The sequence below is a fragment of the Micromonospora sp. A3M-1-15 genome, from assembly GCF_024213425.1.
Lineage (GTDB): Bacteria > Actinomycetota > Actinomycetes > Mycobacteriales > Micromonosporaceae > Micromonospora > Micromonospora chersina.
Map to the genome: position 1 here is coordinate 1,373,536 of NZ_JANAVK010000001.1, position 54,537 is coordinate 1,428,072.

Genomic DNA, 54,537 nt, shown 5'->3' on the forward strand with positions numbered 1-54,537 from the left:
TACTCGCCGGGACCGGGCAGGCGCGGGATGCCCGGCGGGACGGGCGCGTCCGGACCGGTCGCCGCGACCTCGACCCGGCCGATCGAATCGCCGTGGTAGTAGTCCTCCCGGATCAGCCACCACAGCGGGTCGACCGACGGGTCGGCGGCGGCCGGCGCTACGGCGGTGTTCAGCCAGGCGTATCGCTGGTTCTGCGCGTTGACCGCGTTCATGCCGGCGAGCGTGGCGAGCAGCATGCCGACACCGAGCGCCACAGCGGTGGCGATGACGGCGAGCCGGATGGCGGCCTCCCGCCCGCCGGCCAGGGACAGTCGGACCGCGAACCGGATCATGCGGACACCAGCGCGTTCACCTTGCCGTCGCGCACGATGACCTGCCGGTCGGCGTACGCGGCGACCCGGGCCTCGTGGGTGACGAGCACGACGGTGGTGCCCTGCTCGCGGGCCGAGGAGACCAGCAGGTCCATGACCTGCTCGCCGGTCAGCGAGTCCAGCGCCCCGGTCGGCTCGTCGGCGAACAGCGCGCCGGGACGGGCGACCAGGCCGCGGGCCAGCGCCACGCGCTGTGCCTGACCGCCGGAGAGTTCACCGGAGCGGCGCCGCTCCAGCCCGTCCAGGCCGAGCCGCTCGAACCAGGGCCGCGCCTCGGCGAGCGCGGCGGTCCGCTTGACGCCGCGGAGCAGCAGCGGCAGCGCCACGTTCTCCTCGGCCGTCAGCTCCGGCACGAGCTGCCCGAACTGGAACACGAACCCGAACTGGTCGCGGCGCAGGACGCTGCGCTGCGTCTCGCTGAGCGTGTCGATCCGGCGGCCGTCGAAGTGGATCTCGCCGCTGTCGGGCACCAGGATCCCGGCCAGGCAGTGCAGCAGCGTGGTCTTCCCGGAGCCGCTCGGGCCCATGATGGCGACGATCTCGCCGGGGGCCACCAGGACGCTGGCGCCGCGCAGCGCCTGGGTTTCGCCGAAGGAGAGCGTGACGTCGCGTGCCTCGATGGCCTTCACTTCCGCACCGCCTTCGCGAGGGCGTCCAGCCGGGCGGCCGTGGTGTCGATCCAGTGCAGGTCGGCTTCCAGGTGGAACAGGCCGTGGTCGGCGAGCATGGCGTCGACCAGGTTGCCGGAGCGCTTGATGTCGGTGAGTTCCTTCATCCGCACCAGGTGGGCGGCGCGCTGGCGGTCGAGGTAGTCCTCCGCGGGGCGGCCGAGCATCAGCGCCAGCACCACCTTGGTGAACAGGACCGTCTGCAGGTTGGGCTCGGCCGGGACCGGTTCGGTCAGCCACGACTCGACCTCGGTGGCGCCCTGCTCGGTGATGACGTAGCGCTTGCGCTCGGGGCCCACGCCCGGCTCGACCTCGCCGATCACGATCTTGCCGTCCCGGGCGAGACGGCTCAGGGTCGAGTAGACCTGGCCGAACGGCAGCGGCTTTCCCCGGCTGAAGAAGGCGTCGTAGTCGCGCTTGAGGTCGTAGCCGTGGCTGGGCTCCCGTTCGAGCAGGCCAAGGAGGGTCATGGGAACGCTCATGCCGAGACTATAACCCGAGGGTATACCTCGCGTATATATCTCGCGCGTATGTCAGCGCGCCCTCCCGCTGTCGACACCGGCAGCGGCGGGCTGTCCGGTCGCCGCCAGCGGGGTCAGTGCGAAGTGGACCGTGCGGCCGGTCCTGGCCCGGCCCAGCCGGTGCGTCAGCGGCACCAGCACCCCGTGCAGCAGCGGATGCTTGCCGACCAGCGCCCGGCTCGCCGCCCGGTACTCCGCCCCGCTCAACCGCCGCGCCACCGCCTCCACCGCCTCCCCGGTGGGCTTGCCGAGGGCGGTCGACGGGGCCAGAGTGACGTGCGGGTTGTTGCGGATCCGCCGGGTCTTCCACGCCTTCTCGAAGCTGCGCACGTACGCCCGCTCCCCCGCCACCGCGACGCTCACCGCCGTCGGCACGGGGGTCCCGTCCCGCTTGAACGTCGTCAACACCACGGTCTTCTGCCGCACCAACGGCGCCCACGCGGGCGCCGGGGCGGGGTCGACGTAGCCGACCACCCAGCCGAGCTGCCGCAGCCGGGCCACCAGCGCGGCCAGGGCCAGCAGGGCCGACAGCCCGACCAGCCAGGTCTGGGCCGTGCTGCCGCCCAGGTCGGCGTCGACCACGTGCGACACGGTGTGCGCCGCCGCGCCGACGACGTAGCCGGCCAGGGCGACCGCCAGGGCGTCGGCCCAGATGAGCGCCAGCAGCAGGGTCGCCCCGATGCCGAGCTGGAACGCCCCGACGTCGTGCACGAAGTGCTCGTGCGGCGGGAACCCCACCGCCGAGCTGAACGATTCCGCCCGGGCCAGCGCCCACACCCCGACGACCAGCGACGCCGTGGCGAGCAGTGCGACCGTCCCACGTACGAGTGCTCTCATGTTGGCGGGACGGGCCGGCGGCCTGGGATGTGACCTGGGCGCCGAGACGTCGCCGTCAGCCCTCGTGCGGAGCCCTCACTCACCAGCCAGTGAAAGGTCCCCCATGGGCGGCCAGTTGGTGGGGAGCGACAACTGGCCGCCGCTGGTTACCGCGCTTGAGTGGTAACTGGCTTTGGATCAGGTGGTGGAGCGGGCGATGGCGTGCTCGACGAGGGCGACTGTGGCCCGGGGGTCGGCGACTTGAATGATGAGGCGGGTGTAGCGCTCGTCGCGCAGTTCGATGACGACGGCTTTGGCCGGGTCGCGGACGTCCCAGAAGATGCGTTCGCCATCGACGTGGAAAGTACCGGCGATGATGACGCCCGGCAGGTGGGCGCCGGGCGCGCGGATGCCCTTTGGCTCCTTGATCACGCCAGGGTCGGCGGTGGCGCCTCGGACGTTGAGCAGTGGGATCGCCAGGCGGCTCTTGAGGGCCCAGAGCTTGTCCAGCCCTTCGATCTCGACGATGAGGCTGTCGTTGTCGATGCATACCTTTGCCATGGAAGCTCCTTCAGCGTTGCGGTTGGTGAATCCGGTCGAACAGGACCGTGCCGGCGCGGGCGGCGTCGACCCCGGTGCGGACCCGCAGACGCAGGCCGAGGATCGCCGCGGTGAGCGCGTAGGTCAGGGGTGACGGCGCGTCGTCGGCGGTCGCCGCGCCGTCGCCCAGGGTGAGATCGATGGCAGCGTCGAAGTCGCGCATGGCGCGGGCGACTTCCTCTGCCACCTCGGAGTCCACCGGCGCGCGTTCGACCACGGCCAGCAGCAGCAGGTCCAGGTCAGGGCTCGCGGTGTCGGCCACGAACATGTCCCGCAATGCTTGTGCCGGGTCGGGGGCCGCGGTGACCTTCGCCAGCAGTGGCCGGACCTGATGCTCCAGGTGCCACCGCAGGGCGGCCAGGTACAGCCCGCGCTTGCTGCCGAAGACCTTGTACAGGCTGTTGCGGTGCACGCCGAGGTGCGTCACCAGGTCGTCGACGGAGATGCCGTCGTACGCCCTGCCGGCGAACAGGCTTGCCGCCGCCCTGATCACTTCGGTCTCGTCGAATGCTCTCGGTCGGCCCATGGAAGGACCCTAGCCGGTTTAGGAACGATCAGTCAAGAACGCTCGTTCCTAAACCCCCCGCGCACGGGTGGCACCGGAAATTTGCTCCGATGCCACCCACTCCGCTTTCCGATAGCAGCTCAGCCCCAGTCCGTCATTTCAGCCTTCGTGCGGTCCCTCGCTTACCCGCCGCACGTCGACCTCGACGTCGATCCCGCTCTCGGTGAAGACGTCGACGAACCGCTTCGCCCACTCGACCGCCTCCTCCTTGGAGCGGACCTCGATCAGCCCGAACCCGGCGATCAGCTCCTTGGTCTCGGTGAACGGCCCGTCGGTGACGGTCTTCTTCCCCTTGGTCGCGGTGATCCGCGCCGACTCCTCGCTGCTCTTGCAGAGCCCCTCGGCGGCCAGCAGGATCCCCGCCCTGGAGACCTCCTCCATGTAGGCGCCCATCCGCTTCATGAACTCCGGCGACGGCTCGAAGTTGCCGGGAACGGCCTCGTCCAGCTTGTGCATCAACATGTAACGCATCTCAGTGCTTCCTCTCGCTGATCGTGTGCAGGGAAACCGCGGTGAGCCAGCCGAAGACCAGGGCCGAGCCGAGCGCCATCCGGACGCTCATGCTGCCCTGGTCGGGCCAGGCCATGACGGCGACCGTCGCCAGGGCGACGAGGACCGACGACAGCGCGCCCACCCGGCCGAAGCGGCGGGCGAAGACCAGGCAGGCGACGGTGAGCGAGCCGAAGGAGAGCATCGCGCCGACCCCGTGGCCGTAGGAGTGCCAACTCATCGTCTCGGGGTTGCCCTCCGGCGCGCCGGCCGGCCAGCCCATGCTCGGGTCGGCGCGGAGCACCCCGGCGACGATCAGCCCGACGCCGAGCACCGCCACCAGCGCGGGCCCCCACGTCGCGGCCGGTCCGCCGCGCAGCGCCCGCCGGAAGCCGGCCGCCCCGGCGAGGGCCAGCAGCCCGGAGACGACGAAGTTGGCGATCTGGATCCAGCCGTGCTCGCCCAGGGCGAGCAGGCTGAGCGGCTGCCGGCTCAGGTCGAAGCCGTCCCGGGTGAACGCCTGGACCAGGCCCAGCCCGAGGAACAGCGGCCCGGCGGCGGCGCCCGCGGCCAGCAGGGTGGCGGCCGAGACACCCCGTGTGGTCCCGGCCTGGGTGAGCGTCGTACTGGTCATCTCGATCTCCTCGTCATCGGTGCTCTCACCGACGCGTCGATCGGGGCGACACGGATCCGACATGAGTTCTCAAGATTTTTTACGAGCCGCAGGCGGCGGCCCGGTCGAGCAGCAGGGCCCGCTCGCGGGCGTTGCCGGTGAGGGAGGCCGCCCGCTCGAACTCGGCCCGTGCCTCCGCGTGCCGACCCAGCTTGAACAGCAGGTCGCCGACCACGCTGGGCAGCAGGTGGTAGCCGGCCAGTGCGGGCTCGGACTCCAGCTCCCTGGCCAGTTCGAGGCCGGCGGCGGGCCCGTCGGCCTGGGCGACGGCGACGGCCCGGTTCAGCTCCACCACGGGCGAGGGCACGAGCCGGACCAGCTCCGCGTAGAGGGTCGCGATCCGCGCCCAGTCGGTCTCTTCCGGGGTACGCGCCCGCGCGTGGCAGGCCGCGATCTCGGCCTGGAGGGTGTACGGGCCAGGGTGGTCGGTGCGGGCCTTGTCGAGGGCGGCGAGGCCGCGCCGGATGAGCAGTTGGTCCCAGCGGCTGCGGTCCTGGTCGTTGAGGAGGATCGGTGCGCCGTCGGGGCCGGTGCGGGCCCGGGTGCGCGACGCCTGGATCTCCAACAGGGCGGCGAGCCCGTGCACCTCGGGTTCGTCGGGCATGAGCCCCTGCAGCAGCCGGGCCAGGCGGAGCGCCTCCTGGCTGAGGGCGGGACGCATCCAGTCGTCGCCGACGGTGGCCGAGTAGCCCTCGTTGAAGATGAGGTAGACGACTTCGAGGACCGAGTCGAGGCGTTCGGCGGCTTCGGCCGGGCCGGGCACCTCGAAGGGGATCTTGGCGGTGGCGAGGGTCTGCTTGGCCCGGGTGATCCGCTGCCCGATGGTGGGTTCGGTGGTGAGGAAGGCGCGGGCGATCTCGCCGGTGGTGAGGCCACCGAGCAGCCGCAGGGTGAGCGCGGCGCGGGCGATCGGCGACAGGATCGGGTGGCAGGCCACGAAGATCAGCCGCAGCAGGTCGTCCTCGATGTGCTCGTCCAGCGCGGCGTCGAAGTCGGGGGTGACCTGCTCGTCGAGGTCCCGGCCGAGCTCGGCGAGCGTGCGCTGCTGGGTCTGCCTGCGGCGCAGCATGTCGACGGCCCGGCGCTTGCCGACGGTCGTCAGCCACGCCCCGGGATTGGCCGGCACGCCGTCGCGCGGCCACTGCTCCAGCGCGGCGACCAGCGCGTCCTGGGCCAGTTCCTCGGCCTGGCCGACGTCGCGGACCAGCGCCGCGATGCCGGCGACAACCCGGCCGGCCTCCATCCGCCACACCGCCTCGACGGTGCGCCGCGCGTCGGACTCCCCCATGGGCACATCTCAGCAGGCCGGTCCGACGTTCGCCAGCAGACCGGAGAGTGTCGTAGGCGGCTCGTAGCCTGGCGCGGTCATCGACGATCGCAGGGAGGCGACGTGCTCGACCACTTCTCCGTCATGGTGCGCAACCTGCCGGCCAGCGCCGCCTTCTACGACGCGGTGCTCGCCCCGCTCGGCGGCCGGCGGATCATGGAGCCCGGCCCGATCGGCTACGGCGTCGACAGTCCCGACTTCTGGCTGGTGCCCGCGCCCGCCGACGCCGGCACGCCGCTGGAGGCGCACATCGCTTTCACCGCCCCGGACCGGGCGGCCGTGCAGGCGTTCCACGACGCCGCGGTGGCGGCCGGCGCGGAGGTGCTGCACGCGCCGCGGGTGTGGCCGGAATACCACCCGACCTACTTCGGGGCGTTCGTCCGCGACCCGGACGGCAACAACGTCGAGGCGGTCTGCCACCGGCCGGAGTGAGGCGTCCGCGCTTCCTGGTCGGCCTCGGGACCCGGTGCGGCAACACCGGTCCGGCGGCGGCCCGGCGCATCGGGCGCCGGGCCGCCGCACTACCACCGGGTTCCGGTCGTTGAACCGGGCGGGTCCACGAGGGCCCGACGAGGAGGCAGCATCGGGTGTTCGACGGCTTCGCGGAGCTGGACATCGTCACCAGCGACACGACGATCCATGGGCGGCGGGGTGGTGACGGGCCGCCGGTCCTGCTGCTGCACGGCATGCCCGAGACCCACCTCATGTGGCACCGGGTCGCGCCGCGGCTCGCGGAGCGGATCACCGTGGTCGCCACGGACCTGCGGGGTTTCGGCGACAGCGGTGCGCCGCCCAGCGCGCCGGACCATGCCCCGTACAGCATGCGGCGGGTGGCCGCCGAGCAGGTGGAGGTCATGCGGCTGCTGGGCTACGACCGGTTCGCGGTCGTGGGGCACGATCGCGGCGGGCGGTGCGCGTACCGGATGGCGCTGGACCATCCCGACGCGGTGAGCCGCCTCGCGGTGCTCGACATCGTGCCCACCGGCGACGCGTTCGACCGCGCCGACATGGCGTTCAGCCTCGGGTTTTGGCTCTGGTCGTTCCTCGCCGCGCCCGAGCCGGTGCCGGAGCGGCTGGTCGCGCAGGCGCCGGAGGTCATCGTCGACCACATGCTCGACGATCTGTCGGAGGTGCCGGACGCCTTCCCGGCGGCGGTGCGGGCGGAGTACGTGGCGCAGCTCCGCAGGCCGGACGCCGTCCACGCGATCTGCGAGCAGTACCGGGCGGCGGCGACGCTGGACTACGAGCACGACCGGGCCGACCGGGGCCGGCGGCGGATCGGCTGCCCGGTGCTGGCGCTGTGGGGGCACGCCGGCCCGGTGGCGACCTGGTACCGGCCGCTCGAGGTGTGGCGGGCCTGGGCGGACCAAGTCGAGGGCGGGCCGGTCGCGGCCGGGCACTTCCTGCCCGAGGAGGCGCCCGACGAGACGCTGCGGCACCTGCTGGCGTTCCTCTCCTGACCGCGGGACGCCGGGTGCGGGCGACCCGGGGCACGATGGGCAGGTGGACATCGAGCCGGTCGACTGCGCGCCCGTGCGGGCGTTCCCGCGCGCGTGGTTGCGGCAGCGCTGGCAGGACCTCACCTTCCTGCACTGGGCGGTCGAGCCGGAGGTGGTCGCGCCGCTGCTGCCCGCCGGCACCCGCCCCGACACCCTCGACGGGCTCAGCTACGTGGGGCTGATCGGCTTCCGGATGGTCGGGCTGGGCCTCGGCCGGGGTCCGGGGGTGCCGTACTTCGGCAGCTTCTGGGAGACCAACGTCCGGCTGTACTCGGTCGACGGCACCGGGCGGCGGGCCGTGGTGTTCCGCTCGCTCGACGCTTCCCGGCTGGTGCCGGTGCTGGTGGCGCAGCTGAGCCTGCGGCTGCCGTACAAGTGGTCGGCGATGCGGCTGGACCGGGACGGGGACCGCCTCACCTACCGCTGCCGGCGCCGCTGGCCCGGCCCGGCGGGGGCGTCGAGCCGGATGGCGGTCCGGGTCGGTGAGCCGATCGCCGACCCGACGCCGCTGGAGCATTTCCTCACCGCCCGCTGGGGCCTGCACACCCGGGCGTACGGGCGCACGCTGCACCTGCCGAACTGGCATCCGCGGTGGCCGTTGCACCGGGCGGATCTGCTGCACCTGGACGACGAGCTGGTCGCCGCCGCCGGATTGCCGCCGCCGGCCGGGCCGCCGGTGAGCGTGCTCCACTCCCCCGGCCTCCCGGTCGTGTTCGGCGGGCCGGCGCCCGTGCGCTGAGGCGTCAGCGCAGCGGGTCGTGGGTGCCGCGCGGGACGTCCGGCCGGCAGCGGCGGACCCGGTCGGCGGCCAGCCGCCCGCCCACCGCGAGGCCGTACTTCTCCACGGCGGCCAGGCCGTACGCGCTGCACGTGGGCGTGTAGCGGCACTGGGCGGGCCAGCGATGCGACAGCCACCGGCGGTAGCCGAGGATGGCGGCACGGCCGGCGCGATCCACGGCGGGCCCGCGCACCACGCCGGCGGCCACCGCGCCGAGGGTCAGCAGCAGGGAGAAGAGACCGAGGTCGCAGCAGCCCGGGCCGTCACAGTCGGGGAGATCGCAGTTGCACCAGTCCCGGTCCTTCTTCTTCTGGCGTCGCTTCCGCATGATCACCAGGCCATGATGCGACACGCGTGCCAGCGGCCTGGGCCAGCGCCAGCACGCTCAGGCCGAACATCAGCACACCCAGGGGAAGGTGGACCGACGGGACGTGCGCGATGCCCAGGACGACCTGGACCGACGCGAGCACGAAAACCCGGACGCGTACCGGACCGGCCGGAGGGAGCCGCCGCCCGGCTTCCACGCCAGCACGGCCGCGAGCACGTAGAGCATCGACGCCCCGTACATGACACGGGCTCCGACGGTTTGCAGGGTCTCCCCGTAGGACGAGGTCAGCAGAAGTCCGGCGGAGATCGCCTGACCGAAGATGGTCAGGGTCTGGAGGGCGATCGCGATCCGCAGGAACGTGGAGCTGCGCGGTGCCGTCGCCATCACCTGGGTGGCCATGTCACTGCTTCCTACTTGTTGCTCATAGTTGAGCGGTTCGGATGGTTCGCTCTCCGCCCGGTGGTGGCTGGGCTGGAGTCCTGGACCGGCAGTCTGGTCCGGTGGCGATCGGTCCGGTCCTGCAGGATCTGCTTCACCTTGTGGTGTGGGGTGTGCAGGGCGATGTCGGGGTCGCCGGCTCGGTGCAGGATGTTGATCGCGGCGTTCACGTCGGCCTGCCACACCACCCTGCACGAGGTGCAGTGAAATCGGTCCCCGCTGCGGCGGCCGAGCCGGCCGCAGCGGTGACAGGTTTGTGAGGTGTAGGCGGCGTTGACGTGGACGAGCGCAGAACCTCTGCGCTCCGACACGTTCTTGAGGGCCTCGGCGGTGACTCCTTTGGTCCACGCGACGAGACGCCGGCTGATGTTCTTGCCCAGCGGCTTGCGGCCGGTGAAGCGTTTGGTGAGATCCTCGGCGACCACGGTGCCGGCCTTGTCCACGACCTCGTGCACCGCGGTGAAGATCTCCGTGCGCACCCGCGCCCGATGTCGGGCGGCCTGCCGATCCCGCTTGATCGTGCCGAGATTGTTGACCTTGATCCGGTGCGCTTTCGCGTGGTTCCCACGCAGGGCGGCGTTGTTGGCGATCGAGCGGAGCTTCGCCCGGCGTCGGTTTCGTTCCTTCAACCGATCCGACTCGCGGGTGAGCAGCACGCCGAGCCCTGTGCCGTGGGGCTGGCCGTCGGAGTCGGTGAGGGCTTCGGTGTAGCCCTTGTCCACGCCGATCGTCGCCTCGCCGCATGGTCGCTGTGATGAGCGCATCTGCGCCGCGTCGATCTGGTAGTGCACCTCGACCCGTCCGCTGCGCAGGATCAGCCGCACGGTACCGGTCGGCGCGACGGTCGTGCATAGCGGGATCCTGACCATCTTGCGGGGCTCGAGACCGGGGATCGCCAGCCACAACCGTCCCCGCCCATCGACAGTGGTGTTGTGCTTGTCGGCGCGTACCACGATCTGATCGTGCGTGCGGTTGTGGCCCCGCTTCCAGTGTTTGCGCATCTGCCGGGCCAGGAACGGATCGTCAGCCCACTGGTCGGCCTTCAGCGCGGTGAACATTCGTTTGCGCTCGGCCGGATCGTTGGTGCGTCGGTTGATCGCCCGCCGGACGTCGACCTTGGCCGCCTCCAGGTTCGCGGCGACGTCGGCCATGGCGTCGCGGACGGTTTCCTTCCACGCATTCGCCAACACGCCGAACTGCACATGCGTGCCGTCAGCCAACCACCGGTCCCGCACCTGCCGGTCTGTCAACCCAGACCCGACTCCGGCGATCGAGCCGTAGCGCTGCCACACCTCGCTGCGCACCCGGCCCAACCGACGAGCCTGCTCCACCAAAGCGGCGTACTTCCCCGGGTTCAGTCGGGCCGAGTAGGCGATCCGGGTGACCTTCACCGGTCACCATCCATGGTCAAGTCCGCCCTCTTCAACTCCTCCTCGTAGCGGCGCAAACCGTCCAGCCGGCACGAGAAGGTGCGCACGACGGCCAGGAGGTCCTCGACTAACTCCTGCTGCGGGGACAGGGACTCCTGGTTGGCCACGACGATCTCGCAGCCGCCACGCGCCGCCACATGCTCCAGCAGGTCGAACCCGAACCGGGCCAACCGGTCCTGGTGCGCCACCACCAGCGTGGCGACCTCGCCCCGGTCGACCGCGTCCATCAACGCCAGGAACTTCTTACGGCGAAGGTCCATCCCGCCGCCGACCTCGCTGATCCACTCGTCCACGGCCAGACCGCGAGCGAGGCAGAACTGTTGCATCGCCGCCACCTGCGAGGCCAAGTCGACCTTCTGACCCGGCGACGAGACCCGGCAGTACACCACAACCTTCCGCCGGTCGGCGTCGAAGCCCGGCTGCAGCACCCGGCGCACATCCGAATCGTCGAAATACCGCTGCCCGGACGGCAGACGACGGGCCGTGATCCGGCCCTCCGCCTCCCACCGGCGCACCGTACTCACCGAACGGCCCACCCGCTTAGCGAACTCGCCGATCCGATACACGCTCGCCACGGCAGCCGATTGTGGACAGCTCTAGAAAGGAAAGCAACTACTAGTAGCGGCTCCCCGGCATCCCGGTCGTGTTCGGCGGCCCGGCACCGCTGCGCTGAGGTGTCAGCGCAGCGGATCGTGGGTGCCGTGCGGGACGTCCGGCCGGCAGCGGCGGACCCGATCGGCGGCCAGCCGCCCGCCCACCGCGAGGCCATACCTCTCCACGGCCGCCAGGCCGTACGCGCTACAGGTGGGCGTGTAGCGGCACTGGGCGGCCCAGCGGTGCGACAGCCACCGGCGGTACCCGAGGATGGCGGCGCGGCCGGCGCGGTCCATGGCGGGCCTGCGGACGACTCCGGCGGCCACCGAGCCGAGGGTGAGCAGCAACGAGAAGAGGCCGAGGTCGCAGCAGCCCGGGCCGTCACAGACGGGAAGGTCGCAGTTGCACCAGTCCCGATCCTTCTTCTTATGGCGCCGCTTCCGCATGATCACGACGCCATGATGCGACATCCGCGCCAGCGATCCGAGACGCGCCGGATGTCAGGCGGCGTCGGCGATCGGGGAAAACCCGACGTCGAGCCGCATGTCCAGCGCCCGGACGAGCCGTTCGAGGACGACGAGCGTGGGTACGGTGCCGCCGGCCTCGTTTCCGACAGGCCCCGCATCGGACCTCAGCGCCGGGCCAGCGCCAGCACACTCAGACCGAACATCAGGACACCCAGGGGGAGATGGACCGACGGGACGTGCGCGATGCCCAGTACAACCTGGACAGAGGCGAGCGCGAGGAATCCGGACGCGTGCCAGAGAGGCCGGGGCGAGCCGCCGACCGGCTTCCACGCCAGCACCGCCGCGAGCACGTACAGCATCGACGCCCCGTACATCACACGGGCTCCGATACTGTGCAGCGTCTCTCCGTAGGACGAGGTCAGCAGCAGTCCGGCGGAGACCGCCTGAACGAAGATGGTCAGGGTCTGCAGGGCGATCGCGATCTGCAGGAACGAGGGGCTGCGTGGTGCCTTTGCCGTCACCTGAGTGGCCGTGGCCATGTCATTCCCCTTTTCCGCCCTCGGGCAGCAGGTCGATAAGGTCTCACCAGCCCGACGACGCGGGCCTGCGAAAGGTAAGGCGAGGGGGCGGCCGCAAGCGTGGGGACTGTCGCGACCAGCGCGGATGAGATAGCCGGCGAACGACGCCAACTGATCAACGTCGCCTACCGGTTGCTCGGTTCGGTGACCGAGGCCGAGGACGCGGTGCAGGACGCCTACGCCCGCTGGTACGGGCTGCCGCCGAGCCGGCGGGAGGAGATCCGGTCCCCCGGCGCGTGGCTGACGACGGTGACCAGCCGAATCTGCCTGGACCGGCTCGGCTCGGCGCGGGCCCGCCGTGAGCGCTATGTCGGCGCGTGGCTGCCCGAGCCGCTGCCCGACTGCACCGAGTGGGACCACGCGGGTGGCGCCGGCCCCACCGGCCGGGCGGACCCCGCCGATCAGATCGTCCTGGACGAGTCGGTGTCGATGGCCTTCCTCGTCGTCCTGGAGTCGATGACGCCCGCCGAGCGGGTGGCGTTCGTCCTGCACGAGGTCTTCCGGTACCCGTTCGCCGAGATCGCCGACGTTCTGGGGCGGACCCCTGCGGCCTGCAAGCAGCTGGCGGCCTCCGCCCGGCGGCGGGTGGCCGTCGCGAGCGCTCCGGTGCCGGCCGGGCAGGCCGACGTGGTGAGGCACGTCAAGGAGGCCTGGGAGAGCAGGGACATCCCAGCCCTCGTCGGTCTCCTCAACCCGGCTGCCGTGATGACCGCCGACGGCGGCGGCATGGTCGGCACTGTCCTGCGCCCGGTGGAGGGCGGCGCGCGCATCGCGCAGTACATGGTCGCGATCGCCGAGATGGCTCCGGGGCTCGAACTCCTGGAGCGGTCGGTCAACGGTGTGCCGGGCCTGGTGGCCCGGCGTGGCGGTGTCGTGGTGACCGTGGCCTCGTTCGACGTCGCCGACGGGCGCGTCAGCCGGATCTGGGCGGTCCGCAACCCGGAGAAGCTGCGGCCGTGGGCGCAGGAGGGCTGACCAGCCCTCGTTCAGCCGGCGTGGACAAGCGCCATCGCGTCACGCCGGAACAGCTCAACCGATCGGATCTGGTTCGGTGGAGTCGGGTGGGGCGACTGCCGGGTGCCTAGCGTCGAGGGCGTCAATCGGAAGGAGCACCGGGTGCTGGAGCGGCTCAACCAGGCCATGGACGACCTCGAACGCCACCTCGACCAACCGCTCGACGTGGCCGGGCTGGCTCGGATCGCCTGCACGTCGGAGCACCACTTCCGGCGGCTCTTCTCGGCTCTCGCCGGGATGCCGCTGTCGGAGTACGTGCGCCGGCGCCGGCTCACCGTGGCCGGCGCCGAGGTGCTGGCGGGCGAGGCGTCGCTGCTCGACGTGGCGGTCCGCTGGGGGTACGGCTCGAACGAGGCGTTCGCCCGGGCGTTCCGCGCGGTGCACGGGGTCGGCCCGGCCGAGGCCCGGCGCACCGGGGCGGTGCTGCGGTCGCAGCCCCGGATGTCCTTCCGGCTCGTCGTCGAAGGGAGCACCAGCATGGACTACCGGATCGTGACCAAGGACGCCTTCACTCTCGCCGGGGTGAAGGCCCGGGTGCCGCTCGTCCACGAGGGGATGAACCCGCACATCGTGGCGTTCATCAAGGGTCTCGACCCGGAGAAGGTACGCCGGATCGAGGCGCTCTCCGACCAGGAGCCGCACGGCATCGTCAACGTGAGCGACGACCTGGCCGGCTCTCGGGCGGAGGGTACCGAGCTGGACTACTGGCACGGGGTGGTGACCGGCGCGGACGTGCCGGAGGACCTGGACCGCCTGCCGGTGGCGGCCGGTTCCTGGGCGGTGTTCACGGTGTCGGGCGAGTTTCCGCAGGCGGTGCAGTACCTGTGGCGGGACGTGTTCACCCAGTGGTTCCCGTCGAACCCGTACGAGAGCCGCCCGGGGCCGGAGATCTCGAAGGTGCGGGTGTCGGCGGACGGGAAGACCGCCGACGCCGAGCTGTGGATCCCGGTGCGGCGGGTCTGACGGGGAGCTCACACCTCTTCGGCCCAGGCTCGCCGGACCGTCAGGACGTGGCCGTGGCCCCCTGCGTCTGCGCCGCCTGTTTCAGGCAGGCCGGCACGTCGTGCACGTGGTAAGGGTGTTCGTTCGGTTCGATGCCGGCGAGGAACATCGCGTACACGGCGGCCATTCGCAGCGGCGCGACCGGGCGGAGCAGGTCGACGGCCCGGCGCGGATCGCTGCCGGGCACGTCGGCCCGCCAGCGGGCGACCCAGGCGTCGAGCAGTGGTGCGGCGGTGGCCGGGGCCAGGGTTTCGGTGAGGCGCAGGATGTCGAAGGCGGGGTGTCCGACGAATGCGTCGCCCCAGTCGATGACGGTCCGCCGGATGCCGTCGCCGCGGACGTTGCCGGGGTGCAGGTCGCCGTGGACGAGGGTGTCGGGCAGGCCGCAGTCGCGTACCTGGTCGAGCCGGTCGTCGAGGCCGGCGAGCAGGTCGGCCACGACCGAGAGGTCATGCGGGGCGAGCCGGTCACGGGTCCAGCCGGCGAGGGCCGGCCCGCGCAGGTCGGGTACGCCGGCGGCGAGCAGCGCGGTGACGTCGGCGGCGGCGCGGAGTTGGAGGCCGTGGTGGTCGGCGGCGATGGCGGCCCGTTCCGCCGGGCCGGCGGCGTAGCGGTCCTCGCCGGGGATGTGGTCGAGGAGGATCCGGCCGGTGTCGTCGGCGGCGAGCAGGGTTGGCGTGGTGTCGGGTGCGGCGGTGGTGAGCCAGCGCAGCACGGCGGCCTCGTGTCGGAAGAAGGGAGGCACCTGCTTGAGCCAGGCGCTGCCCCGCTCGCCGTCGAGTCGCCAGATCGCGGAGAGGTTCCAGGTGCGGTGCTGGGCGACGGCGATCACCGTCCGGCCGAGCCGGTTCAGCTCGGCGGTGGCCCAGGCGAGGCTGCGGGCCGGGCCGCCGGGCTCGGCCCAGGGGGCGCGCAGCGGGTGCGGCGTGAGGTCCACGGACACCGGTGCCAGGGGTACGGCCGGCGGCGCGGTCGCCTCGGCGAGGTAGGTGAGATGGCCGCCGGGCGGTTCGGGACGGTCGGCGGTGAGCAGCCGCAGGACGGCAACCTCGACGCCGTAGCGGCGGTGGGCCTCGTCGACGATGGCGCCGACCTGCTGCCACCAGGGCTCTGGCACGTCGTACGGGGGCAGGGCGCCGAGCGGCCGGCCGGCGGCGTCGACCAGGACGAGAGTCACCGTGCGAGACACGCCGAGACCGTAGCGTCACTTCCACCTGACAGCGAGCGGTTATCGACCGGTCCGCCTCGCGCCGGTCAGGCGTGTCAGGCGCCGGTCGTGACCTGACAAGGGCTGACCGGGTTCGACAGACCCGGACAGCGCAACCGGACGTGGCGGGATGCCCGTACGGCCGGGCGTGTCCGTCCCCGAGTCGGATCGGGGGTCGGCGGTCCGGGACGGGTACGGGTTGCACCCGGATGCCTTCGGCACGACCGGCGGCGAGGCTGGGGCCATGACACTCACCGATAAGCCGACGCGCACGTCATACCCGTGGTTGCGGCCGACCGCCCTGGCCGCCGCGCTGCTGCTGCTCGGCTACGGCCTCCTGCGCACGGTCGACCGCCTGGACGGGCACAGCGACAAGGGCGCGTGGGCGTGGAACACCGGGCACACCCTGTTCCTGGTCGGCATTCTCGCGTTCGGGGCGGTGATCGTGGGGCTGCACGGCCTGCTGCGTACCGTCTCGCCCCGGCTGCGGGCGGTGGACGACGTGGCCGCGGTCGCCGGTCTGGTCGGCGCGGCCGCGTTCATCTGGGTGATCCTCGGCGACCTGTTCCCGCGGTTCGCCGAGGCGGTGCCGCCGCCGGACGTGGTGCTGCTGGGCGGGCCGATGCTGTTCGAGCTGGGCCTGCTGGTGCTGCTGGTCCGGGCGGTCGTGCTGCGGCTGCTGCCGGTGTGGGGGCCGGTGCTGGTGCTGGCCGGGTTCGTCGCGATCGCCGTCGATCTGGACCTGCTGCCGGTCGGCGCGGCCCTGGTCTTCGGTGGACTGTTCCCGCTGCGGCGGACTGCGGTCGGCGGTGCGCTCGGACCCGGTCAGGCAGCGTAGACCGGGCGTCTGGTGCCGCCGTGTTCGGCGCACCCTCCACCCTTCATGCCGGTCCTGCTGGTCAGGCCGTCCTCGCACTGGACCAGGTATCCGTTGCCGCTCCAGAGGTTGTCGACGCAGGCGAAGTAGTCGCACACGTCCGAGGCGGGGGCGTACACGTAGGAGCCGCCGCAGTAGTTGTAGCCGTACGGGTTGGCCGGCGCCCCGCAGCGGTCCGCCGGGGTGGGGCTCGGCGAGGTCGGCGCGGGACTGCCGGTCGCACTCGGCGACGACCGGGGGTGGTCCCGTGGCCCGCCGGTGGCGGGGGTGGTCGTCGCGGGGGTGGTCGTCGCGGAGGTGGGCGCGGCGGTGCGGAATTCCGCGGCCGGCGGCGGGTCGGAGGTGGTGCCGGTGGCGGGGGGAGTGGTCGGGCTGTCCGGTGCGCTGGGACCGGGGGACCCGGACGGCACGCCCGGGCCGGTGGGCTCCACCCCGGTGCCTCCGTCCACCTCCATCCCGATCACGGGCCGGTCCGGGAGGGACCCGTGGACGACGCTGGCGACCGCGGCGATGGCCAGTGCCACCGCGACGGCGGTGACCAGGGCCGGCCGGACGAGCCGGGCGGTCAGCGGCGCGTCGGCGGGACTGGCCGGCGTCGGCCCGGGCAGCTGATCGTGCCAGTGGTCCACCACGGCGTCGTCGAGCCGGTCCAGCAGCGCCGCGCGCGCTCCGGTCGCGTCGGCGTACGCCACGGTGAGTCGCAGCCGGAAGGCGGACGCGGCGGTCCGGGGCACCCGCACGCCGCGGATCCGGCCCGGGCGCTTCGCGTGCAGCAGCGTGAGCGGGTCGCCGGGGTGGTGGGCGATCCCGGCGATCCGCGCGTACGGCCACTCCTCCTGCTCGTCGCGGCCCACGATGATCAGCCGCCGGTCGGTCACCACCGCCGTGCCTGCGTCGACCACGCTGACGCCCCTCGGCTGTGGGGTCGATCCGTCCTCAAGGGGCACGACGGTGAGCTCGGCGGTGGGCAGACCTGCGGTGTGTCGCGCGGTCACCTCGACGAGTTCCGCGGCGGCCTCGACGGCCAGCACGACTTCGTCGTCGTCGAGCTGCACGGGCAGCCCCGCCGGCGCCTCCGCCAACTGGGTGGGTTCCTCGGCCTCGGTGTAGAGCTGGCGCAACTCCTCGTCGCGCCGGCGCCACGCCTGCAGAGCGGCCTCGTACGCCGTGCGCCGCCGCTCGTTCTCCCGTCCGACCCACCGGGCCCGCCAGCCGCGCGCCTCGCCGTCTTTCGCCGTCACCGGGTTGCCTCGCATCATGAAGGGCTTCCGCGTCCATCCGGTACAACCGTCGGCGTCCGGGAAGGGACATGGACGGCATCGACAGGGTTCGGCCTTTTCCGGCTGGCCGATCGGGGGAGGCGACGTCGAACCAGGTCCAGGCCTGCGCGGGCCGGAGCGGCGGTACGGTCCGGAGATGGACCAGCGCGTCAGTCTCATCACCCTCGGCGTGGCCGACCTGGCCCGGGCCCGCATCTTCTACGAGCGCCTCGGGTGGCGCGGCCAGGAGGTCGAGGAGACCGTGTTCTTCCAGGCCGGCGGCTTGGCGGTGGTGTTGTGGGGGCGGGACAAGCTGGCGGACGACGCCGGCCTGGCCGACCCCGGCGGGGACGGTTTCGGCGGAATGACCCTGGCGCAGAACGTGCGCAGCCGCGCCGAGGTGGACGAGGTCCTGGGCCGGGCCGCCGAGGCGGGCGCGACGGTCACCCGGCCGGCCCGGGACACGTTCTACGGCGGGTACGCCGGCTGCTTCACCGACCCGGACGGTCACGTCTGGGAGATCGCCTGGAACCCGGGTTTCCCGCTGGCCGGGGACGGCTCGCTGACCGTGCCCGACTTCGGCTCCACCACGTAGCGGGACAGGCCGTCGGGCAGCGGCGGCTGAGCGGTCAGGTCCAGAAGGTCCGGCGGTAGCCCTGGTGGCCGGCGCACGACTCGCGCTGCCCGCCGGTCAGGCTGACCGTGCCGTCGCGGCACTGCACCAGCCAGCCGCGCCCGGACCAGAAGCCGGGCACGCACTCGAGCACGTCGCAGATCCCGGCGGCCGGCTTGCGGATCCGTTGGCCGCCGCAGAAGTCGTACCCGTAGGGGTTGACCGGGGCGCCGCAGCGGCGTTCGGCGGCCGGTTGCGGCGCGGTGCTCCGGGACGGCGCGGTGGTCGGCGCGGTCCGGGTGCGCTGCGGCTTGGGCTTGACCTGGACGGCGGGGGCGATCGGCAGGGGCACCGGGGTGGCGGTGGCCGCCGGGGTGGCCGCGGAGGCTATCTCCGAGCCGGGGCGCACCGGCGGGTCCGACTCGAAGAGCATCGCCGGCACGATCAGCGCGAGGGCCGCGCCGACCGCCACGGTCCGCCGGCCGCCGGGGAGCAGCGCGGTGACCCGGGCCTGCGCGGGGGTGAGCACGGCCGGCCGGGCCGGCCGCACCGCGTCGTGCTCCGCGATCAGCTCGTCGAGCTGGGCGACGACGGCGGCGCGCTGCTCGATCGCGTCGGCGAAGGCCAGCGTGAGCTTGAATCGGAAGTCGCCCACCGCGCCGGTGGGCAGCAGCAGACCGGAGGTACGCCGCCGGTCGAGGACCTGGATCAGCGTGACCGGCGCCCCCGGGTCGTGGGACAGCCCGGTCATCCGCCCGTACGTCCAGTCGCGCCGGCCCCGCCCGCCGAGCAGCACGAGACGCCGGTTCGTGAGCACGGCGAGCCCGGCGTCGGTGACCTTCACCCCTTCGGGGCGGCGCGGGCGCAGTACCGGCGGTTCCGGGTCGACGGTCAGCTCGGGGGCCGGCAGCACGGCGGTGTGCCGGACCTCGACCAGTTGCGCGGCCGGCAGGGTCCAGAAGACCACCTCGCCGGGGGCCAGCTCCATGGGCAGGCCCGCGCCGGCCTCGGCCGAGCCGTGGAAGGACCCGGCGAGCGTACGCAGTCGCCGCAGCTCGTCGTCGCGGCGTCGCCACGCCTCGTCGGCCACGCGGAAGGCCCGCTGCCGCCGGTCGTTCTGCCGGTGCGCCCACCGGTAACGCCATGTGGAACCCGTCGAATCAGTCATCGCCACGCCGACTCCTCCGCCGCGCGAGCCCACCAATCGGGGTGTCATTCATGTCAACTGCGGCGCAGGGGTGGCAAGACACGCCAAAGTCGCCGATTTGACCGATCGGATGATTGCGCGACACGTTAGGCGGAATCTTTCGCGTCGGTTCACGGCGGCCGTCGCCGTGCCCCCGGGCGGCCCCGCTTCGCCGTGCGAGGGGGTGGGTGCGTCGGTAACGTCAGCCGCAGGGCGGGACGCGCCGCGACCCCCGCCGGACGCGAGGAGGTGCACCGGTGGGTGACCCGGCCGTCGTGGTGGGGGTGGACATCGGCACCACCAGCACCAAGGCGGTCGCGTACGACACCGGCGGCCGGCAGCTCGCCACGCACTCGATCGGCTACCCGCTGGAGGAGCCGCGCCCCGGCTACGCCGAGCAGGACCCGGTACGGATCTTCGACGCGGTGGTGGGGTCGATCGGGGCGGTGGTCGGGGAACTGGGCCGGCCCATCGCCGGCCTGTCGTTCAGCACCGCCATGCACAGCCTCATCGGGCTGGACGCCGACGGCACCCCGCTCACCCCCTCGGTCACCTGGGCCGACTCCCGGGCCAGCGCCCAGGCCGAGCGGCTGCGCGCCGTCCCCTCCGGGCTGGCCCTGCACCGGCGCACCGGCACTCCCGTGCACCCGATGGCGCCGCTGCCCAAGCTGGTCTGGTTCGCCGAGCAGGAGCCGAGGCTGCACGAGCGGGTCGCGCACTGGGTCGGCATCAAGGACTACGTGCTGCTGCGGCTGGCCGGGGCGCTGGTCACCGACCACTCGGTCGCCTCCGCCACCGGGCTGATGGACATCCACCGGCTGGTCTGGGACGCCGAGGCGCTCGGCATCGCGGGGATCACCGAGGAGCAGCTCCCGCAGCTCGTCCCGACCACCCACGTGCTGCCCGGGCTGACCGCCGAGGCCGCGCGGGCCACCGGCCTGCCCGCGGACACCCCGCTCGTGGTGGGCGCCGGCGACGGGCCGCTGGCGAACCTGGGGCTCGGCGCGGTCCATCCCGGCGAGGTGGCCTGCTCGATCGGCACCAGCGGGGCCATGCGGGTGATGGTGGAACGCCCCGGCGTCGACCCGCTCGGCGGTGTCTTCTGCTACGCCCTGACCGAGCACCGCTGGGTGGTCGGCGGGGCGATCAACAACGGCGGGATCGTCCTCCAGTGGGCCAACGAGGCGCTCGCCCCCGAGCTGGGCGAGCACGCCGAGGAGGAGCTGCTCGACCTGGCCGCCCGGGCGCCGGTCGGCTCCGGCGGTCTGATCATGCTGCCGTACCTGCTCAGCGAGCGGGCCCCGCACTGGAGCGCGCTACCCCGCGGCGCCTACGTGGGGCTGACCCACGGGCACGGCCGGGCGCACCTGGTCCGGGCGGCGCTGGAGGGGGTCTGCCAGCAGCTCGCCCTCGTCCTCGCCTCGGTCCGGGCGGCCGGCAACGAGGTACGCGAGGTCCGGGCCAGCGGCGGCTTCGCCCGCAGCCCCCTGTGGCGGCAGATCCTCGCCGACGCGCTCGGCATGCCGGTGCGCTTCCCGGTCGGGCACGAGGGCTCCAGCTTCGGCGCCGCGCTGCTCGGCATGCAGGCGCTGGGCCTGATCGAGTCGATCGAGGTCGCCGCCGACCTGGTCCGGATCGAGGAGACGGTCCGCCCGGACCCCGCCTCGGCCGCCACGTACGCGGCCCTGCTGCCGCTCTTCTCCGAGCTGTACGACGCGCTCGTCCCGACGTTCGCGTCCCTGCGACGGCTGGCTCCAAACCTGCCGCCGGAACCAACACCCACCGCTGCTCCCCAGTGATCGCCCGTACCGGAGGCACGGACGACTACCGAAGGTCGTGATTGCCGTGGTCACACTGCTCGCCGCACCGGCGGAACCCCTCACGAACGCCGGTGACACCCAACTCGTCATCGCCGCCCTGCTCGGCATCGCCGCGGTGGTGGTGCTGATCGCCTGGGGCAAGGTGCACCCGTTCCTGGCGCTGATCCTCGGCGCGGCCGTGCTCGGCGTGGTCGCCGGGGTCAGCGCCGACAAGATCGTCACCTCGTTCAGCGGCGGGGTCGGCTCCACCGTCGGCGGCGTCGGCCTGCTGATCGCGCTCGGCGCGATGATCGGTGGCCTGCTCGCCGAATCCGGCGGCGCCGACAGCATCGTGGAACGGGTGGTCGGCCGGGTCTCCGGCGGCGCGCTGCCCTGGGCCATGGCCGGCGTGGCCGCGCTGATCGGGCTCCCGCTCTTCTTCGAGGTCGGCGTGGTGCTGCTGGTGCCGATCGTGCTGCTGGTCTCCCGCCGGGTCGACGTGCCGCTGATGAAGATCGGCATCCCGGCGCTGGCCGGCCTGTCGGTGCTGCACGGCCTGGTGCCACCACACCCCGGCCCGCTGGTCGCGATCGACGCGCTCGGCGCCAACCTGGGCCAGACCCTGGCCCTGGGCCTGCTGGTGGCGATCCCCACGGTGATCGTCGCCGGCCCCGTCTTCGGCAACTTCATCGCCCGCCACGTGCCGGCCACCGCGCCCGAGGCGCTGCTGCCCACCCGGCGGCCGCTGGCCGTCGGCGGGGACCGGCGGCCGACCCGCCCCGGCGAGGGCCGGCTCGACGCCGACGGCGACCTGGTCACCGAGGACGACCTGGTCAACCCGGGCGCCGGCCGCCCCGGCGCACCGATCGAGGAGCCGGTGGGTCCGCGCGCCCGCCGCGAGCCGGCGCTCTGGGCCGCCGTGGTCACCGTGCTGCTGCCCGTGGTGCTGATGCTGCTGCGCGCGATCGGCGAGCTCACCCTGGCCGAGGACACCCCCGGCCGCAAGGCGCTGGACATCGTCGGCACCCCGATCGTCGCGCTGCTGGCCGGCGTCATCTTCGCGATGATCTTCCTGGGCTACCGGACCGGGTTCAGCCGCAACCAGGTCTCCGGCTTCCTGGGCGGCTCGCTGCCGCCGATCGCCGGCATCCTGCTGATCGTCGCCGCCGGCGGCGGCTTCAAGCAGGTGCTGGTCGACGCGGGCGTGGGCAACCTGGTCGCGGACGCCGCCAAGGGCGCGAACCTGTCGCCGCTGCTGCTCGGTTGGCTGGTCGCGGTCGGCATCCGGGTGGCCACCGGCTCGGCCACCGTCGCCACCATCACCGCCGCCGGCATCGTCTCGCCGCTGGCGACCACCCTTCCGGGCACCGAGGTGGCGCTGCTGGCGCTGGCCATCGGCTGCGGGTCGCTGTTCTTCTCGCACGTCAACGACGCCGGCTTCTGGCTCGTGAAGGAGTACTTCGGGTTGACCGTCGGGCAGACCATCAAGAGCTGGTCGGTCATGGAGACGATCATCTCGGTGGTCGGCTTCGCCGGTGTCCTCCTGCTCGACCTGATCCTGTAGCGGGCGCTTGTCGCCCGGGCGCCCGGCCCGGCCGGTCGGGCGCCCGGGTCACGGCGCCTCGACGCCGGAGATGCGGAACTTGTGCACCTCGGCGCCGAGGATCATCGCCGCCTGCTCCCCGTCCGGGCCGGAGCCGCGGAAGTCGAGCAGTTGCTCGTCGGACTCCCAGCGCTCGTAGACGTTGATCCGGCCCGGCTCGACCAGGTCCGCGCTGACCGCGAAGTCCACGCAACCCGGCGCCGAGCGGGCCGCCCGGACGGCCTCCGCACAGGAGGCCAGGTAGGCGTCCCGCTGGGCCGGGTCGACGTAGAGGGTGCCGGCGACGATGAACAACGTGGCCTCCCGAGGGTGAGCCGTCCGGCCCATCCTGGCACCCCGGCCGGATCAGGCCCGGCTGATCGCGTTGGCGTGGATCGCCTCGTTCAGGTACGCGGCCATCCCGGGCCGGATCGTCTCGAAGTACTCCGTGAACCGCGGGTCGGCCACGTACATGTCGGCCAGCCCGGTGTGGATCTCGTAGGAGCAGTCGTACCACCAGTGGGTGATGAGCTGGCGGTGTTCCTCGGCCAGTGCCATCGCCTCCGGGCCGTCGGCCGGCGCGCCCGAGTCCATGAGCGCGGCGAACCGCCGCCCCCAGTCCTCGTTCTGGGCCTTGTTGCGCAGCCAGTCCTCCTTGGAGTAGCGGCTGGCCCGCTCCTGCGACTGCCGGTACGCCTCGGTATCCCCCCAGCGCCGCTCGACCTCGTCGGCGTGCTCGTCCGGGTCGAAGTCCCCGAACACCTCGAACCGCTCCTCCGGCGTCAATCGGATCTCCAACTTCCTCGCCTCCATCGCGCGTTCGATCGCCGCGACCATCTCCTGGAGCTTGCCGATCCGCCCGGACAGCAGCTCGTGCTGCCGGCGCAGGTGCGCCGCCGGGTCGGCCGCCGGATCGTCCAGGATCTCGGCGATCTCGTCCAGCGGGAACCCCAGCTCGCGGTAGTAGCGGATGAGCTGCAGGCGGTCCAGGTCGCGGTCGTCGTAGCGGCGGTAGCCCGCCGACGTGCGCCCGCTCGGCCGCAGCAGCCCAATCTCGTCGTAGTGGTGCAGCGTCCGGACCGTCACCCGGGCGGCCCGCGCCACCTGACCCACCGTGTACGCCATGGGTTCCCTCCCTTCCGCGACCAAGGCTCCCGCCTGCCGTTGCGTGAGGGTCAAGCCCGATTCTGCGGCCCGCGCCACCCGGCCGGCGCACGAAACGGCGATCGCCCCCGGTCTCCCGCGGGGGTGCGGGAGACCGGGGGCGATCGGGGACCGGGTCAGGTGGTGATCCGCTCCCGCTCCGGGGCGGCGAAGGTCTCGCTGACCGGGGTGCGGAAGGCGTGCACCAGGCCGGCGACCGAGAGCAGCAGGAGCAGCGCCGCGCCGAGGTACATGGCCAGCGCGCCCTGCTCGGCCTTGCGGCCGAACTCGCTGAACCCGTACGAGGTGAGCAGCAGGCCGCGCAGCGTCTCGCCCTTGAACACGGTCTCCCGCTGGACGCTGACGTCGGCGAGCTGCTTCTGCAGGTCGGCCAGGTTGGCGGCGTTGGTCTGCTGGGCCTGGGCCACCTGCTCGCGCAGTGCGCTCTGCGGCGCGCCCAGGTCGGCGTACGTCTTGCCGCCACCGATCGCCTTGAGGTGCAGGCCGATGTACTCATTGGCGTAGCACTCGGCCTGCTTGCCGGTGGTGAGCTGCTTGCCGGCGTACTCGCGCAGGCACCCCGACTTCTTCTCCTCGTCGCTCAGCTTGTCGGCCGGCGTGAAGCTGATGTGCTGGGCGGCGAGCTGGTCGTGCACGTAGTGGTTGGCGAAGTTGGCGTTCGTCGTCAGGACGACGCCGACGACGAGCAGCAGGACCGCGAGGCCCAGCCCGCCGATGCTGAACAACAGGTCGAGGGTCCGTCGCTTCATGTCTGCTCCTGTATGGATGGTGTCTTTCGTTGCTTGCCGACACCATCGTGGCGGTGGACGGGGCATCGCCAGCAGGGCCGAACCCCCTGTCCTGCCCGGGACCTTCGGCCCGGCGCCGACCGGGCCGGTCAGCGGGCCGCGTCGACCGGAGTGAGCGCGTGGAGCAGCTCGGACAGCGGGACCGGGCGACCGTAGCGCCAGCCCTGGCCGTGCAGGCAACCGATCGCGGTCACCGCGGCGTGCTGGCTGCCGGTCTCCACGCCCTCGGCCACCACGGCCAGGTCGAACGCGCCGGCCAGCCGGTTGACCATCTCGACCGTGGCGTACGCCCGCGCGTCGTCGGCGTCCAGCCGGGACACGAACGACCGGTCGATCTTCAGCTCGGTGGCCGGGATCCGGTGCAGGTAGCTCAGCGAGGAGTAGCCGGTGCCGAAGTCATCGATGGCGATGCCGATCCCCAGGTCGCGGAGCTGGGTCAGCCGGTCGAGCACCGCCTCGCTCCCCTCGATCAGCGCGGACTCGGTGAGTTCCAGGGTGAGCGCGCGGGGCGGCAGGCCGGCCGCGCCGACCGCCCCGGTTACCGTGGCGATCAGGTCGGGCCGGCGCAGGTGGGCGGCGGCGATGTTGACGGCCACGGTCACCTCGGGCGCGTGCTCCCGCCAGGTGGCCGCGGCCCGGCACGCCTCGTGGATCACCCACCGGTCGACGGCCAGGATCAGCCCGGTCTCCTCGGCCAGCGGCAGGAACCGGGCCGGGGCGAGCACCCCGAGCCGGGGATGCCGCCAGCGGACCAGCGCCTCGGCGCTGCGTACCGTGCCGGTGGCCAGGTCGACGATGGGCTGGAACTCCATGAGCAGCTGACCCTCGTCGACCGCGCGGCGCAGGTCGGCGATCAGCTCGGCCCGGGTCACCGCCGACTCCCGGAGCTGCGGCGTGCAGGTCCGGTACGCGGACTTGCCGGCCGCCTTCGCCGCGTACATGGCGATGTCGGCGTCGCGGAGCAGGTCGGTGTGGGAGGCGTGCTGCGGGCCGTACTCGGCGATGCCGATGCTGGCCGACGGGTGCACACCCAGGTCCTCCTCGCCGGGCAGCGGTTCGAGGGCGGCGAGCAGCCGGACGGCGAGCCGCTCGGGCGGCACCTGCCGGTCGCCGGCGACCAGCACGGCGAACTCGTCGCCGCCGAGCCGCGCGATCATCCCGTCGGGGCCGGTCGCGTCCCGCATCCGCGCCGCGATGGTGGTCAGCAGCCGGTCCCCGGCGGCGTGCCCGAAGCGGTCGTTGACCTGCTTGAACCCGTCCAGGTCCAGGAGCAGCACGGCGACCGGGCCGCCGTCGCGCAGGGCCCGGCGCAGCCGCCGGGTGAAGGTCAGCCGGTTGGGCAGGCCGGTGAGCTGGTCGGAGTAGGCGAGCCGGCGCAGCCGGGCGACCAGCCGCAGGTTCTCGTTGGCGGCCAGCCCCTGACGCAGCGCGAGCACCCCGAGCAGCGCCATCATGCCGATGAAGATCATGTGTGGGGTCTGCCCGGTGGGCCGCCGGGAGAGCACCACGGCGACGATCGCCCCGCCCACCGGCAGGTACGGCAGGGCCACCCGCCACCACGGCGGCAGCGGCGACTCGCCGGTCTCCTCCTCCCCCTCGCAGGCGGGCGGCGGCGGGTACCGGGCGGCGAGCCCCATCAGCAGGTAGCTCAGCGGCCAGCAGACGTCGATCGGGTGGCCGGGGGCGTAGCTGCCGTGCGCCACGAGGGAGACGTAGACGGCGTCGGCGGCGGCCCGCGTGGCCAGGCCGACCCCGATCAGGGTGAGCGCCCGCCACATCGGACGGGCCGGCCCGGCGACCGCCACCAGGATGGTGAGCTGCATCAGGTCGAGCATCGGGTAGAGCAGCCCGAAGGTACGCAACGGATCGGCCAGGTCGGCGTCGGCGAGGTCGCGGAACACCACCACCCAGCCGATCGGGATGAGCGCCAGCCCGACGATCACCCCATCGAGCAGGATGCGGGCCTGCCCGACCAGGCTGCGCGGAGCGGCCAGCGAGCAGAGCAGCGCGGCCGTGCCGGTGAGGATGCCGGCGGTGAACAGCCCGCCGACCAGCGGGGTGTGCGGCAGGTCGTGCCCGCCGAGCCGCTCGAGGGTCCACACCGTCCGGCCGAGCGCCGCGAGGACCATGGTGGCCACGAGCAGCGCCCAGAACCGGCGCAGCGGAGTCGGGTGCCGCCGGGCCACCCGCGCGCAGGCCACCGCCGCCCAGCTCGACACCGCCACCGCGCCGAGGTCGCTGACCAGGGCTCCGCCCGGCAGGCCGCCGACCAGCCACACCGTTTCCCCGAGTACGACGAGGGCGGCCGCGACGAGCCCGACACGGCCGGAGAGCGGGTGACGGGCCGGCGCCACGGCGGCGAGGCTCACGTCCTGCTGCGGTACAACGATTCGCTCCGGCTCTCTCTCAGACGTGCACCCTCGACGGTGAGGACCGGTTGCGGACGGCGATCGGCGCAAGCCTAGTCAGCGCCCCGTGCCGCCGCCAGAGCCGATCGGCGGCGGTCACCGCCCCGGCGGGCCGAGGGGTTCCGGGCCGCCGCGACGGTAGAGGGAGACCAGGACGCCGTACCGGGGCTGATCCGGGCCGGCCTCCTCGGCCTCGCCGACGAGCGCGTCCAGGGTGGACCGGAGCCGCTCGGCCTGGGCCGGGGTGAGCCGCAGGTGGCGCAGGTGCAGCAGCGGGTCGGGGTCGCCGGCCAGTTCCTCGGCGACCGCGCCGAACAGCGCGGTGGTGGCGCCGGCGTCGCCGGTCTCGCCGACCAGGCGGCGGAAGGCGCGCTCGTGGTACTGCTCGGTGCCGCCGCGCACCTGGCGGGTGTGCGCGATCCGGACCATGCCGGCCTCGGTCAGCACCTTGAGGTGGTGGGCGACGGTGCCCTTGGCCGCGCCGAGCCCGGTGGCGAGCTGACTGATGGTGGCCGGCCCGGACCCGAGCGCGAAGAGCAGCCGGTGCCGGAACGGGTGGGCAAGCGCCTTGAAATGGGCCGGGGTGCGGACCTCCAGCTCGGTCTCGTGGTTCACCGCTAAAGCGTCCAATTCTCTTGACGCTTTGTCAACCGGGCTGCTCTACTCGGGACATGCATCAGGATGAGATCACCGACATCGTCGAGCGGGCCGGGAAACTGGTCGCCGAGCAGTACGTCTTTCCCGAGGAGGCCGGCCGGATCGCCGCGCACCTCGGCGACCGGCTCCGCGCGGGGGCGTACGCGGAGGTGGCCGACGCGGCGGCGCTCGGCGCGCTGGTCACCACCGACCTCCAAGCGGCCAACGGCGACCTGCACCTGCGGCTCAAGCACCACGAGACGCCGCTGGCCGACAGCGCCGGCGACCCCGCCGAGGAGCACTTCGTCCAGCTCTCCGCGCTCACCATGGGCGGCGTGGCCCGGGTCGAACGGCTGCCCGGCAACGTCGGGCTGCTGGAGATCACGCCGTACCTCTTCCCGCCGCACCTGGCCGGCGACCTCGTGACGGCCGCGCTGCGGCTGCTCGCCGGCACCGACGCGCTCCTGCTCGACCTGCGCGGCAACCGGGGCGGCAGCCCCGACATGGTGGCCCTGGTCTGCGGCTGGTTCTTCGCCGAGCCGACCCACCTGCACACCATGCACGAGCGGGCGGGGACCACCCACCAGTACTGGAGCGCCGCCTGGCTGCCCGTGCCGCGCTACGCGCCCGACAAGCCGGTGCTCGTGCTGACCGGTCCGGAGACCTTCTCCGGCGGCGAGGAGCTGGCGTACGACCTGCAGCAGCTCGGCCGGGCCACCGTGGTCGGCGAGCGGACCCGGGGCGGGGCGCACCCGCGGGTCGGGCACCGGCTGCACCCGCACCTGGAGCTGACTGTGCCGGTGGCCCGGCCGGTCAACGCGGTGAGCGGCACCAACTGGGAGGGCTGCGGGGTGGCCCCGGACGTCGAGACGCCCGCCGGGGCGGCGCGCGACGTCGGGTACCGGAAGGCCCTGGAGAGCCTGCTCGCCGCGGACCCGGTGCGGCCGACGGCGGCCGAGGCCCGCGAGGCCCTGGCCACCCTCGGCTGACGCGGAAGCGTCAGGACCACTCCTCGGCCGGGGTCGGGGCCTCGGGGGCGGGTGCCGCGGCCGGCGGGCCGCCGTGGGTCCAGGGGGTCTCCTCGGGGGCGGGGAAGGTCCCGGCCGGCAGGAAACCGTCCGACAGGGTGGTGAGGCAGAGCCGCTCCCCCACCTCCGGCACGGTGCCCGGCAGGGCGGTCAGCCCGCGGCCCATCCCGCCGGAGAGCTCCAGCACCACCTCGGTCTTGCCGTCGGCGGCCGGGGTCACGAAGACCACCTTCGCCTTCTGGCCCGGCCGGGCCGGGGAGTACAGTGTCGCGCCGACGGGCACGAGCACCGGCTCGGTGGTGACCACCTGGATCCGCGGGCGCAGCACCGGCCGCTTGCCGGTGTCGTCCACCCGCTTCGGGTCGGCCAGGGTCACGTCGCCGACGAACGCCTCCCCGGTCAGCCGGTGCTCGGCCATGACGAGCGGGTCGTCGTAGGCGCGCTGCACCGCGTAGGTGGTGAGCGCCCGTTCCAGCCGGTGCAGGCGCACCGCCGCGGCCACCGCCCCGTCCCGGCGCGGCTGCGGGCCGCCTCCCGCGTCGATGTGCTCGGCGTGCGCCGTGAAGGCGTCCTTGTCGCCGTCCCAGCGGCCGGCCACCCGGGCGCCGGGAGGCAGGGCACGGAGCAACCCGACGCCGCGCCACATCAGCTTCCAGGTGGGCGTCAGCTGGTCGCGCAGCAGCCGTTCCAGCTCCGCGTACGCGGCCGCGCGGGCGACCGGGTCGTCCTCGGCGCGGGTGTACGCCTCGATGGCGGGCGCGAGCCGGTGGTTGTCGAAGTCGGGGTCGGTGGCCGGGCCGGCCGGCGGGCAGTGGGCCGGGTCCTCGGCCCGGGCGGCCGCCTCGGCGCCGCTGAGCCCGGGCGGCGGGTCGAGCCAGCCGAGCAGGGCCGGCAGGTGCAGGTCCTCCACGGCGCTCTGCCCGGTCGCCCAGTGCAGGGTCAGCGCCTCCGTCAAGGCCACGAGCGCCGCCGAGCCGGGGTGCTCGGCACGCTCCGCGAAGAAGGTAAGCCAGCGGCCGAGCAGCGGCACCGACGGGTGCACCGGGTGCTCGCCGTCCGGCCGGCGGAACCGGGTGGAGCGGCCGAACAGCCGCAGGAAGGTGATCCCGGCCGGGTTCGGCACGAGCAGCTGCGGGGCGTCGACGTAGCGGTGCCGGACGTCCCGGCCCCGGTCGACGGGCACCGCCTCGGTGCGGTCCCGGAACTCGTCCAGCCAGGGCAGCACGATCCCGGCCAGCTCGGCCGCGAACGCGAAGCGCTGGTCCCGGTTGCGGGGCTGCGCCACGACCAGCAGCCGGGCCTCGTCGGGCGCGGCCCCGACCAGGGCCGCGAGCGGGGCGTTGGCCTCGCCGGCGAGGGCCAGCGGCACCAGCACCAGCGGACGCTCGGACAGGTGCAGGTGCCGGACGGTGGCCACCGGCTGGGCCACCCCCGCGGCGACCGCCTGCGCCTGGGCCAGCGCCCGCAGCGTGCTCACCGGGGCCTCCGGGCGGGGCGTCGGGGCGTACTCACGCGGGGTGCCCGGCGAGGGCGTCGGCGCGCAGGCGCGCGGCGGCGCGCAGCAGCGCGGCGGCCTCCGCCTGCTCCGGCTCGGGGGCACGAACGCCGTCGGCGAGCGCCAGCACCTCGGCCACCTCGGCGACGCCGCCCAGCGCCTCGCGGACCGGCCGGCCCAGCGCGCCGGTGTGGCCGCGCGCCTCGTGCCGGCAGAAGTAGGCCAGCTCGCAGGCGGCCAGGCAGTCCGGCGCGTAACGGGCCGGTACGCCGTGCAGCGCGCCGGCCAGCGTGGCCGGGTCGGCGGTCAGGTCGGCGGTGAACCCGGCCGGCACGGCGGCGAGCAGGTCGTCGATCCGCGCCATCCGGTCGAGCTGGCGGCGCAGCACCAGCAGTTGCTTGCGCACGTCGAGCAGGCTGGCCACCGGCCGGTTGGCGAAGTCGCGCGGGCAGACCAGCACCACCTCGTGCGAGACGAGGTCCGGGTCCCGCCCCTCGGCGGCGAGCAACTCGCGCAGCGCCAGCACGTAGACGGCGGACTGGATGGCCGCGGCGGCGACCTTGGCCGGGTCGGCCTGGCCGTCGATGATCGGGAAGGACTTGATCTCCACGACGTGGAAGCGGCCGGCGAGCCGGGCGGCCACCAGGTCCGGTTCGAGGTTCACCCGGCGGCCGGCGACGTCCAGGCCGAGCAGCGGGTGGTCGAAGAGCGCCGCCCCGTCCCCGGACGCCGTCAGTGCGGCGCGGGACCGCTCCGGCCGGTCCTCGTCGCCGCCCAGGTCGGTCCAGGTGGCGTGCTCCGGCACCGGTACGCCCAGCCGCTCGGCGACCAGGCGCAGCAGTTCCGCCCCGCCGTCGGCCTTCACCTGGGCCTCGAACGCGTTGCCCCGGGTGATGGCGAAGCGGGACTGGCCGAACCGGGCCGGGAAGCCGATCCGCTCGGCCAGCTTCGGCTTGTCGACCCCGGCGCTGTCCAGCACGGCCCGGCGGGTGCAGCCGGGGTTGCCGGTCAGCGCGGCGATGGTGCGGGCGTTGTGCCGCCGGGGCGGCACGCCACCCCGGATCTCGGCCAGGCGCTGCGCGGTCTCCGTCATGATCCGCCCAGGATAGGCGCTGCGCGCCGCTACGGCCGCTGCCGCGCCCGCCCGGTCGGGGTCAGCGGCCGGCCGACCGGTTCCAGGGTGAGCGGGGTGACTGGGCGCCGGCCGTGGGCCGGCTGCGACGGCGGCGCCGGCGGCCGGGCGTGCACGGCGGCCGGGAGACGGTGTGCACCGGCGCGGCCGGCGGGGTGACCGGCTGGCGGCCGATCAGCCAGCAGAGGAAGCGCGCCACGGTCAGCCGACCGGGAGGCGCTCGGCCTCGGCCCGGGAGATCTCGTACTGCGCGCCGCAGAACGTGCACTGCTGCGCGTACCGGGTGCGCACCGGGATCAGCGGGATGAAGAAGAGGGTGAATTTCGTGGCCCGCCGGGTGATGACCTGGGCGGCCTGGTTGCCGCAGTTGCGGCAGACCTGGGTGACCACGCCGGACCGGTCGACCTTGGTCCGGAGCCCGAAGATGAAGAACATCGCCCGGCATTACCCCGCCGGGCCCCGGAAATCACCACCGATATTTTTCTCTCGGCTGTCCGGATGCGCGGTCCCCGATCGTCAGGGTGGATGGAAGCACGACCGACAGGAGTGAAGCGATGAAGTACATGATGCTCGTCTGCACCGACACCGAGCCCGACCGCGACCCGGGCGCGGCGCCCGACATCGAGAAGTGGGTGGCCGAGCGGGACGCCAACGGCCAGCGGCTCACCGGCAGCCGGTTCGCACCCCCGTCGGCCGCCACCACCGTCCGGGTCCGCGACGGCGAACTGCTGCTCACCGACGGCCCGTTCGCCGAGACCAAGGAGGTGATCGTGGGCTTCGACCTGCTGGAGTGCGCCGACCTGGACGAGGCGGTCGAGGTGGCCCGCGCCCACCCGATGGCGTACGCCGGGCGCATCGAGCTGCGCCCGCTGGTGGAGGACTGATCCGGATGACCGACGCGGCCGGGGCGGTCGCCGACGCGGGCGCCGAGGCGTACCCGCGGATCGTGGCCGCCCTGATCCGCGTCACCGGCGACTGGACCCTCGCCGAGGACTGCGCCCAGGAGGCGCTGGCGGCGGCGCTGGAGCGCTGGCCCCGCACCGGCGTGCCGGACAACCCCGGCGGGTGGCTGATGACCGCCGCCCGCAACCGGGCCGTGGACGTGCTGCGCCGGGCCAGCGTGGAACGCCGCAAGCTGCGGGATCTGGCGCTGCTCACCGATCCCGCGCCCGCGCCACCGGAGGGAGACGTGGTGGACGACCGGCTCCGGCTCATCTTCACCTGCTGCCACCCGGCGCTGGCGTTGGAGGCCCGGGTGGCGCTGACCCTGCGCACGGTGGCCGGGGTGCCGACCGCCGACATCGCCCGCGCCTTCCTGGTCACCGAGTCGACCATGACCCGCCGGCTCACCCGCGCCAAGGCCCGGATCGCCGCGGCCGGCGTCCCGTACCGGGTGCCGACCGGGCCCGCGCTGGTCGAGCGCCTGCCGGGCGTGCTGGCCGTGCTCTACCTGCTCTTCACCCGGGGGTACGACGCCGACGGCGAGCCGGCGTTCGCCGCCGAGGCGATCCGGCTGGCCCGGCTGCTGCACACGCTCCTGCCGGACCAGCCCGAGGTGGCCGGGCTGCTCGCCCTGTTCCTGCTGCACCACTCCCGCCGGGCGGCCCGCCGCGACCCGGCCGGCGACCTGCTCACCCTCGACCAGCAGGACCGCGCCCGGTGGGACCGGTCCGCCATCGCCGAGGGCGTCGCGCTGCTGGAGCGTGCCGGCGACGGCCCGTACGCCCTCCAGGCCCGGATCGCCGCCGCGCACGCCACCGCCCCGACCGCCGCCGAGACGGACTGGCCGGCCATCGCCGGCTGCTACGACGCGCTGGCCCGGCTCCAGCCGACCCCGGTGGTCGGGCTGAACCGGGCGGTGGCCCACGGGTACGCGTACGGCCCCGCCGCCGGTCTGGCGCTGCTCGCCGAGGTGCGGGCCGGCGGGGCGCTGGAGGGCTACCCGCCGGCGGTGGCCGCCGAGGCCGAGTTGACCGCCCGCCTCGGCGACCCGGTACGCGCCGCCGCGCTGTTCCGGGCCGCCGCCGACGCGGTCCGCTCCGATCCCGAACGGCGGGCCCTGCTCCGTCGGGCCGCCGAGCTGTCGCCCTGAGGTGTTGGGAAGGGCCCCTTCCTATGCTTGAGGCGTTAAGAAGGGGCCTTTCCTTACGGGTCAGGCGTTGCTGGGCATCTCCACGTCGAGCCAGATCGGCTGCCAGTCGGCCACCTCGTGGAAGCGGCGCAGCTCGGCGAGCCCGGCCACGCTCCCGGTCCAGGCCGCGTACGGGGGGTTGCCCTCGTCGAAGCCGGACTGCACGAAGGTCAGCTTCGTCCGGCCGCCGGACTCGGCCAGCTCCCAGTTGCTGACGCCGGTCGGCCCCCAGTCGACCGAGAGCGCGCGGCCCGGCGTGAGGTCGACCACCTTGGCCGCGTAGCCGGCGTCGAAGCCGCCCATGGCGTAGCGGCCACCGACCCAGGGCTCGATGCCGATCGGGTACCCGAACCAGGCGCTGGCCTGCTCCGAGTCGGTCAGCGAGGTCCACACCTTGTCCGTCGGGGCGTCGATCAGCAGCTCGCCGCGCAGGTCGGCGGAGGTGAAGTCGGTGCGCGGCAGCAGCGGGCGACCCTCCAGGTGCGCGTTGAGGTTGGCGATGGCCAGCGCCCAGAAGGTCTGCAGGACACCGCGGATGCTGCTGCCGTCCATCGCCTCGGCGAAGTTGAAGTGGCTCTGCCGCAGGGTGAGCACGGTGTTGTCGCCCTCCGGCGTCAGCTCGAACTCGGTGGTGGTCTCCACCCCGTCGAGCGTCCAGGCGAACCGGAGCGTCCGCTCGTCGGCGTGCAGCAGCCGCTGGTGCGGCGCGTCGCCCTCCGGTGTGTGGCGGCCCCAGAACTCGTAGCGCCGGGGCAGCTCGACCTCGGCGTGCTCGGCCAGCCAGACGCGCAGCTCGGCCGGGTCGGTCAGCGCGCGGCGCACGGCCTCGGCCGGCGCGGCGAGGCGGGCCCGGACGGTCAGCAGGTCACTCATGGTTGTCGCCCTTCGGGTAGCAGGCCACGGCGAGCTTGAAGGCGTCTCCCTCGGCGCCGCCGTAGCGCGTGAACAGGTCCCGCAGCGTCGACTGCAGGTCGTGCAGGAACTCCTGCCGCCGCTCGGCGGGCACCCGGATCTCGCCGGAGACACCGATCGACGGCAGCTCGGGGGCGGTGCGGTCCAGCCCGGCGATGTCCGCCTGGACCTCCTCCATGAGGTCGAGCAGGTAGCCCAGGCTCAGCTCGTCCTGCGCCCGGCGGGCCCCGCCGATCCGGCCGACCAGCCGGGGCGAGAGCCAGTAGGACCGGGCGGCGGCCTGGTAGATGCCCTCGCTGATGCCGCGCACCCGCCGCTCGGCGACCTGCTCGGCCAGCCCGGCGGCGACCAACTGCTTGACGTGGTAGTAGACCCGCTGCGGCGTCTGCTCCAGCCGGGCGGCGATCTCGGTGCAGGTGCGGGGCTCGGCGAGCTGCCGCAGCACCTCGATCCGCTGCGGCTTGAGCAGGGCTTCGGCCTGCTCGCGCTCTTCCAGGTACAGGACGTCTCTCATGGCAAAATCAGTTTGTACGTACAAAACTTCTTTGTCAATGGGTTCGGCGAAAGGCCGCGCGATCCGCGCGGCCTCTCGTTCCGGCTACTTGTTGATGACCAGAGCGTCCGCCGGCGCCTCGACCGTCACCGGAAGGCCGTAGTCCGAGAACTCCACCAGCACATGCAGGTGATAAGTGAAGTCGCCCTTGAGCTGCCACCGCGCCACACGGTCGTAGGCCACCGTCTTGATCCGCTTGTCCGCGCCGATCGTCACGTCGCCGACGAGCTTGTCGTCGGCGACCCCGAGGGCGGTGTCATGCAACGTGACCTCGAAGTGGTAGCCGCCGCCGGGGTTCTCGCCGACCTTGGCCCCGGCCTGCCGCAGCACCCGGAACAGCTGCCGCGGATCCGCCGAGGCGCCCAGCTTGCCGCCCATCGCAAGGTCGTAGTCGAGGCTGTCCTGCTTCCCCTTCTCCCGGGTCCACACGATCTCGCCCCTGCTTCCCACGCTGCCGTTCGGAGCACCGACATACTTGACACCATCGACCAGGCGCTCGTGCGGGAAGCTGACGTACATGGGCGGAACGAGCCCTCCGATGGTCTCCTTCTCCAGGTAGCCGGTGGCCGTCGCCGGATCGAACGCACCCTTCGTCACCCAGCTCTTGAGCACCGGCTCGGGCAGTTCACCCGATGGCGGGAGCTTGTCCTTGTTGGTGTTGGTGACCTTCACCCGGTAACTGATGTTCTCGCTGGCCGCCGCGGCCGCGGCCAGCCGCATCTGCGGCGTGTCGGCGGTCGCCACCGTGGGCCGCTCGGCAACCGGCCCCGGCGAGTTCGTGCCGCCGGGAACCCCGGCGCCGACGGTCAGGGCCGCCGTCAGCGCCCCGGCCACCCCCACCACACCAGCCGCGTACGCGGCGCGGCGCGCGACGGCGCGTCGCCGGTGGCGCCGGGTGGCACCCCCCAGCACATCCCGCGTGTATGCCAGGCCGGCGACCTCGTCTCGCATCCCGGCCGTCAGCTGCTCCTCAAGATCAATTGTCATCGTCCTGCTCCGTTCATGCCCGCGCCTTCCAGCGCCCAGTCCGCGGTGAGTTCGCGAAGACGAGCCAGCCCCCGGGAGGCGGTCGACTTGACCGTGCCGACCGAGCAGCCGAGCACCTCGGCGGCCTCCGCCTCGCTCAACTGCTCCCAGTAGCGGAGCACCAGCACGGCCCGTTGCCGGGGCGGCAGCAGGCCCAGCGCCTGGACCAGCGCCTGCCGCAGGTGCAGCGCGTCGGTGCCGTCCGGCTGGCCCGGCGGTTCCACGTCGGCCAGCACCTCCGGCCTGCGTCGTCGCAGCCGCCAGCGGTCCACCGCCAGGTGGTACAGCGTGCGGCGCAGGTAGCCCTCCTGGTCGCCGTGCACCCGGTGCCAGTTCCGCATCAACCGTTCCAGCGCCGCCTGCACCAGGTCCTCCCCGGCGACCCGGCTACCGGTCAGCAGCACCGCCGTCGCAAGCAGCGCACCGCCGCGCTCCGCGACGAGGGCGTCCAACCCTTCGAAGCGTTTCTTCCGCCACACCGGCTCTCCTTTCGTCGTCACCAAGGACGACGGCTCCCGCCCGGAGGTTGACTCGCGGAACCGACCAATCGCGAGACGACGAAAGGCCGCGCTGACCGCGCGGCCTTTCGTGGGACGAGGATCGTCAGGGCGTCCAGTCGGGACGCAGCGGGTAGCCGTTCACCCCCTGCGGACCGTTGTGCGTGGCAACCACCTGGTGCAACTGGATGCCGTTGCGCTCGAAGGCCATCCGGGAGCCGGCCATGTAGAGCCCCCAGACCCGGGCGGTGCCCGGGCCGACCTCGCCGACGCAGAAGTCCCAGTGCTCGACGAGGTTGCGGCACCAGCCGGCCAGGGTCAGCGCGTAGTGCTGGCGCAGGTTCTCCTCGTGGTGCACCTCCAGCCCGGCGTCGTGGATCTCGCTGATCAGCCGGCCCGGGCCGGCCAGCTCGCCGTCCGGGAAGACGTACCGGTCGATGAACGCGCCGGAACGGTGCGGGGCGCGGTTGTCCGCCCGGGTGATGCAGTGGTTGAGCAGCCGGCCGCCGGGCTTGAGCCGGCTGCGCAGCGCCCCGAAGTAGGCCGGGTAGTTGCGCACCCCGATGTGCTCGGTCAGCCCGATCGAGGAGATCGCGTCGAACTGCTCGCGCGGCGCGTCCCGGTAGTCGAGGTGGCGCACCTCGGCGAGGTCACCCAGCCCCTCCCGCTCGATCGCCGCCTGCGCCCACTCGGCCTGCGCCCGCGACAGGGTCACACCCAGCGCCTTGACGCCGTACTCCCGGGCCGCGTGCCGGACCATGCCGCCCCAGCCGCAGCCGACGTCGAGCAGCCGCATTCCCGGCTTCAGCGCCAGCTTGCCGGCGACCAGGTCGTACTTGGCCCGCTGCGCCTCCTCCAGGGTGTCGGTGGGGCTGTGGAAGACCGCGCAGGTGTAGGTCATCGACGGGCCGAGCACCTTCTCGTAGAAGGCGTTCGAGACGTCGTAGTGGTGGGAGATCGCGTTGCTGTCCCGGGCCCGGGAGTGGCGCAGCCCGTTGACCACCCGCTTCCAGCGCGGCGCGGCCTCCTGCGGTGGGGGCGGCGGCGGCAGCAGCCGCTCCCAGCCGAGCCCCTTGACCAGGGTCAACGCCTCGCCCACCGCGGGCATCCGCAGCGGCAACTCGTCCTTGAGCACGCGCAACGCCTCGTACGGGTCGCCCGGGTGGACGCCCTCCAGCCCGAGGTCGCCGCTCACGTAGGCCCGGGCCATGCCCAGGTCACCGGGGGCGGTGAGCAGATAGGACAGCCCGCGTTCGGAGCGGATCGTCAGGGTGATCCCGGCGTCGGCCGGGCCGACCGCGCTGCCGTCGTATCCGGTGATGCGCACGGGCAGGTCGCCCGTGGTGACCGCGCGGATCACGTCCGCCACGGTCGGTCCGCCACGCCGGCCCCCCGCCGGCGGGCCGGCCGGGGCACTCGCCGCCCCGGGAGTTCGGTCGGTCAGACTCATGCTCTCGCTACCGCCTTCTCGTACAGTCCGGTGAGCCGGTGGTCCGGGTCGTAGCGTTCCTTCACGGCGCGCCAGGTCGCCCCGCCGTAGAGCCGGTCGAACGCCGCCCGGTCGTAGTACGCGTCGGAGTAGAGCGACTTGTGCCCGCCCGCGTCCGACACCGCGCGCTCGATCTCCCGGTTGACGTCGCCGTCGGCGGCGCCCTCGGCGATCGGCACGCTCCCCCAGAAACCGATGTTCACATAGGTTTCGCCCGGCTGGAGGGGATACAGCGGCCAGGCCCGGGCGGATCCCGGGCCGGCCGGCTCCCGCAGCCGCAGCGGGCAGAGCCACACCGGGTCCATCCGCACCTCCCGGGCGAACCAGCGCAGGAAGTCGGCGGTCCCGGCGAGCGGGATCTCCACGTCCTGCACCACCCGCTCCCGGGCCGGCCGGCCCCGCCAGCGGTCGATCCGGGCGGCCACCTGGTGCCGGTGCTCCAGCCGGACCAGCCGGTGGTAGAAGTCGCTGCGCCGGTAGCGCTGCGGCCAGAGCCGGCGGACCACCGGGTGCTGCACCCCGAACGCCGCGGAGCACCAGAACCAGTCGGTGTCCCAGCGCCACAGGTAGTCGTAGGTGGTGAGCACGTCCCGGGTGCGCCGGCGCAGCGAGCGGTAGTAGATGTCCTGGCCGGTGTAGTCGCTGGGCCGGCCGTCGGCCTCGTCGGTGAACGTGCCCAGCACCAGGTACGCCTCGCCGGGGCTGAACATCACCCCGTCCATCGCGTCGACCGGCTCGCCCTCCCAGGAGCCCTTGGCGACCACGTCGGCGATCGCGTCGGTCAGCTCCTCCAGCCGGCTGAACCGGATGTTGCGCAGCGCCACGTAGCGGCGGACCGGTTGCAGCTCGATGCGCAGCCGGGTCGCGTAGCCGAGGCTGCCGAGCGAGTTGGGGAAGGCCCGGAAGAGGTCGGCGTGCTCGCCCACCGGCCGGGCGGTGAGGATCTCGCCGGCCCCGGTGAGGATGTCCAGCTCGGTCACCGACTCGTGCGGCAGGCCATTGCGGAACGAGGTGGACTCGATGCCCAGCCCGGTCACCGCGCCGCCCAGCGTGATCGTGCGCAGCTGCGGCACGACCAGCGGCATCAGGTGGTGCGGCAGGGTCGCGTCGACCAGGTCCTCGTAGGTGCACATGCCCTGCACGTCGGCGGTCCGGGCGTCCGGGTCGACGGAGAGCACCCCGGTCAGGCCGCTCACGTCCAGGCCGGGGGTGCGCGGCGCGGACCGGGGCCGGAACAGGTTGGAGGTCTGCTTGGCCAGCCGTACGGGTTCCCCGGCGGGCACCGCGGCGTACGAGCGCCGCAGCGCGTCCACCGCCCGCTCATGATCACGGACAGCGTGCATGAGATCACCTTACGCCTGGGTACGACAATTCGTGGGATGTCCACGGTGGCCTTTTCGCGGCCGCCCGGAAACCCGCGGGTTACCGTGGCGGGCATGTCCTCCCCCGCGCTCACCGCCCTGGACGCCGCCGGCCTGCCCTACCGGGTGATCCGGCACGGCCCGGTGCGCAGCCTCGCCGAGGCGGCGGCGGCGCGCGGCGTCGCGGTCCCCGACGTGGTCAAGACGATCGTGGTCCGCCGCGGCGAGGACGACCACCTGTTCGTGCTCACCCCCGGCGACCGGGTCGTCTCCTGGCCGAAGCTGCGCCAACTGCTCGGGGTGAGCCGGATGTCCATGCCGGACGCGGCGGCGGCCCGGGCGGCCACCGGCTACGAGCGCGGCACCATCACCCCGTTCGGCGCCAGCACCGCCTGGCCGGTGGTCGCCGACGAGCGGCTGCGCGGCCGGGAGATCACCCTCGGCGCGGGCGAGCACGGGGTGGCCGTCGCGGTCGACGCCGACGCCGCCCTCGCCGCGCTCGACGCCACCGTCGCCGACGTCACCGACCCGGAGCCAGCCCGCTGAGCGGGTGGCCGCCGCCCGGTTGCCGGCATAGCGTGGGAGCCATGCCGAAAGCCGTCTGGAACGACCTGGTCATCGCGGAGAGCGACGACACCGTGCTGGTCGAGGGCAACCACTACTTCCCCCGTACGGCCCTGCGTGACGACCTGATCCGGGACTCCGACACCCACACGGTCTGCCCGTGGAAGGGCACCGCCTCCTACTACACCCTCGAACACGCGGGCACCACCAGCCCGGACGCCGTCTGGTACTACCCCGACCCCAAGCCGGAGGCGGAGATGGTGCGCGACCGGGTGGCGTTCTGGAAGGACGTCCGGGTCGTCGACTGACGCACCCGCCGCCGGGGCGACTGGCTCTCGACGGCCCCCGTGGGTCAGGATGCCCCCATGGCCGACCCGCGCACCGACCCGTCCGGCACCGTCTACGGCGGCCGCCGCCCGGCCCGCCGCGGGCTGCCGCAGGACCCGCTGATGCGGATCGCGCTGGGCGTCGCCCTGGTGGGCGTACTCCTGGGGGTGTTCTTCGCCACCGGCGTGCTCGGCGGCGGCGGCGACCAGCCGGTGGTGCCGGCGGCGGCCGTGCCGACCCCGGCGGCGAGCGAGTCGAGTGCGGCCCCGGCCACGACGGAGCCCGCTCCCACCACGGCCGCGCCCTCGCCGAGCGCCGCCCCGACCACGCCGGCGGCCCCCGCGGCCACGCCGAGGGTGCTCCGCGGGGTGCCCTCCGGGCTCTGCCTCGGGGTGACCGGCGAGGACCCGGAGGGCGCGAAAGCCGCGCTGGCCGACTGCACCGGTGGGCCGGAACAGCAGTGGGTGGTCACCCCGGTGGCCGCCGACACCTACGTCCTGGTCAACGCCGCCAGCGGCAAGTGCCTGGACGTGTTCGAGCAGCGCACCGACGACGGCACGGACCTGGTGCAGTGGTCCTGCAACGGCCAGGCCAACCAGCAGTGGAAGCTCAACCCGACCGGGTCCGGCCCGGTGCTGCTGGTCGCCGTGCACAGCGGCAAGTGCGCGCAGGTCGACGACGCCGGCACCGAGGCCGGGAGCCGGCTCGAACAGGCCCCCTGCAACGGCGCCCCCGAGCAGCAGTGGGCGGTCGGCTGACCGGTCAGCCCCGTTGACGCTCTCTCCGCCCTAAAAGACGGAAATTCCCTCCACGCTGCGCGTGGAACACGCGGCGTCCGGGTGGATTACCGCTTCACCGCGCGGCGCCACCATCGCTGGTGGTCTTACCTGCGCTCCACGGTCGTTTGAGTTGTCCGCCCGTCCGGCGGCCAACACGTTGATGGCGGCGTTCACATCCCGGTCGTGGGCTGCTCCGCATGAGCACTCCCACGACCGGACGGTGAGCGGCAGCTTGTCGTTGATGCGCCCACACTCCGAGCACCGGCGGGTGGACGGGAAGAATCGATCCACCCGGGCGAAGGTGCGCCCGTATCGGGCGGCCTTGTACTCCAACATGCCGACGAAGGACGCCCAGCCGGCGTCGTGCACAGACTTGGCCAGCCGGGTCCGGCCGAGACCGACGACGCACAGGTCCTCGACGTACACCGCTTGGCTGTCGCGGATGACCTGTGTCGAGAGCTTGTGCTGCCAGTCCCGCCGGGTGTCGGCCACCCGGGCATGCGCCCGGGCCACCTTGACGACGGCCTTGGCGCGGTTGTTGCTGCCCCGCTTTTTGCGGGACAGGTCCTGCTGCAACCGGCGCAGCTTACGGGCGGCCCGGCGCAGGAACTTCGGCGCGGTGATCTTCGTGCCGTCGGACATGACCGCGAAGTGGGTCAGCCCCAGGTCGATACCCACCTCGGACTCGGCCGGCGGCAGCGGCTCATCGCTGGTCTGGACGACGAACGAGGCGAAGTACCGGCCGGCCGCGTCCTTGATCACCGTCACCGAGCTGGGGTCCGCCGGCAGGGTCCGCGACCAGCGCACCGCCAGGTCGCCTATCTTCGGCAGGCGCAGCCGACCGTTGTCCAGCACCTTGAATCGGGCGTTGCGAGTAAATCGGATGGCCTGCCGGTGGTCCTTGCGCGACCGGAACCGCGGCGGCGCGACCTTGCAGCCCTTGCGCTCGCCCGACAGTGAGGCGAAAAAGTTGCGGTACGCCACGTTCAGATCCGCGAGGGCCTGCTGGAGCACCACCGACGACACCTCGCCCAGCCACGCCCGCTCGGGAGTGCGCTTGGCCTCCGTGATGACCCGCTTGGACAAGTCGCCGTCCGACAGGTACGGCTCACCCGCCTCGTGGGCCGTCTGACGCGCGCGCAGCCCGTCGTTGAACACCACCCGCGCGCACCCGAACGCCCGCGCCAGCGCTTCCCGCTGGCCAGACGTCGGGTAGACGCGGTAGTGGTAACGGAGCTGCACATTAGACAGTCTAACATTGGTCTATGGCCGAACTTCCGGACGTACGCACCGGTAGACATTGCACCTTCGTCCTACATGCCCACTTGGTCTTCGTGACGAAGTACCGGCACAAGGTATTCGCCGACCGGCACCTGGCCCGGCTGGAAGAGGTCATGCAGGCGGTGTGCGCCGACTTCGAATGCGAGCTGACCGAGTTCAACGGCGACGGCGAACACGTGCACCTGCTGGTCAACTTCCCACCCAAGGTCACCCTGTCGAAGCTCGTGAACAGCCTCAAGGGCGTGTCCTCCCGGCGGATGCGGCAGGAATTCCCCGACCTGGCAGGCCACTACTATCAGGCCAATAAACTGTGGTCCGCCTCCTACTTCGCCGGGACAGTCGGCGGCCCACCCCTAACCGCTCTACAGCAGTACATCGAACAGCAGAACCGGCCAGGTTAGAGCACACTCGGGCCTAGCCAGCCCTCCCACGCGGGCCTTCACACCCGCCCTGAAGGGCGGAGTACTAGCCCGCGTCTCGGTAGCTCCAGGCCCGGCGGCCGACCGCGACCGGCAGCGCGAACGCCGGCTCGTCGCCACGGCGGCGCAGCAGCAGGGAGAGCCCGGCCGCGCCGATCGACAGGGCGCCGGCCACGTACCAGGCCGCCGCGTAGTCGCCGAGCCGGTCGCGGACCAGGCCGGCCCCGGTCGCGGCGAGTGCCGCGCCGACCTGGTGGGCGGCGAACACCCAGCCGAAGACCACCGCGCCGGACGCGCCGAACCACTCCCGGCACAGCGCCACGGTGGGCGGCACGGTGGCCACCCAGTCCAGGCCGTAGAAGACGATGAAGACCAGCATGCTCGGCCGCGCGGAACCCGCGAAGAGGCTCGGCAGCACCAGCAGCGACGCGCCGCGCAGCGCGTAATAGGCGCCGAGCAGCAGCCGGCTGTCCACCCGGTCGGTGAGCCAGCCGGAGGCGATCGTGCCGACGATGTCGAAGAGCCCGACCAGGGCGAGCAGCCCAGCCGCGGTGGTCTCGGCCATGCCGTGATCGTGGGCGGCCGGCACGAAGTGGGTGCCGACCAGACCGTTGGTGGTCGCGCCGCAGATCGCGAAGCCACCAGCGAGCAGCCAGAACGGCCGGGTCCGCGCGGCGGCGGCGAGCGCGCCGACCGCCCGGGCCGCCGCACCGCCGGCCGGCGGCGCCGGGGGCACCACCTCGGTCGCGCCGTAGGCGGGCAGGTCGAGATCCGCCGGGTGCTCGCGGAGCAGCCACACCACCAGGGGTACGACGGCCAGTGCGGCCCCGGCCACGACCAGCGCCGCCACCCGCCAGCCGTGGTCGCGCACCAGCACGGCGACCAGCGGGAGGAAGACCAACTGGCCGGCGGCCCCGCCGGCGGTGAGCACACCGGTGACCAGGCCCCGGCGCCGGACGAACCAGCGCCCGGTGACCGTCGCCACGAAGGCCAGCGCCATCGAGCCGGTGCCCAGCCCGACCAGCACGCCCCAGCAGAGAATCAACTGCCAGCTCGCGGTCATCCCCACGGTCAGCGCGCTGCCCAGGGCGACCAGCACCAGCGCGCCGGCGACCACCCGGCGGATGCCGAACCGGTCCATCAGCGCGGCGGCGAACGGGGCGGTGAGCCCGTAGAGCATGAGGTTGACCGAGACGGCGGCGGAGATGGTCGCCAGGGGCCAGCCGAACTCGGCGTGCAGCGGATGCAGCAGCACGCCGGGGGTGGCGCGGAAGCCGGCGGCGCCGACCAGGGCGACGAACGAGACGCCGGCCACGAACCAGGCCGGATGCAGACGGTGTCGGGTCACGCTCCGAGTCTCGGCGGGGCGGCCCGGCGCGACGAGTGGCCGGAAAGCCATGATGCGCAATAATCGGGCCATGACCCCGCACCGCATCGCCGTCCTCGCCCTCGACGGGGTGGTCGGCCTCGACCTCGGCACCCCGGCCCAGGTCTTCGGCACCGCCCGCACCGGGGACCTGACGCCGCTCTATCGCGTCCAGGTCTGCACCCCGGGCGGCCGGCCCATCCGCAGCACGGCCGGCTTCCAGGTCGTTCCCGACCACGGCCTGGAGCTGTTGGACTCCGCCGACACGGTGATCGTCCCCGGCATCCACGGCGGCGCGCCGCTGACCGACGGGACGCTGGACCCCGAGGTGGCGGCGGCACTGCGGGCCGCCCACGAGCGCGGCGCCCGGATCATGTCCATCTGCACGGGCGCCTTCGTGCTGGCCGCCGCCGGCCTGCTCGACGACCGCCGCGCCACCACCCACTGGGCGTACGCCGACCGGTTCCGCCGGCTGCACCCCCGCGTGGACCTCGACCCGGACGTGCTCTTCGTCGACGGCGGCGAGGTGCTCACCTCAGCCGGGGTGGCCGCCGGCATCGACCTCTGCCTGCACGTCATCCGCACCGACCACGGCAGCGCGGTGGCCAACCGGTCGGCCCGGCGCTGCGTGGTGCCACCGTGGCGGGAGGGCGGCCAGGCCCAGTACATCGAGCGCCCGGTGCCCCGGACCGCCGAGACCGGCACCGCGGCCACCCGCGAGTGGGCCCGGCAGCGGCTGCACGAACCGGTGGCGCTGCGGGAGCTGGCCGCGCACGCGCGGATGAGCGTCCGCACCTTCACCCGGCACTTCCGCTCCGAGACCGGGCTCAGCCCGGCGCAATGGCTGCTCCAGCAGCGCACCGAGCACGCCCGGCTGCTGCTGGAGACCACCGACCTGACCGTCGACCAGATCGCCCGGCACGCCGGCTTCGGCACCACCGCCGCCCTGCGGCAGCACTTCCACTCCCGGGTCGGGGTCGCCCCCACCGCCTACCGCCGTACCTTCCGCCGGACCCCCGAGCCGGTGGCACCTCGACCCTGACCTGCTCGGCCCGGTGGCGGCTCTGCGCTCGGCCCTGGGCGGTCCGGTTTGGCTGCCGTCAGGCGAGGTGGGGCTGGCGGCGGAGGGCGCGGAGTTGGGCCAGGTGCATGGGGAGGTGGACGCGGGTGTGCAGGTCGAGGGCGCGACCCCAGGGCAGCGACTCGTCCACGTCCAGGTCGAAGCCCTCGCGCAGCACGGTGTCGACCGGAGTCTCGGCAGCCGGGCCGAGCCGGTCCGCGAGGGCGCAGAGTTTCTGGCTGGTGGCCCGGAGCAGGGCGGACAGCCCGTCCAGCCCGCCGCACTCGGAGGCCAGCGCGTCGAGCTGTGGCCGGTGGATGGTCTCCAGGTCGTAGTAGGCGAACGGCGAGCCGACCAGCACCGCCTCGGTCGCCTCGCTCATCAGCTCGTCGTTGGCGGCGAGGTGCGCCACGATCTGCTCGGCGCTCAACTCCCCCTCCGGGGGCGGCCCGAAGCCGCCCGCGTCCACCTCCGCGAGCACCGACTCGTACGCCCGCCGCAGCGCTGCGGCGTCCACCTCGTCCATGCCCGAATCCAACCCCCGCCCCCGGCAACCGCACCGCGGTTACCCCGCCCTCTTCACCCGGACGGGGCTCCACCCCTCCCGATCTCGCGAGTTTCCGTTCCCTGCAAACGGCAACTTGCCAAGATCCGGATACGCAGCTGGCCGGCACCCCGTCGGGGTGCCGGCCAGCGTTCGTGTTCTGGGTCAGCTGTTCCAGTGCTGGGCGACGATGTCGGCGGCCTGCTGCTCCCACTGCGCGTAGGCGTCCGGGTAGGCCGACACCTGCACGGTCTGGGCGGCCTCGGTCAGCGGCATGTCCTGCCAGCCGTCGACCTGCTTCAGACCCTTCTCGAACGCCAGGGTCGAGTACTCGGGGTCGGTGATCTGCTCCGGCGTGCCCCAACCACTGGACGGCCGCTGCTGGAACAGACCCAGCGAGTCATGGTCATTCTTGTCGCCGAGGTGGCCCAGGTTCTCCAGCTTCGACTCCTGAAGCGAGGTGGCGATCGAGATGACCGCGGCCCGCTCCGGCAGACCGGCCTTCTTCGTGGCGGCGATGATCGCCTTGGCGTTGGCGGTCTGCTCGTCGTTCAGGGTGATCTTCGACTGGGCGCCCTGCACACCGTGCGGGATGAGCTTGTCGCTCTGCACGGCCACGGCGACCGGCTTGGTGCTGTTCACCGGCTCAGCGGCGTGGGCGGCGACCGGACCGGCGAAGATGCCACCGGTGAAGGCCAGACCAGCAATACCGAGCACGCTCTTACGCAGCATCGTGTTCATGGGGGAAAGCTCCATTCGGGGGTTGGCGCACACGCCGATGGGGGTCGGCTAGCGCGCAAGCACCGTCAGGCGCTCAAAAAGGGGGAAAGCCTTGGGGGGATCATCCGGTGCGCGGGGCGGGGCCTCTTCGCAGCGCCGGGACCATGTACAACGACCGGCGAGCCACCATCATTCCGGGGCCAGCCACCCCGCCTGGCGGGGCTGATCTTCCTTCGGCCGGCACCCGGTCGCGCCGGGGGCGTCTTCCTCGGTCGTTCACGGGGATACAACGACGCCCACCGGCCCGCCATTCCGCCGCCGGAGTGCCGCCGACCACCCCCGAAACGGACACCCCGCCCAGGCGACCGCAGCCGGTGGAACAGCATGGGTGTATCCGGACCCCGGAGACAGCCATGACGTTCCACCCAACGCCCCTCGCGCACCGTCAGTGGAACGCCATGGAGGTGTCCTGCCCCCGGAGACACACAAGGCGTTCCACTCAGCCCCTGCGGTCCGCGCCCGAAGCGGACATTCACCCCAGGCCCGAAATCGGCTTGGACCAACGACCTCGAACTCGGCCCACCCACTCGGCCCCTTTGCTCTGCTGCCACGGACGCAACACCCCGAGACCTCCCTCGCTGCGTGTAGGGCTGCAAAGCAAAGGCGGTGACTGAGCGCCCGCCACCACGTGCTGGAACGATCGGATCTGGTCCGTTCCGACCTGGCATTCGGGCGTTCGGGGGCAGAAACCCAGGGTCAGCGGCGGCCGTGGCGGGCGCGGAGGTAGTCGGAGACGACGTACTCGCCGAGGTCGTCGAGGTCCGGCGTGAACATCCGCCCCTTGGAGCGGCGGGCCACCGCGTCCACGAAGCGGCGCAGGCCCGGGTCGTCGCCGAGCATGAACAGGTTGAGCGTGGCGCCGTACCGGGTCAGCTTGTCCACCTCGCGGATGGTCGCCTCGATGGTCTCCGGCAGCGGCGGCCAGTGGAAGTAGGCCTCGCCGTCCTCCGGGTCCAGATGGGCGGTGGGCTCGCCGTCGGTGACCACCAGCACGACCGGCTCGGCGCCGGGGTGCCGGCGCAGGTGCCGCCCGGCCAGCCGCAGCGCGTGCTGGAGGTTGGTGCCCTGCTCCATGTCCGGCTCCACCGCGGCCAACTCCTGCTGGGTCAGCGGCATGGCCTCCCGGCCGAACCCGATGATCTGCAGGGCATCCTGCGGGAAGCGGGTCGCCATCAGGTGCGACAGGGCCAGCGCCGTCTGCTTCATCGGGCCCCAGCGCCCCTGCGAGATCATCGAGTAGGACAGGTCGACGCAGAGCGCCACCGCCGCCGACGCCCGCCGCTCGGTCTCCACCACCTCGAAGTCCTCGACCGCGAGCTGCACCGGCACCCCGGGGCCGGCCCGGCGGATCGCGCGGGTGAGGGTGCGGACCACGTCGAGGGGCTGCTCGTCGCCGTACTCCCACTGCCGGGAGGCGCCGCTCACCTCGCCGGCCGCGCCCGCCGAGCGCAGGTCGTGCTGGCCGCGCGGGCCGGCGGTCAGGTCGGCGAAGACCCGGCGCAGGGCGGTGCCGGCGAGCCGGCGCAGCGCCTTCGGACTGAGCGTCAGCCCTTCGGCGTCCCGGGTCACCCAGCCCTGCCGGCGCAGCTCGCGTTCCAGTTCCCGCAGCCGGCGTACGTCGTCGGCGGCGTCCCGGCCCAGCGTCCGGGCGACCGCCTCCACGTCGACGTCGTCCAGGGTGGCGCCGGGGTGGTCCTGGTCGAGGGAGTCGAGCAGTTCGTCCAGCTCGGCGATCTCGCCGAGCGCGCCGGTGGCCTCGCCGTAGCCGAGCGGCTGGTCGCCCCGGATCCGCTCGCCGCGCTGCCAGTTGAGGTCGGGGCGCAGCGACCGCAGGTGGGCGTCCAGCTGGGACAGTTCCCCGGCCAGCTGCTCGCCGAGGGACTGGCGCATGAGCCCGGCCAGTTCCTCGCGCTGCCGGTCGGAGAGGGACCGCATGAGCCGTTCCCCGGCCGCGGACCGGCGGGCCAGGACGTCGATCAGCTCGTCGACGTCCTTCGGCCGCTCCGGGAAGAACTCGCCGTGCCGGCGCATGAACTCGGCGAACGCGTCGGTGGTGTCCTCGGACCGACCGTGCCGGGCGAGCAGGTCGTTGAGGTCGCGCATCATCTCGGAGAGCTGGCGCTGGGCGGCCGGGTCGGCGGCGGCCCGCGCCGCGTCGCGCAGCCCGGCGAAGCGCTGCTCCAGCACGTCGCCGCGCAGCCCGTCGAGGATCCGCTGATAGGTCTGCCGCGCCTCGTCGCTGGCCCAGTCGTACCCGGACAGCTCCTCCACGGCCCGTGCGGTCGAGCGGGGCAGGTTGTCCAGCACCGCCTCGGCGAAGCGGGCGGCGTCGCCGTCCCGCCCGCGCAGCTCCTCCCGCTCGGCGGCGAGGGCCTGGTCGAGCAGCGCCTGGGCGCGGGTCACCGCGCCGTCCAGGTCGCCCCGGCGCAGCGCCTCGCGGCGCAGCCGGCGGGCCCGGGCGGCCAGGTCGTCCAGGCCGCCGCGCCCCTGCGGGCCGCGCCGCAGCAGGTCCCGCAGCGCCTCCCGCAGGCTGCCGCCGGCGAGGACCTCCGCGCCGACCGCGTCCACGGCGGCACGTACGTCGTACGGCGGGGCGAGCGGGTCGGGCCCGCCGCGCCACTGCCCGTACCGGAACCGGTTGCCGGCCACGGTCAGCCCCGGCCGCCGTAGACGGTGCGCCCGGACTCGGTGACGTCCTTGCCCAGCCGGCGGGTGAGGTGCAGCCCCTCCAGGACGAACTCGATCCCGGCGGCGGCCTCCTCGGGGGTGGGCGCGTCGCCGAGGCCGAGCCGGTCGAGCACCTTGGCCAGCCCGGGCACGGTGCCGACCTGGCGGAGCAGTTCGGCCGAGGAGACCAGCTCGCCGGTCTCGATCTCGCCGCCCTCGGCGACCAGCGCGGTGAACCCGGAGAGGTCCAGCCCGGCCAGCCGGGCCCGGAACGTCTCGGCGGTGGCGGTCCGCAGCAGGTGGCCGAGGACCTCGATCTCCCGCCCCTCCTCGCCGCTCTCGAACTCGACCTTGCCGCGCAGCGTGGAGGTCACCGAGACGGCGTCGCCGACCCGGGCGACCGGGGCCTCGTGGGCGGCGGTGGCGAGCAGGCCGGCGCGGCGCAGCGCGGCGGCGGCGACGGTCTCCGCGGCGGCGATGGCGAACCGGGCGGAGACGCCGGAGCGCGGGTCCACCGACGGCGACTCCCGGACGGCGCGGGCGAACCGGGCGAGCACCTCCAGCACGTGCTCGGGGACGGTGGCGGCCAGGTCGGCCTCCTGCCGGATCAGCTCCAGCTCCAGCTCCAGGTCGAGCGGGTAGTGGGTGCGGATCTCCGCGCCGAAGCGGTCCTTGAGCGGGGTGATGATCCGGCCCCGGTTGGTGTAGTCCTCCGGGTTGGCGCTGGCCACCAGGAGCAGGTCCAGCGGCAGCCGGAGCTGGTAGCCGCGGACCTGGATGTCCCGCTCCTCCAGCACGTTGAGCAGCGCCACCTGGATGCGTTCGGCCAGGTCGGGCAGCTCGTTGACGGCGAAGACGCCCCGGTTGGTGCGCGGCACCAGTCCGAAGTGGATGGTTTCGGGGTCGCCGAGGGTACGCCCCTGGGCGAGCCGGATCGGGTCGACGTCGCCGATCAGGTCGCCGACGCTGGTGTCCGGGGTGGCCAGCTTCTCGCCGTACCGCATCGAGCGGTGCAGCCAGCCGATCGGGAGGTCGTCGCCGCGCTCGGCGACCAGGGCGCGGGACGCCGGGGTGAGCGGGTGCATCGGGTGCTCGTTGAGCACCGAGCCGGGGATCACCGGGGTCCACTCGTCGAGCAGCGCGCCGAGTGAGCGGATGAGCCGGGTCTTGCCCTGGCCGCGCTCGCCGAGCAGCACCATGTCGTGGCCGGCGAGCAGGGCCCGCTCGACCTCGGGCAGCACCGTGTCCTGGTAGCCGACGATGCCGGGGAAGCGCTCCTCGCCGGCGCGCATCCGGGCGAGGAGGTTGTCGCGGAGTTCCTGCTTGACCGTGCGGTAATCGTGGCCGGACGCCCGCAGCTCGCCGAGCGTGCCGGGCAGGTCGGCGGGCGGGACCGGGGGAACCTGGTTGGGCGCAGTCACCCGACCAACGCTATCTCGGTCGGGTGACCGCGCGCCGCCTTCCGGACGGCCGGATCGTCACGGACGGGGAACGGGCCGCCCGCAGCGGGCGCAGGCGCCCCGCCGCCGCAGGTGGTACGCCAGGGTGGCCGCCCCGAGCGCGACGCCCCAGAGGGGCCAGAGCAGCATCGGCGCGGAGGCGAGGCTGAACTCGTGCCCGATCTGCCAGAACTCCGGCTTCGTCAGGAGCCCGAGGGTGGCCGCCGTCACCGACACCGCGACCAGCGTCGCGGGGACGACCGCCAGCCTGATCGGCACCGGCCGGCCGGCCAGCCCCGGCAGCCATCGGGGGAACCGCTCGCCCCAGGGGCGGACCAGCCCGAGGGTGAGGACCGCCCCGACGGTGGCGAACGCGCCCAGCCCGGCGCCGGCCCAGACCAGCCCGGTCTCCTGCATCTCGGCGAGGAAGTCCCGGGAGATGCCCAGCGGGATGCCGGCCGCCCAGGCGAACCGGGTGAGCGCGTAGGCGAACGGGATCAAGGCGGCGGTGTACGCGGCCCAGCGCCCCCAGCGGGCGGCCGAGGCGGGCGAGGTCCAGCCCCGCTCGTCGTCGTCCCGGCCGCAGGTCGGGCAGGCGCCGGCCGTCCGCCGCTGCCAGAGCAGCAGCGCCCCGGCCAGCAGGACGCCGCCCACGAGGGCGGCGCACCGGGCCGCCAGCGGCCAGTCGAAGATCTGCCCGTAGTCGACCGGCGGCCAGCCGAACGGCGCGCCGATGATCAGCATCGGCAGGTAGCCGAGCACGACCAGCACCCGGGCGTCCGGGACGACCACGGTCAGCGCGAAGACGACCGCCCATCCGTAGCCGAGCAGCAGCGCGCGGGGCAGACCGGTACGGCGTACCGTCGCCGGGCCGCTCATGGCGAGCGCCGCGACCGCCGCGAGCAGCAGCACCCCGGCGAAGAGCGGCGCTCCGACGTCCACCGGCAGCAACCGGAGCAGGCTGACGTCGTCGCCGTGCGGGTCGTTGGCGCCGAACGGGTAGCCGGCGCCGGTCAGCGTGGAGATCAGGGCGAGCACGCCCCAGCCGCCGAGCCAGGCGGCGGCGAGCGGGGCGGCCAGGTCGAGCCGCGTGCGGGCGGCCCGACGGGGTGGGGAGAGGGTCGTTGTCGTCATGCCCTCAGCCTCGGCCGGTCAGGCTCCGACTCCCTCCCGCGCCGGGGTGGACCGCCTCCCCCTGGGGAGGGAGCGGTCAGCCGGTCGGCACCACGAAACCCGACTCGTACGCGGCGATCACCGCCTGGGTCCGGTCGCGCACGCCGAGCTTGGCCAGCACGTTGCCGACGTGGGTCTTGACCGTCTCCACGCCGACCACCAGCCGGTCGGCGATCTCCGGGTTGGACAGCCCGGCGGCCATCAGCCGCAGCACCTCGGCCTCCCGCTCGGTGAGCCGGGCCGCCCGCAGCCCGTCGGAGCCCCGGCCGCCGTACGCGCCGACGAGCTGGCGGATCGCCGCCGGGAAGAGCAGGGACTCGCCTGCCGCCACCACGCGGATCGCCTCCACCACCTCGGCCGGCCGGGCCCGCTTGAGCAGGAACCCGCTGGCTCCGGCGCGCAGCGCCTCGTAGACGTACTCGTCGTTGGCGAACGTGGTGACCACCAGGACGCGGGGCGGGTCGGCGGAGGTGGCCAGCAGCCGCCGGGTGGCCTGGATTCCGTCGATGGCCGGCATCCGGACGTCCATGAGCACCACCCGCGGGCGCAGCCGAGCCACCAGGGGCGGCACCTCGGCGCCGTCCGCGGCCTCGCCGACGACCCGCAGGTCCGGCTGGGCGTCCACGATCGCCCGCAGGCCGACCCGGATCAGCTCGTCGTCGTCGACGATCAGCACGTCGATGGTCATCCGGTCTCCTCCCTCGGCGCCGGCAGGGTGGCCCGTACCCGCCAGCGGTCGCCCTCCGGCCCGGCGGTGAGCTGCCCGCCGAGCAGCAGCACCCGCTCCCGCATGCCGTCGAGGCCGCGCCCGCCGCCACCCGGCCCCGTGGCGCCGCGCAGCCCGTTGACCAGCTCGATCTCCAGAAGCCCGTCGGGTACGGCCACCCGCAGCCGCACCGGCCCCCGCCCGTGCCGCGCCGCGTTGGTGAGCCCCTCCTGGACGATCCGGTAGCCCTCCCGGGACACCACTGCGGGCAGCCCGCCCAGCGCGCCGCTGACCCGGGACTCCACGACCAGGCCGGCGGCCCGGGTGTCGGCGACCAGCCGGTCCAGCACGTCGAGGGTGGCCTGCGGCGCGGTGGGGGCGGGCGCCCGCCCGTCCTCGGTCTCCCGGAGCAGCCCGAGCACGTGGTCCAGGTCGTCCATGGCGCGGCGGCTGGTCTCCTCGATGGCGCGCAGCGCCCGCCGGGTGAACTCCGGGTCGGTGTCGAGCAGCTCGCGGGCGGCCCCGGCCTGGAGGGTCGCCACGGTGAGCGCGTGCCCCACCGAGTCGTGCAGCTCGCGGGCCAGCCGGTTGCGCTCGGCCAGCCGGGCGGACCGGGCCTCCAGGGCGGCGATCCGCTCGGCCTGCGCCGGGCCGAGCAGCACCGGGGCCATCGAGGCGGCGAGCGCGCCCAGCCCGGCGACCGCGTACCCGAGCGCGACCAGCAGGGCCAGCCCGGCCAGTCCCGCCGCGACCGGGTGGCCCGGGCCGAACGGGCCGAAGCCGTCGTCGGGCGCGGCGCCGGTGTCGACGCCCGCCAGCCCGGCGAGGAAGACCAGCGCCATGGGGAACGCGCTGATCGCCGCGAACAGCACCAGGCCGCCGGTCAGCAGGTGCAGGGCGATCCAGAGCGCGGCGCGCAGCCGGGTCTCCCGGTCGATCCGGTGGCCCGGGGCGGGCTCGGGCAGGTCGACCGCGAGCAGCGCCCGGGCGGCGGCGATCTCCAGCGCCCGGCTGCCGGCGAGGAACACCGGCACGGCGGCGAGCACCACGGCGACCAGCAGCAGGCCGGCGCCGATCGGGCGGGGCACGTCGTCGTTGCCGAGCAGTTGCGCGAACGTCGCGGCGAGCAGCGCGTACGGCAGGGCGAGCACCCCGCCGAGCAGCAGGAACACGGCACGCCGCCAGGTGCTCCCGCGCACCAGCGGCGCCAGCACACCCCGGACCGTCACCCGGCCATTCTCCCGCCCGAGGGCGGCCCGCCGACTCCCCCGTGACGGGGAGGTCGGGTCAGCGGTGGTCCTGGACGTACTTCTCCGGGTCCTTGTCGCGGAAGGGCAGGTTGCGCCCGTTCTTGTGCTCGCCGTAGAAGGTCAGCCAGCGCTGCCCCAGCTCGGCCCGCAGCTCGACGCTCGCGTGCCGGCGGAAGTCCGGCAGGGCCTCGTCCTCCTCCTCGGCCAGGTGCTCGCTGTTCTCCCGGCGGGCCCGCCACACGGCCTCCCACCAGGCGTCCGAGCCGACCTCGTGCAGCTTCGACTCGGCGACGGCGTCGCGGATCTTGTTGTGGTCGCCGATGGCGTCCTCGGTCTCCTCCGCGCCGTCGTCGCCGTGCCTGACCAGGTGCGGGTAGAGGATGGCCTCCTCGGCCTCGGCATGGATGTCCAGGTGCAGGGCGAGCGCGTCCCAGACGGCCAGCAGCTCGGCCGGGTCGCGGGCGTCGTCGAGGCGGGCGAAGCCGCGGCGGAAGGCGGCGTGGTCGTCGAGGATCAGTGCGGTGATGTCGTCCATGGTGGTCACTTCCGGGTGCGGGCGCGGATCAGCTTGGGTACGGCGGCCAGCCCGGTGACCGGGCGGAACGCGTGGGCGGCGGTGACCAGTGCGGCGTACTCGTCGTCGGCCAGGTCGATCTCGGCGGCGGCGGCGTTGCGCTCCACCTGCTCCACCGCGGACGCGCCGGGGATGGCGACCACGTTGGGGTGCCGGAGCAGGTACGCCAGGGCGATCTGGCTGGGCGTGGCGTCGTGCGCGTCGGCCACCTCGCGCAGGGTGGCGATCAGCTCGGTGCCCCGTTCCAGGTTCTCCGGCAGGAAGTACGGGTTGGCCCGCCGCACCGCCCCGGCGGGCGGGTTCCGGG

Annotated in this window: 60 protein-coding genes (2 of these 60 cut by a window edge); 17 read left to right on the forward strand and 43 right to left on the reverse strand. The window is 73.5% G+C overall.

Annotation, left to right across the window (positions count from 1 at the left end; all coding sequences use genetic code 11):
* The 9 genes from NLX85_RS06235 to NLX85_RS06275 all read right to left on the reverse strand — a co-directional run.
* A protein-coding gene (locus NLX85_RS06235) for an FtsX-like permease family protein (protein ID WP_254332131.1) crosses the window boundary here: on the reverse strand, positions 1-332 show its start. It extends 1,915 nt beyond the left edge of the window; the window shows 332 of its 2,247 coding nt (coding positions 1-332); the start codon lies at positions 330-332; its stop codon lies off the left edge, out of view.
* Positions 329-1,000, reverse strand: a complete 672-nt coding sequence (locus NLX85_RS06240; protein ID WP_254332133.1) for an ABC transporter ATP-binding protein — start codon at positions 998-1,000, stop codon at positions 329-331. Before NLX85_RS06240 ends, NLX85_RS06235 begins: the two co-directional genes overlap by 4 nt.
* Positions 997-1,521 carry a PadR family transcriptional regulator gene (locus NLX85_RS06245; protein WP_254332135.1) on the reverse strand — a complete coding sequence of 175 codons (525 nt, stop codon included), beginning with the start codon at positions 1,519-1,521 and terminating at the stop codon, positions 997-999. The genes NLX85_RS06240 and NLX85_RS06245 overlap by 4 nt, the downstream gene beginning before the upstream one ends.
* Positions 1,522-1,572: 51 nt before the next feature.
* A complete protein-coding gene (locus tag NLX85_RS06250) occupies positions 1,573-2,397 on the reverse strand; it encodes a PPOX class F420-dependent oxidoreductase (protein WP_254332137.1) in 825 nt (274 codons plus the stop codon).
* A gap of 177 nt (positions 2,398-2,574) precedes the next feature.
* Positions 2,575-2,937 carry a hypothetical protein gene (locus NLX85_RS06255; protein WP_254332139.1) on the reverse strand — a complete coding sequence of 121 codons (363 nt, stop codon included), beginning with the start codon at positions 2,935-2,937 and terminating at the stop codon, positions 2,575-2,577.
* Positions 2,938-2,947: 10 nt separating this feature from the next.
* Positions 2,948-3,502 (reverse strand): TetR/AcrR family transcriptional regulator, encoded by a 555-nt coding sequence (locus NLX85_RS06260; protein ID WP_254332141.1) that lies wholly within the window; start codon positions 3,500-3,502, stop codon positions 2,948-2,950.
* 138 nt (positions 3,503-3,640) lie between these two features.
* On the reverse strand, positions 3,641-4,012 hold the full coding sequence (locus NLX85_RS06265; protein WP_254332149.1) for a YciI family protein: 372 nt from the start codon (positions 4,010-4,012) through the stop codon (positions 3,641-3,643).
* Position 4,013: 1 nt separating this feature from the next.
* A complete protein-coding gene (locus NLX85_RS06270; protein ID WP_254332151.1) occupies positions 4,014-4,664 on the reverse strand; it encodes a DUF998 domain-containing protein in 651 nt (216 codons plus the stop codon).
* A 79-nt stretch (positions 4,665-4,743) separates the two neighbouring features.
* Positions 4,744-5,991 carry an RNA polymerase sigma factor gene (locus tag NLX85_RS06275; RefSeq protein WP_254332153.1) on the reverse strand — a complete coding sequence of 416 codons (1,248 nt, stop codon included), beginning with the start codon at positions 5,989-5,991 and terminating at the stop codon, positions 4,744-4,746.
* Between the two features lie 102 nt (positions 5,992-6,093).
* Here NLX85_RS06275 and NLX85_RS06280 point away from each other — a divergent pair, with 102 nt between their 5' ends.
* The 3 genes from NLX85_RS06280 to NLX85_RS06290 all read left to right on the forward strand — a co-directional run bounded on the left by NLX85_RS06280 (position 6,094) and on the right by NLX85_RS06290 (position 8,268).
* Positions 6,094-6,462, forward strand: coding sequence for a VOC family protein (locus tag NLX85_RS06280; RefSeq protein ID WP_254332155.1), 369 nt, complete (start codon positions 6,094-6,096; stop codon positions 6,460-6,462).
* 155 nt (positions 6,463-6,617) lie between these two features.
* Positions 6,618-7,490: an alpha/beta fold hydrolase gene (locus NLX85_RS06285; protein ID WP_254332157.1), complete on the forward strand. Its 873-nt coding sequence runs from the start codon at positions 6,618-6,620 to the stop codon at positions 7,488-7,490.
* A gap of 43 nt (positions 7,491-7,533) precedes the next feature.
* Complete coding sequence (locus tag NLX85_RS06290) at positions 7,534-8,268, forward strand: YqjF family protein (protein WP_254332159.1); 735 nt, start codon at positions 7,534-7,536, stop codon at positions 8,266-8,268.
* Positions 8,269-8,272: 4 nt separating this feature from the next.
* Here NLX85_RS06290 and yidD (NLX85_RS06295) read toward each other — a convergent pair whose 3' ends face one another.
* The 6 genes from yidD (NLX85_RS06295) to NLX85_RS06320 form a co-directional block, all read right to left on the reverse strand.
* Positions 8,273-8,635 carry a membrane protein insertion efficiency factor YidD gene (gene yidD, locus NLX85_RS06295; protein WP_254332161.1) on the reverse strand — a complete coding sequence of 121 codons (363 nt, stop codon included), beginning with the start codon at positions 8,633-8,635 and terminating at the stop codon, positions 8,273-8,275.
* A gap of 69 nt (positions 8,636-8,704) precedes the next feature.
* On the reverse strand, positions 8,705-9,034 hold the full coding sequence (locus NLX85_RS06300) for a hypothetical protein (protein WP_254332163.1): 330 nt from the start codon (positions 9,032-9,034) through the stop codon (positions 8,705-8,707).
* A gap of 11 nt (positions 9,035-9,045) precedes the next feature.
* Entirely contained in the window at positions 9,046-10,464 is a 1,419-nt protein-coding gene (locus NLX85_RS06305; RefSeq protein ID WP_254332165.1) for a transposase, read from the reverse strand.
* On the reverse strand, positions 10,461-11,078 hold the full coding sequence (locus NLX85_RS06310; protein ID WP_254332167.1) for an IS607 family transposase: 618 nt from the start codon (positions 11,076-11,078) through the stop codon (positions 10,461-10,463). The genes NLX85_RS06305 and NLX85_RS06310 overlap by 4 nt, the downstream gene beginning before the upstream one ends.
* A gap of 102 nt (positions 11,079-11,180) precedes the next feature.
* Positions 11,181-11,543, reverse strand: coding sequence for a membrane protein insertion efficiency factor YidD (gene yidD, locus NLX85_RS06315; protein WP_254333660.1), 363 nt, complete (start codon positions 11,541-11,543; stop codon positions 11,181-11,183).
* 185 nt (positions 11,544-11,728) lie between these two features.
* Positions 11,729-12,103: a hypothetical protein gene (locus NLX85_RS06320; protein ID WP_254332169.1), complete on the reverse strand. Its 375-nt coding sequence runs from the start codon at positions 12,101-12,103 to the stop codon at positions 11,729-11,731.
* A 99-nt stretch (positions 12,104-12,202) separates the two neighbouring features.
* Here NLX85_RS06320 and sigJ point away from each other — a divergent pair, with 99 nt between their 5' ends.
* Both sigJ and NLX85_RS06330 read left to right on the forward strand, forming a co-directional pair.
* Positions 12,203-13,117, forward strand: coding sequence for an RNA polymerase sigma factor SigJ (gene sigJ, locus NLX85_RS06325; protein WP_254332171.1), 915 nt, complete (start codon positions 12,203-12,205; stop codon positions 13,115-13,117).
* Positions 13,118-13,258: 141 nt separating this feature from the next.
* Positions 13,259-14,119, forward strand: a complete 861-nt coding sequence (locus tag NLX85_RS06330; RefSeq protein WP_254332173.1) for an AraC family transcriptional regulator — start codon at positions 13,259-13,261, stop codon at positions 14,117-14,119.
* Positions 14,120-14,159: 40 nt separating this feature from the next.
* On the opposite strand, the gene NLX85_RS06335 is transcribed toward NLX85_RS06330, so the two are convergent.
* Positions 14,160-15,347, reverse strand: a complete 1,188-nt coding sequence (locus NLX85_RS06335; RefSeq protein WP_254332175.1) for a phosphotransferase — start codon at positions 15,345-15,347, stop codon at positions 14,160-14,162.
* 262 nt (positions 15,348-15,609) lie between these two features.
* Here NLX85_RS06335 and NLX85_RS06340 point away from each other — a divergent pair, with 262 nt between their 5' ends.
* Complete coding sequence (locus tag NLX85_RS06340) at positions 15,610-16,203, forward strand: hypothetical protein (protein WP_254332177.1); 594 nt, start codon at positions 15,610-15,612, stop codon at positions 16,201-16,203.
* Here the strand turns inward: NLX85_RS06340 and NLX85_RS06345 are convergent.
* Positions 16,191-17,483, reverse strand: coding sequence for a hypothetical protein (locus NLX85_RS06345; RefSeq protein ID WP_254332179.1), 1,293 nt, complete (start codon positions 17,481-17,483; stop codon positions 16,191-16,193). The genes NLX85_RS06340 and NLX85_RS06345 overlap by 13 nt on opposite strands.
* Positions 17,484-17,658: 175 nt before the next feature.
* On the opposite strand from NLX85_RS06345, the gene NLX85_RS06350 reads away from it, so the two are divergent.
* Entirely contained in the window at positions 17,659-18,096 is a 438-nt protein-coding gene (locus tag NLX85_RS06350; protein ID WP_254332181.1) for a VOC family protein, read from the forward strand.
* A gap of 34 nt (positions 18,097-18,130) precedes the next feature.
* Here the strand turns inward: NLX85_RS06350 and NLX85_RS06355 are convergent, their stop codons facing one another.
* Positions 18,131-19,288, reverse strand: coding sequence for a hypothetical protein (locus NLX85_RS06355; protein WP_254332183.1), 1,158 nt, complete (start codon positions 19,286-19,288; stop codon positions 18,131-18,133).
* Between the two features lie 269 nt (positions 19,289-19,557).
* On the opposite strand from NLX85_RS06355, the gene NLX85_RS33375 reads away from it, so the two are divergent.
* Together NLX85_RS33375 and NLX85_RS06365 are read left to right on the forward strand one after the other, a co-directional pair.
* Positions 19,558-21,099 (forward strand): gluconokinase, encoded by a 1,542-nt coding sequence (locus NLX85_RS33375; protein WP_254332185.1) that lies wholly within the window; start codon positions 19,558-19,560, stop codon positions 21,097-21,099.
* A 46-nt stretch (positions 21,100-21,145) separates the two neighbouring features.
* Positions 21,146-22,663 (forward strand): GntP family permease, encoded by a 1,518-nt coding sequence (locus NLX85_RS06365; protein ID WP_254332187.1) that lies wholly within the window; start codon positions 21,146-21,148, stop codon positions 22,661-22,663.
* Positions 22,664-22,711: 48 nt separating this feature from the next.
* Here NLX85_RS06365 and NLX85_RS06370 read toward each other — a convergent pair whose 3' ends face one another.
* The 5 genes from NLX85_RS06370 to NLX85_RS06390 all read right to left on the reverse strand — a co-directional run bounded on the left by NLX85_RS06370 (position 22,712) and on the right by NLX85_RS06390 (position 27,656).
* Complete coding sequence (locus NLX85_RS06370) at positions 22,712-23,029, reverse strand: antibiotic biosynthesis monooxygenase family protein (protein WP_308210674.1); 318 nt, start codon at positions 23,027-23,029, stop codon at positions 22,712-22,714.
* Between the two features lie 18 nt (positions 23,030-23,047).
* On the reverse strand, positions 23,048-23,806 hold the full coding sequence (locus tag NLX85_RS06375; protein WP_254332191.1) for a MerR family transcriptional regulator: 759 nt from the start codon (positions 23,804-23,806) through the stop codon (positions 23,048-23,050).
* 155 nt (positions 23,807-23,961) lie between these two features.
* Positions 23,962-24,594 carry a hypothetical protein gene (locus NLX85_RS06380; protein WP_254332193.1) on the reverse strand — a complete coding sequence of 211 codons (633 nt, stop codon included), beginning with the start codon at positions 24,592-24,594 and terminating at the stop codon, positions 23,962-23,964.
* A gap of 128 nt (positions 24,595-24,722) precedes the next feature.
* On the reverse strand, positions 24,723-27,002 hold the full coding sequence (locus NLX85_RS06385) for an EAL domain-containing protein (RefSeq protein ID WP_254332195.1): 2,280 nt from the start codon (positions 27,000-27,002) through the stop codon (positions 24,723-24,725).
* Between the two features lie 135 nt (positions 27,003-27,137).
* A complete protein-coding gene (locus NLX85_RS06390) occupies positions 27,138-27,656 on the reverse strand; it encodes a transcriptional regulator (RefSeq protein ID WP_254332197.1) in 519 nt (172 codons plus the stop codon).
* A 56-nt stretch (positions 27,657-27,712) separates the two neighbouring features.
* On the opposite strand from NLX85_RS06390, the gene NLX85_RS06395 reads away from it, so the two are divergent.
* Positions 27,713-28,666, forward strand: coding sequence for a S41 family peptidase (locus NLX85_RS06395; RefSeq protein ID WP_254332199.1), 954 nt, complete (start codon positions 27,713-27,715; stop codon positions 28,664-28,666).
* A 10-nt stretch (positions 28,667-28,676) separates the two neighbouring features.
* Here NLX85_RS06395 and NLX85_RS06400 read toward each other — a convergent pair whose 3' ends face one another.
* The 3 genes from NLX85_RS06400 to NLX85_RS06410 form a co-directional block, all read right to left on the reverse strand.
* Positions 28,677-30,182, reverse strand: a complete 1,506-nt coding sequence (locus NLX85_RS06400) for a hypothetical protein (RefSeq protein WP_254332201.1) — start codon at positions 30,180-30,182, stop codon at positions 28,677-28,679.
* Between the two features lie 31 nt (positions 30,183-30,213).
* On the reverse strand, positions 30,214-31,293 hold the full coding sequence (locus NLX85_RS06405) for a hypothetical protein (protein WP_254332209.1): 1,080 nt from the start codon (positions 31,291-31,293) through the stop codon (positions 30,214-30,216).
* A 240-nt stretch (positions 31,294-31,533) separates the two neighbouring features.
* Positions 31,534-31,767 carry a zinc-ribbon domain-containing protein gene (locus NLX85_RS06410; protein ID WP_189194225.1) on the reverse strand — a complete coding sequence of 78 codons (234 nt, stop codon included), beginning with the start codon at positions 31,765-31,767 and terminating at the stop codon, positions 31,534-31,536.
* 119 nt (positions 31,768-31,886) lie between these two features.
* Here NLX85_RS06410 and NLX85_RS06415 point away from each other — a divergent pair, with 119 nt between their 5' ends.
* Positions 31,887-32,216, forward strand: a complete 330-nt coding sequence (locus tag NLX85_RS06415) for a YciI family protein (protein WP_107077788.1) — start codon at positions 31,887-31,889, stop codon at positions 32,214-32,216.
* Positions 32,217-32,221: 5 nt separating this feature from the next.
* On the forward strand, positions 32,222-33,424 hold the full coding sequence (locus tag NLX85_RS06420) for an RNA polymerase sigma factor (protein WP_254332211.1): 1,203 nt from the start codon (positions 32,222-32,224) through the stop codon (positions 33,422-33,424).
* Positions 33,425-33,484: 60 nt separating this feature from the next.
* On the opposite strand, the gene NLX85_RS06425 is transcribed toward NLX85_RS06420, so the two are convergent.
* From NLX85_RS06425 to NLX85_RS06450, 6 genes are all read right to left on the reverse strand, one after another.
* Positions 33,485-34,336 (reverse strand): SRPBCC family protein, encoded by an 852-nt coding sequence (locus NLX85_RS06425; protein ID WP_254332213.1) that lies wholly within the window; start codon positions 34,334-34,336, stop codon positions 33,485-33,487.
* The gene (locus NLX85_RS06430) at positions 34,329-34,889 is read right to left on the reverse strand and encodes a helix-turn-helix domain-containing protein (RefSeq protein ID WP_254332216.1); all 561 of its coding nucleotides are present in this window, start codon (positions 34,887-34,889) and stop codon (positions 34,329-34,331) included. Before NLX85_RS06430 ends, NLX85_RS06425 begins: the two co-directional genes overlap by 8 nt.
* An 84-nt stretch (positions 34,890-34,973) precedes the next feature.
* Entirely contained in the window at positions 34,974-35,915 is a 942-nt protein-coding gene (locus tag NLX85_RS06435) for a hypothetical protein (protein WP_254332217.1), read from the reverse strand.
* Complete coding sequence (locus tag NLX85_RS06440) at positions 35,912-36,433, reverse strand: SigE family RNA polymerase sigma factor (protein ID WP_254332219.1); 522 nt, start codon at positions 36,431-36,433, stop codon at positions 35,912-35,914. The genes NLX85_RS06435 and NLX85_RS06440 overlap by 4 nt, the downstream gene beginning before the upstream one ends.
* Positions 36,434-36,557: 124 nt before the next feature.
* Entirely contained in the window at positions 36,558-37,901 is a 1,344-nt protein-coding gene (locus NLX85_RS06445) for a class I SAM-dependent methyltransferase (RefSeq protein ID WP_254332221.1), read from the reverse strand.
* Positions 37,898-39,283, reverse strand: coding sequence for an FAD-binding oxidoreductase (locus NLX85_RS06450; protein WP_254332223.1), 1,386 nt, complete (start codon positions 39,281-39,283; stop codon positions 37,898-37,900). Before NLX85_RS06450 ends, NLX85_RS06445 begins: the two co-directional genes overlap by 4 nt.
* 93 nt (positions 39,284-39,376) lie before the next feature.
* On the opposite strand from NLX85_RS06450, the gene NLX85_RS06455 reads away from it, so the two are divergent.
* The 3 genes from NLX85_RS06455 to NLX85_RS06465 are packed head-to-tail and all read left to right on the forward strand — an operon-like array spanning position 39,377 to position 40,950.
* Positions 39,377-39,847, forward strand: a complete 471-nt coding sequence (locus NLX85_RS06455; RefSeq protein ID WP_254332225.1) for an aminoacyl-tRNA deacylase — start codon at positions 39,377-39,379, stop codon at positions 39,845-39,847.
* 41 nt (positions 39,848-39,888) lie between these two features.
* Positions 39,889-40,173, forward strand: coding sequence for a DUF427 domain-containing protein (locus NLX85_RS06460; protein WP_254332226.1), 285 nt, complete (start codon positions 39,889-39,891; stop codon positions 40,171-40,173).
* 57 nt (positions 40,174-40,230) lie between these two features.
* Entirely contained in the window at positions 40,231-40,950 is a 720-nt protein-coding gene (locus NLX85_RS06465; RefSeq protein ID WP_254332228.1) for an RICIN domain-containing protein, read from the forward strand.
* A 30-nt stretch (positions 40,951-40,980) separates the two neighbouring features.
* On the opposite strand, the gene NLX85_RS06470 is transcribed toward NLX85_RS06465, so the two are convergent.
* Positions 40,981-42,213 carry a transposase gene (locus NLX85_RS06470; RefSeq protein WP_254332231.1) on the reverse strand — a complete coding sequence of 411 codons (1,233 nt, stop codon included), beginning with the start codon at positions 42,211-42,213 and terminating at the stop codon, positions 40,981-40,983.
* A gap of 23 nt (positions 42,214-42,236) precedes the next feature.
* Here NLX85_RS06470 and tnpA point away from each other — a divergent pair, with 23 nt between their 5' ends.
* The gene (tnpA, locus tag NLX85_RS06475; RefSeq protein ID WP_254332244.1) at positions 42,237-42,653 is read left to right on the forward strand and encodes an IS200/IS605 family transposase; all 417 of its coding nucleotides are present in this window, start codon (positions 42,237-42,239) and stop codon (positions 42,651-42,653) included.
* Positions 42,654-42,717: 64 nt separating this feature from the next.
* On the opposite strand, the gene NLX85_RS06480 is transcribed toward tnpA, so the two are convergent.
* A complete protein-coding gene (locus NLX85_RS06480) occupies positions 42,718-44,019 on the reverse strand; it encodes an MFS transporter (protein ID WP_254332246.1) in 1,302 nt (433 codons plus the stop codon).
* Between the two features lie 52 nt (positions 44,020-44,071).
* Between NLX85_RS06480 and NLX85_RS06485 the strand changes: the two genes are divergently transcribed.
* Positions 44,072-45,079 carry a GlxA family transcriptional regulator gene (locus tag NLX85_RS06485; protein WP_254332249.1) on the forward strand — a complete coding sequence of 336 codons (1,008 nt, stop codon included), beginning with the start codon at positions 44,072-44,074 and terminating at the stop codon, positions 45,077-45,079.
* Positions 45,080-45,137: 58 nt separating this feature from the next.
* Here NLX85_RS06485 and NLX85_RS06490 read toward each other — a convergent pair whose 3' ends face one another.
* The 9 genes from NLX85_RS06490 to NLX85_RS06530 all read right to left on the reverse strand — a co-directional run.
* Positions 45,138-45,614 carry a hypothetical protein gene (locus NLX85_RS06490; protein ID WP_254333662.1) on the reverse strand — a complete coding sequence of 159 codons (477 nt, stop codon included), beginning with the start codon at positions 45,612-45,614 and terminating at the stop codon, positions 45,138-45,140.
* A gap of 192 nt (positions 45,615-45,806) precedes the next feature.
* Positions 45,807-46,382, reverse strand: a complete 576-nt coding sequence (locus NLX85_RS06495) for a hypothetical protein (protein WP_254332251.1) — start codon at positions 46,380-46,382, stop codon at positions 45,807-45,809.
* A gap of 735 nt (positions 46,383-47,117) precedes the next feature.
* Positions 47,118-49,070 (reverse strand): VWA domain-containing protein, encoded by a 1,953-nt coding sequence (locus NLX85_RS06500; RefSeq protein ID WP_254332253.1) that lies wholly within the window; start codon positions 49,068-49,070, stop codon positions 47,118-47,120.
* Between the two features lie 2 nt (positions 49,071-49,072).
* Positions 49,073-50,509 carry a magnesium chelatase gene (locus NLX85_RS06505; protein WP_254332255.1) on the reverse strand — a complete coding sequence of 479 codons (1,437 nt, stop codon included), beginning with the start codon at positions 50,507-50,509 and terminating at the stop codon, positions 49,073-49,075.
* A 57-nt stretch (positions 50,510-50,566) separates the two neighbouring features.
* Entirely contained in the window at positions 50,567-51,661 is a 1,095-nt protein-coding gene (locus NLX85_RS06510) for a hypothetical protein (RefSeq protein ID WP_254332257.1), read from the reverse strand.
* Positions 51,662-51,737: 76 nt separating this feature from the next.
* A complete protein-coding gene (locus tag NLX85_RS06515; protein WP_091313429.1) occupies positions 51,738-52,388 on the reverse strand; it encodes a response regulator transcription factor in 651 nt (216 codons plus the stop codon).
* Positions 52,385-53,635, reverse strand: coding sequence for a sensor histidine kinase (locus NLX85_RS06520; RefSeq protein ID WP_254332259.1), 1,251 nt, complete (start codon positions 53,633-53,635; stop codon positions 52,385-52,387). Before NLX85_RS06520 ends, NLX85_RS06515 begins: the two co-directional genes overlap by 4 nt.
* Positions 53,636-53,693: 58 nt before the next feature.
* Positions 53,694-54,191, reverse strand: coding sequence for a hemerythrin domain-containing protein (locus NLX85_RS06525; protein WP_254332261.1), 498 nt, complete (start codon positions 54,189-54,191; stop codon positions 53,694-53,696).
* A gap of 5 nt (positions 54,192-54,196) precedes the next feature.
* Positions 54,197-54,537: the 3' end of an aldo/keto reductase gene (locus NLX85_RS06530; protein WP_254332263.1), read on the reverse strand. The gene runs 628 nt beyond the window's last position; 341 of the gene's 969 nt are visible here — the last part of the coding sequence; its start codon lies off the right edge, out of view; the stop codon is at positions 54,197-54,199.

Coding starts and splice junctions, on each gene's coding strand:
- NLX85_RS06245 (WP_254332135.1), bottom strand. CDS start 1,521: ATGAGCGTTCCCATGACCCTCCTTGGCCTGCTCGAACGGGAGCCCAGC.
- NLX85_RS06260 (WP_254332141.1), bottom strand. CDS start 3,502: ATGGGCCGACCGAGAGCATTCGACGAGACCGAAGTGATCAGGGCGGCG.
- NLX85_RS06255 (WP_254332139.1), bottom strand. CDS start 2,937: ATGGCAAAGGTATGCATCGACAACGACAGCCTCATCGTCGAGATCGAA.
- NLX85_RS06275 (WP_254332153.1), bottom strand. CDS start 5,991: ATGGGGGAGTCCGACGCGCGGCGCACCGTCGAGGCGGTGTGGCGGATG.
- NLX85_RS06350 (WP_254332181.1), top strand. CDS start 17,659: ATGGACCAGCGCGTCAGTCTCATCACCCTCGGCGTGGCCGACCTGGCC.
- NLX85_RS06250 (WP_254332137.1), bottom strand. CDS start 2,397: ATGAGAGCACTCGTACGTGGGACGGTCGCACTGCTCGCCACGGCGTCG.
- tnpA (WP_254332244.1), top strand. CDS start 42,237: ATGGCCGAACTTCCGGACGTACGCACCGGTAGACATTGCACCTTCGTC.
- NLX85_RS06445 (WP_254332221.1), bottom strand. CDS start 37,901: ATGAGTCTGACCGACCGAACTCCCGGGGCGGCGAGTGCCCCGGCCGGC.
- NLX85_RS06340 (WP_254332177.1), top strand. CDS start 15,610: ATGACACTCACCGATAAGCCGACGCGCACGTCATACCCGTGGTTGCGG.
- NLX85_RS06510 (WP_254332257.1), bottom strand. CDS start 51,661: ATGACGACAACGACCCTCTCCCCACCCCGTCGGGCCGCCCGCACGCGG.
- yidD (WP_254332161.1), bottom strand. CDS start 8,635: ATGCGGAAGCGACGCCAGAAGAAGAAGGACCGGGACTGGTGCAACTGC.
- NLX85_RS06485 (WP_254332249.1), top strand. CDS start 44,072: ATGCGCAATAATCGGGCCATGACCCCGCACCGCATCGCCGTCCTCGCC.
- NLX85_RS06525 (WP_254332261.1), bottom strand. CDS start 54,191: ATGGACGACATCACCGCACTGATCCTCGACGACCACGCCGCCTTCCGC.
- NLX85_RS06380 (WP_254332193.1), bottom strand. CDS start 24,594: ATGAAGCGACGGACCCTCGACCTGTTGTTCAGCATCGGCGGGCTGGGC.
- NLX85_RS06415 (WP_107077788.1), top strand. CDS start 31,887: ATGAAGTACATGATGCTCGTCTGCACCGACACCGAGCCCGACCGCGAC.
- NLX85_RS06430 (WP_254332216.1), bottom strand. CDS start 34,889: ATGAGAGACGTCCTGTACCTGGAAGAGCGCGAGCAGGCCGAAGCCCTG.
- NLX85_RS06395 (WP_254332199.1), top strand. CDS start 27,713: ATGCATCAGGATGAGATCACCGACATCGTCGAGCGGGCCGGGAAACTG.
- NLX85_RS06455 (WP_254332225.1), top strand. CDS start 39,377: ATGTCCTCCCCCGCGCTCACCGCCCTGGACGCCGCCGGCCTGCCCTAC.
- NLX85_RS06405 (WP_254332209.1), bottom strand. CDS start 31,293: ATGACGGAGACCGCGCAGCGCCTGGCCGAGATCCGGGGTGGCGTGCCG.
- NLX85_RS06465 (WP_254332228.1), top strand. CDS start 40,231: ATGGCCGACCCGCGCACCGACCCGTCCGGCACCGTCTACGGCGGCCGC.
- NLX85_RS06425 (WP_254332213.1), bottom strand. CDS start 34,336: ATGAGTGACCTGCTGACCGTCCGGGCCCGCCTCGCCGCGCCGGCCGAG.
- NLX85_RS06320 (WP_254332169.1), bottom strand. CDS start 12,103: ATGGCCACGGCCACTCAGGTGACGGCAAAGGCACCACGCAGCCCCTCG.
- NLX85_RS06515 (WP_091313429.1), bottom strand. CDS start 52,388: ATGACCATCGACGTGCTGATCGTCGACGACGACGAGCTGATCCGGGTC.
- NLX85_RS06420 (WP_254332211.1), top strand. CDS start 32,222: ATGACCGACGCGGCCGGGGCGGTCGCCGACGCGGGCGCCGAGGCGTAC.
- NLX85_RS06300 (WP_254332163.1), bottom strand. CDS start 9,034: ATGGCCACCCAGGTGATGGCGACGGCACCGCGCAGCTCCACGTTCCTG.
- yidD (WP_254333660.1), bottom strand. CDS start 11,543: ATGCGGAAGCGGCGCCATAAGAAGAAGGATCGGGACTGGTGCAACTGC.
- NLX85_RS06375 (WP_254332191.1), bottom strand. CDS start 23,806: ATGGCGTACACGGTGGGTCAGGTGGCGCGGGCCGCCCGGGTGACGGTC.
- NLX85_RS06270 (WP_254332151.1), bottom strand. CDS start 4,664: ATGACCAGTACGACGCTCACCCAGGCCGGGACCACACGGGGTGTCTCG.
- NLX85_RS06410 (WP_189194225.1), bottom strand. CDS start 31,767: ATGTTCTTCATCTTCGGGCTCCGGACCAAGGTCGACCGGTCCGGCGTG.
- NLX85_RS06265 (WP_254332149.1), bottom strand. CDS start 4,012: ATGCGTTACATGTTGATGCACAAGCTGGACGAGGCCGTTCCCGGCAAC.
- NLX85_RS06450 (WP_254332223.1), bottom strand. CDS start 39,283: ATGCACGCTGTCCGTGATCATGAGCGGGCGGTGGACGCGCTGCGGCGC.
- NLX85_RS06460 (WP_254332226.1), top strand. CDS start 39,889: ATGCCGAAAGCCGTCTGGAACGACCTGGTCATCGCGGAGAGCGACGAC.
- NLX85_RS06435 (WP_254332217.1), bottom strand. CDS start 35,915: ATGACAATTGATCTTGAGGAGCAGCTGACGGCCGGGATGCGAGACGAG.
- NLX85_RS06495 (WP_254332251.1), bottom strand. CDS start 46,382: ATGAACACGATGCTGCGTAAGAGCGTGCTCGGTATTGCTGGTCTGGCC.
- NLX85_RS06370 (WP_308210674.1), bottom strand. CDS start 23,029: ATGGGCCGGACGGCTCACCCTCGGGAGGCCACGTTGTTCATCGTCGCC.